The organism is Roseivirga spongicola, assembly GCF_001592965.1.
GTDB lineage: Bacteria > Bacteroidota > Bacteroidia > Cytophagales > Cyclobacteriaceae > Roseivirga > Roseivirga spongicola.
The window spans coordinates 57672-115342 of record NZ_LRPC01000029.1 but is presented as its reverse complement, the minus strand read 5'-3'; the positions used below and the strand labels follow the sequence as shown (position 1 = coordinate 115342).

Sequence of the window (57671 nt, the reverse complement as noted above, 5' to 3'; positions counted from 1 at the left end):
CTTTAAAGTGGTCTGCCACAATTGTAGGTGTCCTTTATTCTTAAATCTCCAAGGCACCTTTGGTGACGAGAGGATTCCGTTACTCAGGTTTCTTACTTGGTCTTTCTATAGATTTATTAGATTAAACTTTAGAAATCAGATATGAAGAAATTAGTTGCTTTACTAGTACTTATATTAACGATTCCAGCATGTTCAACTTTAGAACACAACGAGGGTAAGTTGAGGCATGTAGTGTCGTTCAAATTCAAGCCAGATGCTACAGAACAGCAAGTAGATGCTCTGATTGAGGCATTTGAAGGACTTCAGAATGAAATTCCACAAATTTTATCCTTCGAATGGGGTCTAAATAATAGTCCAGAGGGATTTGATAGAGGTATGACTCATGTGTTTTTGCTAACTTTTGAAAATGAGAGAGCTAGAGACGAGTATTTACCGCATCCTGTTCATAAAGCTTTTGGAGATACACATGGCGGAATTATAGAAGATCTTGTGGTAGTAGATTATACAATTAACCAATAACGAATAACGAATAACGAATAACGAATAACGAATAAATCAAACTATGGCGCACGAAATAGATTACAAGCTTATTGGAGACGATATGCAATTGGTGGAAATTACCTTAGATCCTCAAGAAACTGTAAGAGCAGAGGCAGGAACCATGATGTATATGGATCAGAGCATTCAAATGGAAACAGGTACTGGTGGAGGTCTTATGAAAGGCTTGAAGCGTATGTTTACAGGTGAGAGTTTCTTTATTACCTCATTCACCAACATGGGTAGAGACAGGGAAGTGGTAGGCTTTGCTTCTCCTTATCCGGGAAAAATTGTACCACTAGATTTAGCAGCTAAAGGAGGAGAGTTCATCTGCCAGAAAGATGCCTTTCTATGTGCTGCTCACGGAATTGAGATAGAGGTGACTTTCACTAAACGTTTTGGAGCGGGACTTTTTGGCGGTGAAGGATTCATTCTCCAAAAACTGACTGGTGATGGATTGGCATTCATCCATGCAGGTGGTACAATCATTGAAAGGGAGCTTAAGCCTGGCGAGACTTTGAAAGTGGATACTGGATGTGTGGTAGGTTTCAGCCCTTCGGTAAATTATGATGTTCAGTTTATTGGCGGATTCAAAAATGCCTTATTTGGTGGAGAAGGACTTTTCTTGGTTAACCTTACTGGGCCTGGTAAAGTGTATTTGCAAAGTCTTCCGTTTAGCAAATTGGTAGATAGAATTCATAGAGCACTGCCGCCTGCAAGAACTAATGATTAAATATTAATCTGTTGAGGGTGAGGTTGAAGTTCATACTTCACTCTCAACTCTTTTACCTTTTTACTCCTTTCCCTAGCACATTTAATCACCTTTGCATTAAGTGCTGTTTACTACTTGAGATTCCTCACTTCTGTTCTCATTTATCCATTATTACTACTCATTTAATCAATTTGCACTATTGGGAAACTTTTAATGGCTTTCAAAGCTTATCCCACTCTCAGGTGAATGAGTGCCTGGTTTGAAACACGCTATTATGAAGAAATCATTGTTGGCTCTAGCTATTGGCGGCTTTGGTATTGGTATGACCGAGTTCGTAATTATGGGGATTTTACCCGATGTAGCTCTAGCTTTAGATATATCTATTCCACAAGCTGGACACTTTATTTCGGCCTATGCCTTAGGTGTGGTTGTTGGGGCTCCAATACTTACAGGACTAGGAGGTAAGTACCCGGCTCATAAGGTATTACTGCTACTGATGTTATGGTTCACAATCTTCAATACAGCTTCTGCTTTAGCAAATGATTACTGGACACTACTGGTGGCACGTTTTCTTTCTGGGTTACAACACGGTGCCTTCTTTGGTATAGGTGCTGTGGTGGCCGGAACACTAGCCAAAAAAGGGAAAGAAGCTCAGGCAATTGCTGTAATGTTCAGCGGCTTGACTTTCGCCAATGTATTGGGGGTTCCTCTTGGTACATATTTAGGTCACAATTTTAGCTGGAAGCTGGCCTTTTTAATAGTTGGTGTAATTGGTGTTCTAGCTATGCTGAGCATCTATTTCTGGATGCCAGAGCTTCCGAAAGCATCGAAAAGAGGTATTCTCAAAGATTTTGGTCTACTCAAAAGAACAGAACCATGGTTAGTCATTATTCTCACAACCATTGGTACGGGTGGCTTTTTTGCATGGTATAGCTACATAGCACCGTTGATTACCGATGTGGCTGGCTTTCAGGAAAACCATGTGGGCTACATCTTAGTGCTGGCAGGCGTAGGCATGACTGTAGGTAACGTTATAGGCGCAAAAGTAGCCGATAGAGTTTCACCAATTAAGGCTGTGATTTTCTTCCTGATTCTTATGGTTATTGCACTTGTGGTCAACACAATGGTTGCAGAAAATAAGACAGCCCTACTTATAATGACTTTCATTATTGGTGCTTTAGCTTTCAGTTTAGCATCACCTATTCAAATGACGATGATTCGCTCTGCTAAAGGATCAGAGATGTTAGGCTCATCGCTCAATCAAAGTGCCTTCAATATGGGCAATGCTTCTGGTGCTTATTTGGCAGGGTTGCCAATTGCCATGGGCTACGGCTTTACCTCTGCCGATTTAGTTGGTGCGGCTATGGCAGCCATAGGAATTATAGTTGCAGTTTCTATTGTAAGGTTAAGGAAACAGAAAAAAAATCTGGCAACAGAGATGGGTTGAAGTAGGTAGAATAGGTCTATAACAGGCTTTGTTCAATCAATATTGTGTGGAAGAAAAATATTTTTCACCCCAACATGTGACCTTTTATCAGGTCTTCGTCAAATGATCGATTTAAAAAAATGGTCTTAACAAAGGCTACTAAAAACGAAAGACGAAAGACTAATTATGAAAGCTAAAAACACATTTATCGGTGCATTGTTCATTGGTATTATTGGCTTAACCTCATGTGCTGGTGTTCCACAAGCAGAAGTTGATGCAGCAAACGCAGCCATCAGCGGAGCGCAGGTTGCTGGTGCAGACATTTACTTGGAAGATGAATTTCAGGCATTGAACGACTCTATGGCTGTAGCAATGGCTAGCCTAGAAGAGCAAAAATCTAAATTCTTCAAGAAGTACGATGTTACTATCGAAAAACTAAATGCTGTAACAGAGCAAGCTACAGAGCTTACTGCTAACACCAATGAGGTGATTATGTCATTAAGATCTGAAATTACAGCTACCATCAGTGAAGTATCTGAATTAGTAGCAGAAGCTAGAACGCTTATTTCTGAAGCCCCAAGAGGTAAAGAAGGTTCAACTGCTTTAGTGGCTATCAAAGCAGAGCTAGATGCTATCGAAACATCAATGAACGAGTCTAACGAGATGTTTCAGAGCGGTCAGTTGAAACCAACAATGGAGAAATTATCTGTTGCCAGAGAAAAGGCTAGCTCCATCAACACTGAATTAACAGAGGTGATCAGCAAATACAAAACTGCAAGAAAGTAATAGTATTTGAATCATGTGAAAAGTCCCCGAAAGCTTAGGCTCTAGGGGATTTTCTATTTATGAAAGCCTATGAGATTTAAATGGTTGGTTTTGGGATTGTCGGCATTAGTTGTGCTGTTGGTTTTGTCGGGTTTTGCGCTATATCCCAAACCGCCTTTAGATGAGCTGGCGCTGGCTAGAGAAAAACTAGCCTTGGCCGATAAACAAAAGGCTTCGGTTTATGCTAAAAGTAGCTGGACGAAAGCCAAGATGTTTTACGATTCTGCTATGAATTCGTGGAGCGCTGAAAACGAAAGGCTCTTTTTTCTGAGAACTTATAGCGAGAGCAGAGACTTCGCTAAGAAGTCAATTGAGTATGCCGAAATGGCCGCTCAAGAGGCAAAAGCAGGAAGTAAAAAGCTTACGAACAATTTTGCCAATAGGCTTAAAAATATTGGTGGACAGCTAACTCTATTCGATGGTAGCTATAAGCGCTTGCCAATGAGTAAAAGGCAATTGAGTTTACTGGCGAGTAGTAGGCTTAAACATCAGGAGTTGACTAACTCATTAGCGAAAGGAAATACTGGAAAGATGGAGCAAAATCTCAAAGTCTTGGAGTCTGGCGTGGGGGAGTTGGTTGTTTACGCAAAAAATACACTCGAAGAATTTTCAAGAGAGGTTCCAACTTGGAAAAAGTGGGTGAATTCAGCCATTGAAAATTCTAGAAGAACAGGTTCGGCATTGGTAGTGGTGAACAAGTACAATAGGGAGCTTAAAATCTATAGTAGAGGCAAACTGCTGAGTACTTATTCAGTAGAGTTGGGTGCCAATTGGATTGGCGATAAGCAGCGGTCGGGAGATAAAACAACTCCAGAAGGTCATTACAAGGTATTGAAGCGAAAGGCTAATGGCCAAACTAAGTATTACAAGGCCTTTCTTTTGGACTATCCGAATGAGGAAGATAAAAAGAGATTTAAGCAGAATAAAGCTGAGGGAATAATTCCCCAAAGCGCAAGCATTGGTAACCTGATCGAAATACATGGAGATGGTGGAAAAGGCATCGATTGGACAGACGGATGTATTGCCTTAGAAAATTCAGACATGGACAAAATATGGAAACTGGTGCCAGAAAACACGCCAGTGCTCATTGTCGGTGCACTAAATATGCCCACAACGGGTAATTGAAATGAATAAGAGAATAGTAAAAACCTTAATGATTGTAAGCCTGAGCATTTCAGGGCTGTTGCTTGTGCTCAATCTACAGTCGGTTACAATTGCTTTGGCTACCATTGGCAACGAGCCTGAGGTGAACGATTCAACGTTTCGGGTAATGAAGTCCAATGCCGAAAAGGAATTGACTTCGCTAGATAAAAAATTGAAGGCTAATATGCCCAAAACAAATTACCTAGTGGTGAATAGCACCATGAACGAGTTCTACCTATATAAGGGCGATGAACTGATTAAAAAAGACATGTGCTCTACAGGTAGTTATGTTCTTCTTAAAAAGAGCGAGAAAGAAAAGTGGATGTTTAAAACGCCTAAAGGCGAATTCAGAATATTAAATAAAACGAAAGACCCGGTATGGAAGAAGCCAGACTGGGCTTTTGTGGAGGAAGGCTTGCCTGTGCCATCGTACAATCACCCCTCAAGGTTTGAGTATGGAGTGCTTGGTGATTATTCTCTAAGCTTAGGCGATGGCTATTTGATTCACGGTACGCTTTTCCAGCGGTTTTTAGGGCTTCCGGTTACGCATGGTTGTATTCGCCTAAATGACGAAAACCTTGAGCTTGTTTATAAGTCTATGCCAATGGGTGCCAAAGTTTATATCTTCTAAGATGGAAGTATTTGCTACTTTAAAGTCGTTTTTTCAGCGATATAGAAAGCCAGTCATTGCTGTAGCTTGTGTGTTCGGAGTGTTGCTGTTACTAAGTATGTTTCACTTAGCTTCAGCTCCAATCTTAAAGTTGAAGGAGTGGAGGAACCAGGATGTTGAAATGGAATCACCAGAGTTTGTAAACGGACTCGATTCCCTTCAAAGACAGATTGCTTTTAAAAAGGCATTACTCGCTTTGCCGAAGAAAGATTCGATTAGCCTAGTGCTCAATGTTCCAGATAGCTCCTTGAGTTTGTTTATCAATGGTATGTCAATTTACAAAGTTCAGCTAGCTGAAATGCAGATAGATCCTTTGCTGAAACGACTAGGAGAGAGGGAGTACTGGACACAGTTTTCAAAACCATTACGAGTGGACTCTAGTAGAGCTACCATTGTGAAGGAGCCGATTATTGAGAAGACTGCTCCAAAAACTCAGGAAGAGTTTTTAGCATCTGTATCACAACCTGATTCGTTGGTTTATGAGCCTACTCATATTCAGCTGATTTTGGAGAATGGCCTTGAGCTATTTTTGAGTCAAGAAGAGAATTCTAAAAAGCTAGATAGAAGAGCAAAAAGACAGTTTTTTGACTCCCAAAGAACCAACGCTTTGAGCTCACTTGTGACTTCGGTATTTACTTTTGAAACTATGGAGTATCGGCCTCAAATCTATTTGGTTGCTCCAAGTGCTGAACTAACTTCTATCTACCGAGCTTTACCAGAGCAGCCCAAAGTAGTGATTTACTATAATTGACAAGGGATTAGTCGTCAGACCACTCTAAGTGGTCGGACGACTCTAATCTAACCAATAAATTCTCTGAAAGGGGGCTTTATCAGGTGTGGAAAAAAGATCGCTCATCCTCTCGGTATTTCGGAAGAGCTGGGGGAATTTAAGTTTGAAGTGTCAGTTACAAACTGACTTCTCATGCATCATCGATGCAATCGATGATGAGCTAGAAGAAGGTGTTTTTTAATTTTCCATCCCGACTTTGGGAGGGATCTGCAAAACTTATCCTTGTCTTTGTTTAGGGTTGTTTTTCTAGACTTCCTTTTCTCTTGATTCTACAAAAGAAAAAGCGACCAACATCAAAACCATCGAACTTGCCAAGTCTTTCATAGGCGTAGTATCTGTCGATGGTCACGCTGATGTTGGATCTCAGCCCTCCTGTGTGTAGAAGAAGTACTCACGGAATCCATTTCCTAAGTCCCAGCGGGACGATATGTTATAAAACCTCAAAGTATTGACAGAACTCAGCTTCGTAGAAGCGGCATAAAGCCTCCAGTTTTTGTTTAGAATTTTTCCACTAGTCAGTTACAAACTGACCATTCTACCATCCTCGATCCAATCGATGATGAGTTAGTAGTGTAAGTGTGTATAGCCGTCTGACCGCTCCAAGCGGTCGGACGGCTAGTCATAGCAAATAACTGCATAAAGTAGGTGCCTGAAGGACCGAGGATTCTACTTCTACCTCCCCAAAACTCTCTTCACCAAAGGTCCAATAGTTAGGCCTTGGCCAATAATAGAGAATACCACAATTACATAAGTTACCGTAAGGAAGAGTTCTCTTTCCATTTCAGGTTGAAGGGAAAGGGCTAGAGCGATGGAAATACCACCACGGATTCCACCCCAAGTCATAATCATATCAGTTTTAGGAATGAACTCCAGCTTTTTATTGAAAAGCATAATCGGCCCTTTTAATGCTAGGTATCGGGCAATGAGCGTAATAGGAATAGCCAAAACCCCGAGTAAAATATATTCGCCATTGATGGTAACAATGAGTAGTTCAAAACCAATCAGAACGAAGAGTATGGCGTTCAAGAATACATCAATCAGTTCCCAGAACTTGTCTACATAGTTTTGAGTGGTTTTAGACCAAGCTATTTCTGGCGACTTATTGCCAATGAAAATACCGGCAACTACAACCGCTAAAGGCCCAGAGAAATGCACTGCATGAGCAATAGAATAAATTCCCATTACCATCGCTAAAGTAATCATCACTTCAGTTTCGTAATGGTCGATAGTCTTCATTATTTTGAATCCAACCCAACCCATCAATAGGCCCAGAGCAATTCCGCCAAATACTTCCTCAAAGAAAAGTAGACCTACTTCTTCGGCTTCTACAGAGGCAATTCCACGCTGAGCAATTGAGAAAATAACCAAGAATACTACTACGCCAACACCATCGTTGAAGAGTGATTCACCCACAATTTTGATCTCTAATTTCTTAGGAGCTTTCGCATCTTTTAGAATTCCTAATACGGCAATCGGATCGGTAGGGGAGATCAAAGCTCCGAAAAGCAGACAGTAAATAAAGTCAATATGATGGCCAACGGCTTCGGCCACAAAGTAGAAAATGCCACCCACTAAAAAGGTTGAAACCATTACTCCGAAGGTGGCAAAGAGCATAATTGGAGCTCTGTGTTTAGCCAAGTCGTCCAGTTTAGTGTGTAGAGCTCCCGCAAAAAGCAAGAAGCTCAGCATCACTTCGAGCAATACAGTTTTAAAGTCAATGGATTGAATGAGTTCTTTAGACTGCTCTAAAATGCTGCTATTGAATTGCCCCACTATTACAATAAGTAGGGTAAAACACATGGCTATTATCATCAAACCAATAGTGAATGGCAGCTTCAAGAATTTGGTGTTGATGAAGGCAAAAGCCGCAGATAAAATGGTGAGGATGGTAATGATGGCAAAAATGTCCATTGTGCTGATTAAAAGGTTAAGGCTTCAAAATAATTGGTTTATACAGACTCATCAAAGTTTGAGAGCCAATTGACACTAATTATTCATAACTAGGTTATAGATGGGCTTGGGCAGTATACCCAAAGCAAAACCATTAATGAGTCCACCGCCATACATATCTAAATGGTCTTTATAGTGTGGTCGTTCATACGAATACTCCAGTTGGTCTGCTGTTTCAGATTCATCTGTGCGGTTATTGTTTCGGGTTATTAGGTTGCCAAGCCCCGATTGAATCCACTTTTTCTTGTTGTTATCGTTGGTAACTGAAAGCTTCAAGTCATGGAAAGCAATTTTCATAACACCCTGATTGAGGTATTCGCTTCCTTTTCCATCAAAATCTATGCGTTCAATCCAGCCTTCTTCCATTCTCACTTTTGTGAGGTTAGCAATAAGTGGGTTGATAGAAGTGAAGTCAGTTTTACCTATAAAACCATTGTAGCTGTGGTTATGTGGTGTTGCCAGTGGAAGCTGAATATTTAGGTTGAAAGGGCCATCTTCCATAAAGATGCCATTGAATTTGGCTTCAATCTGGCTCAAGTCTTTGGTGTTGATGTTGGTAATATTCCCATCGACCGAGCTAAGCAAAAGGTTGCCCGGTTCAGCACTAGAAGCATTATGTACTCTATAGTCTATTCGTGCATTAGAAACGTTTATAGAGTCCAGATTTACTGCAATGGGTAACTCTAAGAGAGATTCGTGAAAGAGTTTTTTATACACTGTCTGATCCAGTGGCAGGCGTTTATCTCTATCAATAATCAGGTCAATTCCCATAATATTGAGCGCTTGACCATTGATGGAAGTAAGGTTTTTAAGTGATTTGAAATCATCCGATTGATAAGCTAACGAATCTACTTTAATCCGTAGAATTGACTTTCTGTATTGATTATTGGCCGCCATTTCTGCTGGGTTGCCAACGGGTTCTAGGGAGAACTCAGAGCACTGAAATAATTGATCTTTATAATTGAATTTCAGCGCTTCTATACCATAGTTGTAGTCGGATCTTTTAGGTGACATTCGGAGCTCTTTAATAGAAAAGGCAAGTTGGTCTAGTGTGCCTGTTCGTACAATGTTTTCCTCAGATCTTAAGTCCAAGCCAAGGTTTTCAATTTCTAAGGAAAGGTCTTTCCCTGAAAATAGTGTGTCGGTTCGGCTTTTTTCGAAGATGAAGGAAGCACTGCCTTTATCGATCGAGATATGCCCCACTTTAATGCTTTCAATAAGGTTGTCTGATTGCGTATTAGACTCGGTAGAGTCTGAGGCTTCGCCCGAACCTGTGATATAGAAGAGCAGCTTAGGATCATCAATTTCAATGTTTTTTACGGCTACTTTAGAGTTAAGCAATAGCCCAATAACATTGATGTCGGTAATTTCTAGCAGGTCTGTATTAAAGAAAATAGCAGGGTATTTCCTCATCATCAGCTGGTTGCTGGTATCAGCTTCAAACAAAACCTTTTCAAAGTTAATGCTAAAACCAGAGGTAGATAGTGCAGTAGAGCTGCGCTCGTATGAGAGCTGGTAAAAATCACCAAAAGTGCTTTTTATCTGCTTTTGAAGCTGGTTGTTGACGATGTCTTTTAAAAAGAAGGTAGCAAATACGCCAAGCAAGGCAACGAATATAAGCAGGCCCACTGCTATTCGTTTTATTACTCTTTTCCAGGACTTATTCATAAAAAAATATCAAATGTAAGGTAGATAAAAGTGTTAGGTCCTACATTTTCGATGGCTTCGATTTTCTGTCAGTCTTTTGATAGGCAGTGTGTTCGTTGCATCTTGAGGCTTTAAACTCTTAGTGTATGAACTTCCAATTGCGTAAAAAGTTAGATCAGGGTGAAAAGTTGATAGGAACGTTACTCTCATTGCCTTCTCCGGAAATTGCTGAAATTATGAGTATGGTAGGTTTCGATTGGCTTTTTATCGATTTAGAGCATGGCCCGCATGGCTTTATGGAACTCCAGCGAATGCTGCAAGCTATGAAGCCTGGTTGTGGTGCTTTGGTGCGAGTGCCAGAAGTCAGTGAAGCGAATATCAAAAAGGTATTAGATATTGGTGCTGAAGGAATTATTGTACCGAAAGTGAATACTGCTGAAGAGGCCAAGCAGATTGTTTCTTATGCCAAGTACCCGACTCAGGGAGTACGTGGGGTAGGAGCTGCCCGTGCTCATGGCTATGGACTGAGCTTTAAAGAATATGTGGAAAGAGCGAATAAAGAAACCCTTGTGGTGATTCAGATTGAACACTTTGAAGGAGTCAATAACATCAATGAAATAGTGGAGGTAGAAGGAGTGGATGTAGTCTTTATTGGGCCGTATGATCTTTCTGCCAGTTTTGGTGTGGCAGGTCAGGTGGAGCATCCACTGGTGAAGGTGGCCATTGAAAAAGTAGAAACGGCTTGCGCTAAAGCTAGAATTCCGATGGGTTATTTCGGCACAAACCCAGAAGCTGTAAAACCATACCTACAAAATGAAAGCTACCAGCTGATTACCTGCGGAACAGATTCAGGCTTTTTAATAGAGAAAGGGAAGAGTGTTTTGGGGGAGTTGGGTAAGTAGCCCCCATCTCCTGTCTTCCCCCGTAGGAGGAAGATGATACCAAGTGCTAGAGTGTTGTGGGGTTGTTAGATTTTTGCTGTTTTTTGCTGTCCCTCTCTCGAGGTATCGGGAGGCGCACCGGGGGCTTATGGCTCAGGGCAGTCTACGTAATTAGCAAATGTTTTAGTTTCTACGAATCAATCGACCATCCGATTCTTTTATTTTAAGAATTTCTTTTTCCACAACGGTTTTGTATTTTTCTTTACTATAGCTGAAGTCGTCTCTTAATTTTTCACTTAATCTCTCTTCGATAGCTGGAATCACATGTTTGTAGGACTCTCTTACGTATTTCGTAATGTCTGAACCCCTTCTCGGTTGTATGATGCATAAAATAGTTTTAACGCGATTGTATTCTTCATTATAAAATTCCTTTATGGGCCAATTATCATCACCCCATATAGTTCCTTGCAGAAATTCTGTTTTGTAACTTCTATCGATTTTCATTACTTCTGAATCTGAGTAGTCTAATCCTGTAAATAGTATAAGACCGTCAACGGGTGAGATTATAGAGGCTATAGCTTTACCGTAAGAATTAAATTCACCAATTGAGTCTCCCTGGTTTACTCTGGATTGTCTCTTAACTGAATAGGATGTTCCAAAATTCCCAAAAAGAGCTTCACATAGGTAATAGGATGGATATGGTATTTGAACCGCAAATTCTTCCAAATCATCGTCATCGCTTAATGTTACTTTCCAATCTTCTTTTATAGTTACAGGTTCTGACCTATTGACAATTTTATACAAGGCCTCAAGTGGTTCAAAGTAACTACTATTTCTATCAGCAAATTTAAAAAAACAGTAATCTGCCAGGGGTTTGGTGAACGGATTACCAGCAAATTTCTCTGATGCTAATGGCTGAATTATAAGCATATGCTTGAAAAAGCGATACTTTTGAAGTGAGTCAGTTGGTAGTCGGGTTTCAAAAATTGATGTGGATTCATCAGAGGTGATTTCTATTATCTTACCAGAAATAGGCGCTCTTATAATTGCGATATTTTTGTATCTTATATCGTCATATTTATATTTTTTTACCGGGACATTTAGCTGTCCTATTACTTGGTTTGCCTTTACGAATTCACCTGTTGTAACTTCCCAACTTATTAGCTTATCACGCCCCCCTGTCTGTATAGATTTTAAAAGATTATAAATTACATCTGGTATGGCGGGTACATATACATATTCTGGAGCTAATTCTCCTTCGGTATCCTTGTTTGGCTCTACGTTTTCTTTAGCAGTTTTTAGTCCAAGAATATAAGAACGAATTTTGTCGGGATTGGAAATGCTCTCTAACTCCATATTCGTTGTTGACGTTTTTACTATCAAGGTTCGTATGCCATTGAGGCTTTTAAAGTTCCATTTGCCTTTCTCAACACTTTGAATTTCTTTAATCACCACGGTTTCCTGAACTCCACCATGTGGCCAAACTTTCTTATGGATAAATTTCCCGTCTTCAATAACATAAGTCACTCGAATTTTAGTCGAAAGAGCAGGGCTGAAACTTAGCATCTCAATACCGTTTTCTACAGTTTTTTTGAAGAGTCCTTCCATTTCAATTCTCTTACTGGGTTCAGTTTAATAACCGTTGCTAACGGTTAGGCTAAAAAGCTTTGCCATCCCGTAGGGTGGCTATGATTTTTTAGCCATTGTTAGCAACTGCCTTTTTTATTTCATTTTCGACTAAAGTCCCTCTGGCAATTCGTCCAGCACGACCACTAGTGCCTTGGAATACGTATTTATAGAATTTTGCATATCCATTCGTTTCCGGGTCAGTTGATTTGTTTTCTAAGATTTGATTTTCTAAGTCGGTCAAAACAGCTTTCAAATTAATCTTACTAAAGTCAGTTCCACTTCTTTTTAATTTAACCAATTCAACAAGCAATGTGAAAAAACTGGTCTTTCTAAACCAAAGAGAATCAGGTTCTAAATTCAAATCAATAATCATTTGGCAGGTCTCAGTAATATCTGATTTAATCTTTTCTGAATCTGCATACTCATCATTATGAAGCTTGATATATCTCTCTATTTCCGAATTTCCGGTGAAATAACCGCCTTCCTCTATTGTTGCCATTATTAACAGAATATATTCAGTGTCTTTCATCCTTGCATATTGATTTTGGCTGAAGATATCCAATGCTTCAAATTCTTTTGACTCTTGAATTGTCTGTGCCGTAGAAATAAATGCTCCCTCATACAACGCATTATTGATTTCCATTGCGTTCAAAGCGTAACTTACAGAATTGATTCTTTGAAAAATTTCAATTATTTGATTCTCGTCTAATCTCCCTAAGTCGCGAACTACAATCTTGTAATCATAAAAATCAGTTTGTTGCTTAGCAGATAATTCTTTAAATAATGGTATTCCCCGAGTAGCAATCTCCCCGTTGATATAAGAAAATATAGTATCTAATCGCTGTTGCCCGTCAACTACCAAGCGAGTTGAAGTTTGAGTTTCTAAGTCTATATCTCCATCAGCAAGGTAGATTTCCGGAAAAGGAAAACCTCTAAGAATGGTGTCAATAAATTTTTCTTTATGTGAATTATTCCAAACCAAATTTCTCTGAAAAGTAGGACGTAAAACGAGAGTCCCATTTTTCAAATCGTTGTATAAATCGAGTAATTTCTCGTTGTCCGCTGTTCCTATATTATTCATAGTTTTCTAGTCTTAATCTGCTGATATTTCGAGAATGGTATTGTTCGAAAAAGTATTCATTTCGAAAAATGGCACCTGCTATTTTATAATTCCCATACTTTCCGTACGAAATACCTTTAAAAAATTCAAACCATTCATTTTTCTTCGGATAATTAAAAGGGAATAAATCTGGTCTAATCCATCCTTTTAAGAAGTATTCCAGGAATTCTCTATAATTTTTGTCTTCTTGTTCACTCCTTGCTTTAACGTTAATATTAAAGTTGAGAAGTTCCTGCCAATATTCATCAAATATGGTTTCACTGATAACTACAATATCAATGTCAGATTCTTCATTAAAGTCATTCCATATTTTTTTGGGAGCTATGCTAAATCCTAGCTTAGCCGAGCCTACCATAACTACTTTTGTAGTACTTACATTGAAGAAGTTGGCAACTTTTTGTTTCAAGAAGAAGTATTTGTCTTCGTCATCATGATAAATTATCGGGTTTCCATGTAGCAGGTTCTTTCTGATAATTACCGTATCTGATATGAGGTCATTATTGAGTTCTGCCTTAAATACAGATTTTCTATTTTCAATAATTTCTTTCATTTCATTTTTTCGGTTGTTTTGAACGTTAGCTATGCGCCACTGTAGTGGCGGTTATATTTAATATAGGTTGGTGAAACTTCCTTATAGCATACCATATTGTAGTGCTATAAGGAAGTTTCATTAGTCTAGAAAAGCACAGAGATTCTAAAAGAGATTGTGCGTTTTCTCCTATGAAGAACGTGCTTTGAAAGGAGTTTTGCAAGGGAGCCCCCATCTCCTGTCCCTGCCTTTGCCGGCAGGCAGGTTCCCCCGAAGGAGGAAGATGATACCAAGTGCTAGAGTGTTGTGTGGTTGTTAGATTTTTGCGGTGGTGTACTGCCCCTCTCTCCCAAGGCTTCGGGAGGGGAAAGGTAAAAGCCTGCCTGCAGCAGGCAGGGGTGGGGCTATTCTCAACAAACCATTTTTTACGCTTCGACTTTTTTTGAAGAAAAAGGTTAAGGTCTCAGCGAAATCTAAGACCAAAAAAAGCTAATGAATTTCGAAGAGAAAGTCTTTCTGACTGCGTTGAGCCTTGTTTCACGTTTATACTTATTGTTGGCCGTTGTTTTTAGTAAAGTCGATTCCAAAATTTTGTTAGGTTCCGGACCCGATTTAGCTTATCAATTTCCGTGAATCCTAAAATTCCAATTTCCCCTCGTTTTAAGTTCAAGGTGTGTAAATCCAACTTTCTGGGTCTATGTCTCAGTCCATAGTAACCAAAATTCTCATATTTAGCTTTACCAAATTGGGCTTCAAAGTCACAGATTGTCGCAAAATGTTCGTTGTATAGATAACCCTCCTTTACTTCTTCCAAAAGTAGACTATCATAAGACAAATTTGGCTGACTGAAATGATGTATTAAAATCACTATAGGCATCCCCGCTGAATAGTTGTTTGTTCTAATCTTAGAGTGCATTTCGCTTCTGTCGATTCCAATCAAATTCTCACCAGGAAAACCGTATTGTTCTGTGATTTCTATTAATCTTTCGATTTGTTTCCTGTTCAATACTTCCCATTCTTTTCCTATTTTCCTCTTTTTAAAGAAGCTCGAATTATAATATAATTCTCGCATTTTCTGATCTTCCAAAAACATTTGATTAACCTCATTCCTTAATTCCCAATTGATTTTAGAAGAATAAATAGTCAATAAACTATCTTCTTTTTCTTTGATTTTTTTGTAGAAATTACTTTTCAGATAATTGGTTGTAAGCCCCGAAGATTCTAGGTCTTTTATTCTGATTCCTCTTGTTAAACCCTTTTGCAAAAAGAAATCAAGGTTAATAGTGTCTTTTGCTGATATGGATAATTCTATTGCATTGTAGCAATCTCGTGCAAATGGATGGTCATATTTTTCAAAAGCAGAGCGATAAGAGTTTAAGGCAGAAGATAAATCTCTATCAATGACAAACTTTCTGCCCTCATTAATTTTTTCATAGTAATCATAGACATCTTGAGCATTTGTTGTTAAAGCCGCTATGCCAAATAAACAAACTAGTATCTTTTTCATTCTTATGTCAAATTGTGGCTCAGGTTAATGATGTGACATTATGGTGCTGCTATAATGAGTTATCAATACTTCTGAGAAGCATAGAGACTCTAAATGAATTGGTGTGTTTTCTTCAATGAAGAACGTGTATTGAAAGGAGTTTTGCAAGGGAGCCCCCATCTCCTGTCTTCCCCCGTAGGAGGAAGATGATATCATGTGCTAGCGTGTTGTGTGGTTTTTGATTTTTGCTGTGGTGTAACTCTCTCCAAAAGCATCGTGAGGGGAGGGATAAAAGCGTGCAGATTATGTTAAACTTACTTTTTCCTACCTTTGAACTGTTCCATAGTCTTGTAAATTCCAAGAATGTCTCCTGCAAACCAATCAAACATATTGATGGACATAATAGCTTGGCCTAGTCGAGTGACTCTATAAATATACCCCGGTATACTAATGAGCTTTTTGTTCTTTTCAATAGCCTTAACAATGGTTAATGCTGTGGCCTCTGGTTCTAGGATGGGGATTTTTGACTTAACACCATCGAACATTCCAGTGTTGATGTAATAGGGCATTATGGTAGTCACATTCACTTTCTTTTTCATCTGCTTCATCTCTAAGCGCAATGTGTCCGACCAGCCGTTCAGAGCCCATTTACTGGCTGCGTAAACCGACATTTTAGGGTTAGAAACTAAGCCGCCAGAAGAGGCAATATTGCAAATGTGACCCGAGTTTTGTTTCAGCATATCATCAAGAAACTCCCTAGTAATAAACATTGGCGCATTGGTGTTGATGTCTATTGTCTTTGAAATATCTGATGGCGTATGCTCATTAAAGTACTTGCCAACCACTATGCCAGCATTGTTAATCAGTATATCTACCACGCCTATTTCTGCCTTCACTTTTTTAGCAGTTTCCTGAATCTGCTCAAGGCTAGAGACATCTACTTTGTAACCAAATACCTTTCCCTTGCCTGAAAATTCGGCAATGGTTCGATCGATACCTTCTTGGTGGATGTCCCAGATAATTACTTTGGCTTTTCGTTCTAACATTAAACGAACCATGATTTTGCCTATTCCAGATGCACCACCTGTTATTAAAACGATTTTGTCTCTTATTTCCATTTTTCCAATGTGACTGCCGTGTTAAGTATTCGAAACAAAAGTGCGAATATTTACGCTAGAATTTCATTTGCTTCTTACTGAGCCAGAATAAGAACTACTAGTAGTTCAGAAGGTTATCACTCCCTTTAGTGAAAGGGAGTGGGTTATATCAATCGAGAAAAGGCTTTAAAAGGCTTTTAGAATACGTTTAGATTTTAAAATCGGTAGTGGGCTCCGCTATAAATACTGAGGTTATAAAACCTACATTGGTTACATTCTACTTAGTTTTTGGAGGTTTGAATAGGCTGTAATCACAAGCCTTGTTTGTCTTGTGTTCGATTTTATATTCAGAGAGCAACTGGGAGATTATTCGTTGCGTTTCGTTTTCATTGAGTCCTAACTTTTCTCCAAGTTCTATCTCGCTTAAGCAGCCATTGTTGGCTATTAACAGGTTGTAGTAGTCTTCTTTAATATTCATTACTAGATTGTTTTTGTGTTGCGATCATCATATGTGGACTGAAGGGTAGGAGGTAGCTGTCATTTTCCGTTACTTCAATCAATTCGAGTAGAGTCTTTTTTCTATTACAGTTCAGCATACTGGCAAAGTAATCCTTGTCTAGCCAAGCCATTCCTTCAATGGCATAAGTGTTAAGGTAGATCAGCTCTTGCTCAAGAAACTCGCTTTTTAATTGCTCTGGCCTATGATAATAGGCTTCAGCTAACAACCAGGGGAAATCATCAGGAGGGTTGTGAACCCCAGTGGTCAACTCTTCTTTGCACATTTGGAAAAAGGGCTTTTTATGGATCAGACCATTTAAGAGTCCAACTAAGGTGGAGGCAGTATAATTAATGGCAAAGCCAAGAATGATACCGTCAGGTTTTACTACTCTTTTGGCTTCGCGAATGCTCGTACTTCGGTCTTCTTTATTCTGAAGATGATACAATGGTCCGTGCAAAATGACCAAGTCAGCACAGTTACTGGGGAAGTCGAGATTTCTAGATTCTCCTGAGTGAACAGAGAACTTGTTCTTTAATTTATTGGACCTGCCTTTTGCCAGTTTTAGGTGTTTGCGAACGGGTTCTACTAAGTGGACTTGATGCCCTTTTTGAGCAAGCCATTCCGAATACTTTCCGGTACCGCCACCCACATCAATAATTTTTGATGGTTGATTGGGAATATACTTTTCAATGAGGGTTTTAATTCTTTCGAACTCGAATACTCCCATTCCTTTATTGAGTCTGGTTTCTTCTGAGGCCTGATTATAGAAAGCTTCTATATTTTTACTTATAAGATTATTACTAGTCATTTTAAAGATTAGATGAATATCAAGCCTGAAGTCTGAAATTGACTTTAAGATGATATTGCGACCAATGGTTGATCGATCTTGAATAAAAATTTGAATGAAAGAGACAGCCAACAGATCTGGGCGTTGGTTGCTCGTTTAATTGAATATCCTTAGGTCAAGGATATGCGATATGTAATGCTAGTAAAACAGGCTGTAAAGATAGAAAAACTAAAACTAGCCTTGGCTTCTCAGTAGCATAATTCTGTTAAACCAAGGTCTCGGAGAGGCGTTAAGATCTGAGAAAGGTGAAGCGCGAGCTTTATTGACACGTTCGTAGCCAGTTTTTATTTAACTAAAATGCGTTTCATACAACTCTCACTATTCTTTAAATACATTTTTAGCAGATATACTCCGTCTGGCAACGTTGTTACATCAATCAATCTAGAGTCTTTTTCAGATAATAGTAATCTTCCACTTAAACTATAAACATCTATTTGGTCAATATCTTTCTTTGTCTGAATGTTCAGGAAATCTGTAGCCGGGTTAGGATAGACAATAATGTTATTATTCTCTAATATATCGGGAATTGCTGTGACCAATGATTCGCTTTGAGCAATACCATAAAAAATAGATTCTATATTGTATCCCTCAGTGTATATCACTGCCTCGAAACCTACAAATTGAAAATCATTATTGGGAGTTGCTTCAATGCTTGCAATAGAAGCGTAACCATTTTTTTCGATCTTTTTAACATTGCTCCAATTTCCCTCAGAATCGATTATGGCAATAAACGGATTGGAATTTGAAGAGGAAGTATTCAGAGAGATATCGCCAAATGAAACATCACCTTTAAAATCCCCACCTACAGCTATAGTACCATTATTATTTATGGCTAAAGAGTGAATTCTGGTGCGAGTACCTCCATCAATGGTTTTTAGCATGGTAAGGTTTCCCTCTGAATTATATTTAGCTACAAGCCCTGAACCATTGGATACTGAAGTTTTGGTATCGTATGATAAGTCATTATCTATATCGAAATCCACATTGTTACCTGAAAAAAAACCGGAAATATAAATATGTTCATTGTCATCAAAGGTAATGTCGGTAACAGAATTGAATGAATTTGAACTAATCGTTTTTACCCACTCTACATTTCCTGAAGCATTACATTTTAAAATAAATATGTCTGTATTTTGTGGAGCAAATTCAAAGAATCCTTGACTTTCCACATAAACAGGTGTTTCATTATTTTTAAATAAGGATAATCCTTTAGCGTTAGTGCCTTTAAGAGCATTAAATGCACCGGCCAAGTACATATTTCCACTCGGGGCTACACAAACATGTAAGCTTGAAAGTGTACCACCTCCAATACCCTTTACATCTACAAAATCGCCATCACTATTGTAATGTGCGACAAATCCTAAACGAAGAAATTCACCCTGGATAATATCGCGATTATCCGAGTACTCATTGTTAGTGTCAAAATCAATATTAGCACCTGTAAAACCTCCTAGATAGCCAGTAGCCCACACATCATTATTGGTATCAATATAGAGACTAAAGCTTCGATCTGTAAAGTCATCTTTTATTTCTCTATACCAGAGCATTTTTCCTTCTGGAGAGTATTTTATTATGAAAGCATTATGGTTGTTGTCAGAAAAATCATTCCCGTAAGAAGTAGAAATAATCGAGTTGCTCTCTGGGTGTTCCGAGTCTAAGTCCACCTTTTGCAATGTACCAACGTCAATGGTCGCCAAAACATAAATGTTGTTTTCGCTATCTACTTTTACATCACTTGCATAATCATTACTATATCTGCTTTCTTGAAAAAAACTTCCTCCGATACCCTTCAAGAAGACTAAATTGTCGTTAGTGTCATATTTGGCGATAAAAATATTGGAATTTTCATCAGATGATAGAGTATCGTCTGTCCCAAAATCTACACTCAATCCATCAAATCCACCCACCACAATTTTATTCCCATCGCTATCAGTTACCAAGGCAGATTGAAGAAATCCATAAAACTTAGTGTAATCTTTGTTCCAGTTGATTGATTGAGTAGTGTTTACTATTAAATCTTGTGCGTTTAGGCTTATGGATATAAATAATATTGCGAGTAGTAATGTTGTTTTCATGAGTAGCTTTTAAGGGGAGAATAGTTTTTCCTTAAAGAAATCTATGGAGATAGCGGGTTTCAATTTTTTGTAATGTCTGACTGAAAATGTTTTTGTCTCTCATGGTTCGAGATACAACTAAGGCTCCTTGAATTTCGATCAAAGTTTGCAGCGCAAGATCGAGTGCCTCGTCTTCTTCAAAATTCAATTCAATTCCGATTTCTTTGAAATTGATAATCCACAATTGCATTCCGCTGTTGATTTGTTCTTCAAAAAGCTCTAAGCCTACTCGCATCGATAAAGCTCTAAAAATGCAAGTTTCTTCTCCAGCAGAATAAAGTACGCTTATTTGACTCAACGCATTCTTTAACCTTTCCTCGGGGGTCAAAATTTCATTTTGTAAAACAGAAAATATGTTTTCCTGAACCCACTTATTTACATTCTGTAACACAGCTTCAGCCATTGCTTGCTTACCTTTCGGGAAACGATGGTATAAGCTGGCTTTTTTTAAATTAGTTGCTTCAGCTAAATCCGAGAGGCTAGCACCTTCGTAGCCCTTCTCACGAAATACTTTTGTTAAGCTTTCCAGTACATCTTCTTCCAATACTTTCGGTGGTCTCATAAAGCAAATGTATATAATGAATAAATATTTACCGAACGTTTGGTAAAATATAAAGCCATAAGCTTTTGAATATTTTTGCAGTCTCTCATAATACCTTGTAAAACATTGCCTCGCTTATTTCAGACTATATTTAGATGGCTTGCTGAGATTATTTACGGAGATTATATTTGGCCTACCCACCGCATACGTCTTAGCGAGACGCTCAAGACCAGATAGAGATTTTTATGCTAAACAGCTTCAATGCTGTATAGCTTATTCATTTGTTTGCTCATGACCTTTTCAGATACATTGATTCAGACAAATGAAGACTAGGTGCCATTGTTGGCCATTGTGTTTTTAGTCCCATACACTTGGACGATCAATTCCCATCGCTCTCAAGTATGTTAGGAATTGACCTGCGTGAACGGATTCATGATACCCAATGCGCAATAAGTATTTTCCGAGATTCTTTTTCTCGCCATTGCCAGGGTGCACGATTTCTGTTTCGTTTAATTCTCTATCAGAAAACTGACGGACGCTTTCTATAAATGTGTTTCTGTAAGGTTGAGCAAATTCAAGTTCGTCAGCAACGCTAATCAATGGTTGATTTTCCCAAGGAGTATGATAATTAGTCATGCTCTCGTTATTGATAATCATATTCCATCCATAATCGGCTTCCAAAACGTGCCGAATCATGCCCATAGAAGTCATCGCTTTTTCGTCAGGTTTCCAATTATACCGGCTTTCAGGAAGCGCTTTCCAAAGTTTTATACTTCTTCTTCTAATCTCTGTGAAGTTTAAGACTATCAGTTCGGATTGAGTCATATGATTTGCTTTCGCGAATGTGGTTTTTCAGAACAGGTAACATTATGCATGTGCCAGCCGAGTTCATTAGCCGTGGCCTCTCGGTAAGATAACTCTATTTCTATTAAGCTAAGGTCTCTGGGGTTATTATGAGTAGACATAGAAATAAGCCAGAAATATAGATTTATCACTTATATAGATCCATATTTTCTGACTAATTGTAATAAACTGTTTTACAAAACAGTGTGGCGTTTAGAAACGCTGCTTGCTATTCTATTTTACCAATTAAGCCCCAGCCATTGGCCTGGTCAATTACTACGCAGTGAATTAGGTTGTCTCCTTTTTTTAGAGGAAGATAAAGCGTGTTGGCATCAATATTTAAGTGCCCCATAAATTGCACTCCCTTCAGTCGGAAGCTGTTATCACCAGAGAAAATCGCTTCACCATTTAGGTAAATGATGATTTTGTCGCTGTAGTCGAAAGAGAAAAGCTTGTTAGCAGCCTCTTCTGAATGAATCGTGGTCTTCGCAACAATAAAATCTTCTTTGTTTTGCTCGAACCCGCCAGAAGACGTCTTTTTAACATATTTAGAAATAGGTAGTAAGCCTGATTCTTCTGTGGTAACAGACGTGTATTCGGTCTTAGCGAGCAGCTCATAATCTAACTTTTCTTTATGGAAAGACTGAGCTGATGTTATTTGCCAACTAGAAATAATTGTAGGGTCTGTTGGTGTCTTCGGTTTTTCTTGAGTCGATTTATCTACTGCGGAATGAGTAACCTTGAAATTAGAGAATCGGTTGCCAAATAAGGCCCATAAGCCAATTTTTCCCTCTTTTTGACTGGTTTTCATTTGCTCCACAGTCATTGCGTAGCTTCCGTTAATAAAGACTTCTACCCGCTGATTCTGAACTTCTAACCTTAGTTTATTCCAGCCATTAGCTTTGAATGTCACGTTGGCCTGATGCTCGCGATACAATTGCCAGTTAGACTCATTATTGAACATGGGCGTGTATTGAACAGCGTCTGCCTGACCAGATTTGTGTAACCTCATATACACTTCTTCCAAGTTGTTGTTCTCTTCGCGAAAACTGATGCCAGCAAAGCTTCTGCTAGCCTTGGCGTAAACCTCTACCTCTATGATTCCATTGGTGAAGTGTTGACCTTTTACTGTGGCCCTGCCAGTAGTTAAAACTAGTGTTTCTCTGTTGTCGAATTGTTCAAATTGAGCATCGGCCGGAATATTCCAATGCGTTGATTTCATAGGAATTGAAATGCTTTTGCTTTGTGCATGGGCTAGCTCTACCGTTAATATGCCCAATAATATGTTGAGTAATATTTTCATGACCTTTGGTTTGTGGATGAAAGCTCATTACGTTTTGGTATGGCTTAAAGTTGCCGTGTGCTTTTCACCTTGTTGAAAAACCATTTAAGGATTTTATGTTGAGTTAGGTTCAGCGAGAAGGAGGGTGTTTGCTTTTGGAATGTCAGTTTAATGACTGAAACCGACTACCTTATTTAAATTGGTAAAGTGTGTTTTACTAAACTGTTATTTCCTGAATATCAGGCTGAATGTAGCTCCTTGGCCATGTTGGGATTTCACTGTCAAGTCGCCTTTATGCTTTTTCATTATCTGTTTGGAGAGGCTCAACCCAATGCCAGAACCATCTTCTTTGGTGGAAAAGAATGGAATAAAAATTTGATCCATTTTGGTCTCGTCTATACCGATTCCGTTGTCTTTTATTTCTATGACTGACTGGTGACTACTAGAATAAGCATGAATTTCTACTAAGCCATTTTCGTGGTTTTCTGTAGCGTGTCGAGCATTGGTTAATAGGTTAATCAGAACCTGATCTATAAGCTTTCTATCCATTGCTACCGACATGCGGGCTTCAGATTTTGTCTGGAGTTTTACACCAGCTTTTTCGAACTCCTTACTTAAGAGGTTGGCGTTTTCTTCTAACAGCTCCCTGACGTTGACTTCTTTCAGCTCTAAGGTCTTAATTCTGGTCAGCTTACGGTAGTCTTCTACAAAGTGGAGTAGGCCTTCACTACGCCTTTGAATGGTTTTAAGTGAGAAACGAAGGTCTTCCAACGTTTCTTCGGAAAGGTTCTCCAATGGCTTCGGCTGACCATTTTCTTCCAGTAGCATAATCATGGTCTCAGAAAGAGAGGTGACAGGCGTTACCGAGTTCATAATTTCGTGCGTGAGAATGCGAATAAGCTTATGCCAAGCCTCAATTTCCTTCTGTTCAATCTCACTTTTGATATCCTGAAAGGTGACTATAGTGTATCGATAATTCAGAATTTTAAGTCGGTTGATCTGAACCGAAACTTGCTGTTTTTCGCCCTTGATGGAAAGTTCAATCAGCTTACGTTCATTGTCTTCCATGGCATCCAATTCGTTGGCAAAAGTGGGCTGTAGCTGCTGAAATTGCTTCCAGTAATTTGGAGTGGCAATTTTTAGTAGATCTTGAGCGGCCTTGTTCATTAGCTCAATTCCATGATCTTCTTTCACTGCTAACACACCTACCTTAATGTTATCTACAATGACTTGAAGGAACTTAAATTGGGCTTCCTTTTCAACGCTTACTTTTTTGAATGCTTCTATGATTTCTACAAAGGCATCTTGCAGTTCTTGAAACGACTTGCCATGCTTTTTGCCTTTGAAGGAGATGGAGAAGTCGGAGTAACGAATGGCCATCAGTAGTTTGGCAATCTCTCGATTCGTGTGTGTGATAAACCTGATGAGTTCAGAGACCTGAATAATGATTATGCCTAGCAGTATAATTTGGTTGAAGAAGAGCTCTGTTCTGGCGAAAATAAAGGCCAGTGCCGTCATGGTGAGCATGAGCAACACGATGCGGATAACTACCAGTAAAGCGAATCTTTTTGATACCATTGTACCTAGTGTCTCTTAGTTCTTTGGCCTGAATTCAGCTATTTCATCTCTTTTAGGAGACGTGATTAATGGTGTAATTTCTTTAGTAGAAGAATTCCAAATATAGATTTCCGAATTACCATCTAGGGTTTTGGTAAAGGCTAATACTCTTCCATCGGGAGACCATCTTGGCCATCGGTTATCATCAATGCCTTGGGTAATATTGACTTGATTACTTCCATCAGCATTCATTACGTAAATGTCGCAGTTACCTGTGTCGCAATGATGGAAGGCAATTTGTTCTCCATTGGGGGAGTAATCTGGCAGAGCATTGAAGTGCTTTAGACTGGTGAGCTGTTTTTGATTGATTGGGTTTGGTACGTTTATCTGAAATATTTCAGCTATTCCAGATCTATAAATTGAGTCGCCTACTTGAGTTTGTATGCTGGCAATTACCTGAGATTCATCTGGAGAAAACTTTGCTCCAGACTCATAGAGTTCATTTTTGGTGAGTCTGAACCATTCTTTTGTAGGTTGATGGTAACTGTAAATTTCACCTTTAACCTGATCGCGGCCAGAACTTACTAATAATGTTTTTCCATCTCTTGAAACATCGTTGAGGGTAAGCGTAAGGGTGTCGCTAAGTAATTCTTCGTTCTCTTTGCTCTCGAGATTATAGCGCATTATGGAGCGGCTACCCTGCTTGTATTCAGTATAGTAGAGGCTTTTTCCATCACTACTCCAAACCATGTTATACTTAGTGTTTTCTGAACTTATAAGGAGAGTGTCAGTTATGTTTTTAGAGTCAAATAGAAAAATATCTAGCTTTCCGTTTTCGTCATTAACGTATGCCAGTTCATAGTTTTGACTGGTACAAGCTGCTAAGAGCAATGCAAGTGTTAGCGCTAGGTTGGTTTTCATATTTGAGTTGTTTAGTATTCTTAATATTAATGCTTCTAAGGTCGATTCTTACTCTTACTCTTCCGAAATTCCTTCCTCGCGTAAAACTTTTCTTTCTCTCTACCCCTAACCCCTAAAGGGGAAGTGCTTTATCAGTACTCGAGCAAAAGATAGCTAAGTTACTTCCGTCTTCCGACTTCGGTCTTCGGTCTTCTGACTTCCGTCTTCTTCTACCCTTAACCCCTAAAGGGGCAGCACTTCATCAGTAATCGAGCAAAAGATGGCTAAGTTGCTTCTGACTTCCGACTTCTGTCTTCTGACTTCGGTCTCAATTTACCCCTTACCCCTAAAGGGGCGGCATTTCATCAATACTCGAGCAAAAGATGGCTAAGTTACTTCCGACTTTCGACTTCCTTCTAAATCTACCCTTAACCCCTAAAGGGGCAGCACTTCATCAGTAATCGAGCAAAAGATGGCTAGTTACTTCCGTCTTCCGACTCCTGTCTTCGGTCTTCCCGCTACAATCCATACTTCTGCATTCTTCTATAAAGGGCCAGTCTGTCCAAGCCGAGTTCTTTAGCGGCTCGGGTTACGTTGCCATTATGTTTGTCTAGCGCTTTTAATATTAGTCTTTTTTCGTTTTCCGTGATGTTTAAGTTTTCATCTTCTTGTGCTTTGGCAGTTGCTTTTGTGCTTCCCAGCATAAAGTCATTGGGTCCTAGTTTGTTGCCATCGGCCAGAATAATAGCTCGCTCTACTGAGTGCTCCAACTCTCGAATATTTCCCGGCCAGTGGTGTTTTTTCAACTTGTTCATTGTGCCTGCATCAATGCGCATATTGGTCTTCTTATACTTCTTGCCAAATACGTTTAAGAAGTGTTCAACCAGAATGTCCATGTCTTCAATTCTTTCTGAAAGCGATGGCATTTTAAGCTCAACGGTGTTGATTCTATAGAGCAAGTCTTGCCTGAATTCACCTTCATCTACCACCTCATAAAGGGGCATGTTGGTGGCACAAACCAGACGTATATCTATCGGAATTTCTTTGCCTGAACCCACTCTGCTTACTTTTCGCTGCTGAAGTACCGAAAGTAGTTTGGCCTGAAGAGGGAGAGAGAGGTTACCAATTTCGTCCAGAAAAAGAGTGCCGCCTTGCGCCAGTTCGAACCGTCCTGGTTTGTCTTCTTTGGCATCGGTAAAAGCCCCTTTTACATGACCGAAAAGCTCCGATTCAAAAAGCGTTTCGCTAATAGAGCCCAAATCGACCTTAATGAAAACCTGATTAGCTCTGTCTGATTTTTTGTGCAGTGCTCTGGCTGCCAATTCTTTACCAGTTCCGTTTTCTCCGAGAATCAGCACGTTCGCATCGGTTGGTCCTACCTTTTCAATGAGTGAGAAAACCCGTTGCATGGGTGCCGAATTCCCCAGAAAGTTGGAGTACTTCTGTTCAACATCATCGGTGATGCTTTTGGTGGTGTTTTTAAGTCTGTCTACCTCTAATTTACTGTGCCGAAGTTGTAAGGCCGAAGTAATGGTGGCATAGAGTTTTTCATTTTTCCATGGTTTGGTAATAAAGTCGGTACCTCCCGATTTGATGGCTTGAACCGCCAAGTCGAACTCACCATAAGCGGTGACTAAAATAACAATAGCGTTCGGGTCGATATCCAGAATCTGGTTGAGCCAATGAAGGCCGTCAGATCCATCATTTTCTCCTTTCTTGAAGTTCATGTCGAGCAATACAACATCGAATGATTCTCGCTCAAAGTGGAGGGGGATCAGTTCCGGATTACTTTCAATCTGCACTAAGGTAAACTGCTGTTTCAGATACATTCGTGCCGTGTTGAGCACATCAATATCATCGTCAACAATCAGTATTTTAGCCTCTATCTTCGCCATAAAAACTGTATCAAAAACAAACACTTAAATGTATTGAAAACAAACGGATAAAAACTATCAATGACTGAAATATATTTACAACGTTCTGATATTCAGTATGTAGTGTTTTTGGCACTCCTTTTGGCTAGATTGTGACATCAAAGGTCAACTATGTTAAAGAATTATTTCATCACCGCACTTAGAAACCTGTCGAGAAACAGGTCTTTTACCATCATCAATATTTTCGGTTTAGCATTAGGCATTAGTGCTGCCTTGGTTCTCTTTAAGATTGTAATTTTTGAAAAGAGCTTCGATACTTACCTAACCAATTACGACCACCTTTATCGCTTCACTAAAAAGGTAATCAGCCCGAATTTGGTAGAGCAGGAAGCTGGAATGCAGAATCCATTTGCGGAGGCTTTCAAAACAGACTATCCAGACTTGGGTACTCCTGTACGAACCTTTTACATAGGTGAGAATCAGCTCAGCGTTCAGAATATAACGGGTGACTGGACCCATTATGAGCAACGCGATGGTATTTCATTTGTAGATGAAGAGTTCTTTAAGCTCTTCGATTATGAGTGGAAGGTGGGTGACCCTGAAACAGCCTTGTCTAAGCCTAAGTCGGCTGTAATCTCAATTTCCCTAGCAGAAAAGTATTTCGGTGTGACCGATGGAGGATACGATAGAGTATTGGGTAAGGAAATGAAGCTCAATAATGACCTAACGATTTTCATTACAGGCGTGGTTACAGATCCTCCAAAAAATGCATCTCTTCCTTTTAAGTTGATGATAGAGTACGAGTCGGTAGCTGAGATTTTCGATTTCTTCCAGCCAGATTCTTGGGGGTCTACTTCCTCAAATGCACATGTGTATTTCCTTGCCAATGAAAATGTAACGGCACAGCAAATTAGAGATGTGCTTCCGGCCATGTCTGAGAAATATATGCCTGAAACGGAGAATGAAACTGTTTTTCAGCTTCAAGCACTTGCTGATATGCACTTTCAACCAGAATATAATGTGTATGGAAACTCGGCCAAGTCGCCCGACTTTCTAACCGTTCCGATTGCTATTGGGGTATTCTTAATTCTCACGGCTTGTATCAACTTTGTGAATTTATCTACCGCTTTGGCCATAAAACGCTCAAAGGAAGTTGGTATCAGAAAGGTTTTAGGCGGTGTAAGAAACCAGCTGGTTTTCCAGTTTATGGGCGAAACCTTCCTCATAACAGTGATAGCCACTCTTATTTCTTTGGGAGTAGCCGAATTGGCTATGACTAATATGGAAGAGTTGATTGGTTATAGCTTATCGTTAGAGCTAATGAAAGACATTTCCCTCTTGCTAGTGGCTTTAGGCGTAGTGGTGGGGGTAACGCTCTTGGCAGGACTTTATCCATCATTTATACTTTCCAGACTAAAGCCTGTTGCAGTACTCAGAAGCAAGGGGCAGAGTTCTCTTTCAGGAAATATCAATACTAGAAGGGGTTTGGTAGTCTTCCAGTTTCTTATTTCTCAAGTGCTTGTGATCTGTACGCTGGTGGTTATTTCTCAGATGAAATTCTTCGAGAATAAGGACTTAGGCTTCAGAAAATCTTCCATCATTACCTTTCCTCTTCCTTCTAACGAAGAGGCGAAGCTGAACTTTATGGGGAATGAATTGCAGACTTTCCCTGGGGTTGAGGGGGTTAGTTTTTCATTTGCAAGTCCACTTTCTGATAACAACATTGGCTCTACCTTCGGTTATGCTCCGTTGGAAACCACAGGAGAGTTCGATGCTGCATTCAAGGTGATTGATGAAAATTATTTGGATTTATATGACATCAAACTTTTGGCTGGGAGCGATATCAGCAAGTTCGATACAACACTTTCCGAAGCAATCATTTCTGAACAAGCATTGAAACTGATGGGGCTTGAAAACCCTGAAGACGCTATTGGAGAAACCATCCGCTCAGGTTTCAATGGCGATAAAAGAGTAGTTGGGGTCTTCAAGGATTTCCACAATAAGGATTTGAGAGATAAAGTTGACCCGATAATTATGGTCAAATACGCTGGCTATTACTACGAAGGAGCGGTAAGGTTTGAGGGTTCGGAAAGTCAGACTTCAAACTTGGTGAAGAAGCTTGAAGAGACCTGGACAGCGCAGTATCCTGATACTATTTTCGATTATACGCTGCTCTCTGAGAAGATCATGGAGAACTATGAAGAAGAAGCCCGAGTGCTCACACTTTTCCAGATATTTTCAGGTTTGGCCATCTTTATTGGTTGTTTAGGCTTATATGGCTTAGTGTCATTCATGGCTAACCAGAAGACAAAGGAGATCGGTATTCGCAAAGTACTGGGTGCTTCTGTCAATCAAATCTTGAATCTGTTTTCTAAAGAACTGTTGGTACTCATTGGCATCGCTTTCTTATTGGCTGCTCCTCTTGGTTACTACCTCATGAATGACTGGCTGAGCGGATTCGAATTTAGGATCGGATTGTCGGTTTGGGTGTTTGCTGCGGCTATCGGCTTCACCTTATTAATTGGAGCCATTACCACAGGCTTGCGTTCTTTCCGTGCAGCTACTTCAAACCCTGTAGATTCACTTAGAAGCGAATAAGAACTCAAAAACAACAGTCAGATGCTCAAAACTTACATCAATACATTCCTTAGAAAATTCAGAAAGGAAAAGCTCTTTTCACTACTTAACCTTGGCGGGCTCACTGTTGGATTGACTACTGTTTTGTTAATCGGTCTCTATATTCAAGATGAACTGAGTTTTGATAAGTTTCATACAAGGAAGGACGATATATACCTGAGCTATCATTTGATGGGTAATAATAAGGTAACCAGCGACAGATTGGCTTATGGGCTAGCCAAGCAAATTGCGGAAGAAGTACCAGAAGTACAGAAACTTGCTAGTTACCAATCGAGAAATAGACTGATTACTGCTGGAAACAAAACCTTTCTAGATAATGAAATGGCTTATGTAAATAATGAGTTTCTTACAGTCTTCGACTTTCCTTTGGCCTTTGGTGTGGCAGAAGAAGACAAGGGTTCATTGCTTATCAGTCGTTCTGCGGCAGAGAAGTACTTTGGTGAAGCTACGCTTGCTCTAGGTAAGAAGATTACTGTAGATGAAGATGATGAATACATTATTTCTGGTGTGTTGGAAGATGTACCGGCCAACTCCACCTTACAATTTGATTTTCTATCTGTTGAGAATGAGCTTTTTGAAAAGCGAAGTCAATTAATGGATAATGAAAATGGCTATTTCCCTGCTCAAAACTGGTTCTTAATGCAAAGAGGTTTCAGCAAAGAGGCTGTTCAAGAAAAGATGCAGGCTATAGCTATGAGCATGCCTTATAGTCATAGATACACTAATACACAGGCCAACCAAAACATTTTCTTACTTCCTTTAACCGACTACCATTTAAAAGCAGAACTAGATTTTACGAGCAGCAATACAAGTGATATTAGATACATCTACTTGTTTGGTGCCATTGGCTTCTTGGTGCTATTTATTGCTGTTATTAATTATACTAATCTTGTCACATCTCAGTCTATAAAAAGAGGAAAGGAAGTAGGGCTCAGAAAGGTAGTTGGAGCTTCTAGGTTTCAGGTGCTTTCGTACTATCTGCTCGAATCATTTTCTCTGGTGTTTATAGGTGCCATATTGGCTTTTGCACTAACAGAGAGACTTCTGCCTTGGGTAAATGATATGCTCCAAAAGGAGATTGAATTGAACTACTTCTCTACCGAATTTTTCGTGTTGGTTTTCGGAACTGCGGTTTTGGTTGGTTTTCTTTCAGGAATTTATCCAGCACTATTTCTTTCTAAATCCAAGCCCTTACAAGCTCTTGGGCAGGGAAAGGTTGGTTCAAAAACTAGACTTCGAAAAGGCTTAACCGTTGTACAGTTCTTCATTGCGCAATTACTGATTATCGCTACAGTAATTATTCAGCAGCAACTCAATTTCATTCAGACTAAGAACCTTGGTTACGAACGTGAATTACTTCTTGAGATTGATTTACATGATAAAATAGGAGATAAAGCTCAGGTTTTTAAGAATGAGTTGCTGAGCGTTTCTGGTGTTGAAAAGGTATCGATGGCTAACTCATCTATCTCTTATTCCAGTTTTGGTGTTTTAAATAAAGATGAGCTCGGTGTAGACGAAGAAAAAGAAGTTCTTACCGATTTCTTTAGTGGCGATGAAGACTTTATTGAGACCTTGGGTATAGAATTGGTTTCAGGCCAAACGCCTTCCAAGGAACTACGAGGTATTCTTGTCAATGAGTCAGCCTTGCCGGCTTTTAGCTGGGAGGCTGAAGGTGATCATGTATTGAGCTTAGTCAATGGAGATATTCCTTTAGTTGGAGTGATTAAAGACTTCCATAATGAATCATTGAAATCGGAAATCAGACCATCAGTAATTTCCTTCAATCCTAATGCTTCTAAATTTGCTCTAGTTCGCTTAACAGGGACTGAAGTGAAGGAGACTTTAGCTCAGATTACCGAGAAATGGGATGCTATGGCCACTGGTCGGCCTATGCAATACAAGTTTTTAGACGAGGCCTATAACGGACAGTATATTGTTGAGCAAAGGCTAGGAGAGATGTTTTTGTTCTTCTCAGGGTTGGCGATTTTCATTGCCATTTTGGGTATTGTTGGCCTCTCTACCTTCACCATTGAACAAAGAATCAAAGAGATCAGTCTGAGGAGGGTTTTGGGTGCAAATTACAGGGAGATCTTCCAGCTCTTTGCCAGAAGTTATGTAGGGATGATATTGCTTGGGTTTATGGTGGCCGCACCTGTGGTTTACTATTTCACCAGCGACTGGTTATCACAGTTTGTCTACAGAATACAGCCAGGTATTTTCTCCTTTTCATCGGCCGTAATGGGTACACTGATTATATCGCTTAGTGTTATTGTACTTCAAATCGCGCGTACCAAACGAATTAATCCTGCAGAAATCCTCAGAAACGAATAAACCCTAAACTATGCTCAAAAGCTATTTCATAAGCACATTTCGAAGATTGAAAAGAGATAAATTCTTTTCTATACTCAACCTTGTTGGTTTAACAGTTGGGGTTACTTCTTTCATTCTTCTGGCACTTTATGTCAAGAATGAACTATCTGTAGATCAATTTCACAGCAAGAAGGATCAGATATACATCATTGCAGAAAATGTAAATGGAGGAAAAGATAAATGGGCTCGTTATCGAACGAGTCATGCGGCAAGAATGCAAGATCGTATTCCTGAGCTCAGCCAGATGGCAATGCTTAGTCAATTGGGATTTGACGATTTAATAAAAGCCAACGATAGGAGTTTTTATGTTGAAAATGTCTACATGTCGAATAACGACTTCTTCGAGATTTTCGATTTCCCAATTAAGCAAGGAAATGTGGAGCTGAACCAGGAAAATAAGGCAGTAATTACCGAGAGCTTGGCAAGGCAGTATTTCAACGATGAGAGTCCTATAGGCAAGGTAATTGAAGTGGATGGTACAGGTAGTTTTGAAATTACAGCCATTGCTGTTGATCCTCCTGCCAATTCAAGAATCCAATTTAAGCTATTGCTTTCCAACTTATCTGAGTTGAAAGAGGCAGCTGCAGATTTTGCAGAAAGCGGAGGCTCAATTGTCTCGGCTTATATTCTGTTGCCTGAGAATGTGAGCATCGAGTCTGTTCAGGCCAAGGTAGACAAACTGATGTTAGATGAGTGGCCGAAGAGTGCTCTTAAATTCGATGAAGAAGGAAATTTTGAACAAAAGATGTATTTCTTTCCCTTTAGCGACATCCATCTTAAATCAGGTTTTACTTTTTCGCTTTTTCCGGTTAATGATATCCGCTACATCTACCTGTTTGGTAGTATAGCTTGTCTTATTCTAATGATCGCCTGCCTGAATTATGTGAACCTGATCACGGCCAGATCAATTAAAAAGATGAAGGAGATTGGGCTTCGAAAGGTATTTGGGGCAAATAGAAAGCAGATTCTCAGACAGAATATCTTCGAGTCGTGTGTCTATACCTTCATCAGTGTATTGCTTGCCTTTGCTTTGGCCGAAAGGCTCTTACCATATTATAATAATTTAATAGACAGACAGCTTTCTCTTAGTTATTTCAGTCTAGAGTTTTTCGTCTTTGTGATAGGCCTAACCTTGATTGTTGGTTTGGCTTCTGGCATTTATCCGGCTCTGAGGCTTAGCGGTTTCAAAACCATAAATGCACTACATGGCAATAGCAAAGTAAAAGAGCGGTCAGGGGTGAGAAGGGGACTTGTCTTCACTCAGTTTTTGGTGGCACAAAGTCTGATTGTAGCCACTGTAATCATTCAGTCTCAGTTAAGCTATCTGCAAAATAAGGATCTCGGATACGATAGAGAAAATGCTCTGTTCATCAAAACTTATGGAGAATTAGGAGATAGGACGAGTGTCTTTAAGGATGAAGTTGCCAGAATTTCTGGAGTTAAGGAAGTATCACTTACCACCAATATTATTGATCACAACGGCATCACATTTGGAAAAGTGAGTGAATTTAATGGAGAGGAAGAATCGTCTGAAGAAGACTTTTTCTTTAGCAATTCTTTCGAGGTAGATTTCAATTACCTCAAGACAATTGGTATGAGGTCGGTTTTGGGAATGACTGTCGATGAGATTGCAGAAATAACCTCGGAGGATAAAATTGTTATTACAAAAGCGGCTCAGGAAAAGCTGAGGATGGAGAATCCTATTGGAATGAGAATGAAGTTTTGGGGTAAAGAAAGAGAAGTTGTGGCAGTGATTGATGACTTTCATAATGAGTCATTGAAAAGTGAAATTATGCCAAGCGCACTGATACTCACGGGGAATCATCGAGATTTTCTCAATATAAGATTCGAATCAGGACAAACCAGAGAAGCATTGTCTCAAATTGAGGATATCTGGAATTCTATGGTTAAGGATAGACCCTTCCTGTTTCAATTCTATGATGATTATTATGATGCCAACTACAGAAAGGAAACAAGGTTGGGCAATGTTTTCAATGTCTTCTCAGGCATAGCCATTTCCATATCAATTATCGGACTCATTGGTTTAACAACATTTGCGGCAGAACAGCGCCTGAAGGAATTCGGAATTAGAAAGGTATTGGGAGCATCGGCTAGTCAATTGGTAGGATTACTTTCTAAAGAGTTCGTTTTCCTGATTCTAATATCATTCCTGGTAGCCTGTCCAATTATTTATATCGCATCGGCTGATTGGCTGGACACCTTCAAGTATAAAATCACTTTGTCGCCATTCACATTTGCGATTGGTCTGGTTATAACCTTGGTGGTCGCATTTGCTTCAGTATGGCATCAATCCCGTAGAGTTTCCAGAGTAAATCCAACGGAAATTCTCAGAAACGAATAAAACTCAAAAACAACAGTAAAATGCTCAAAAATTATCTCAACGTACTTAGAAGGAATTTCGCCAGAAATAAGGCCTTCACACTCATCAACATTCTAGGTCTCACTATGGGTATTACCTGTAGTCTGATCATGTTTTTGGTGGTGAAACAAGAATTCAGTTTCAACAGATATCACTCAAACTTAGACTCACTGTATCGCATTGGTCATCGCGATGTGGTTGATGGAAGAGAGTATACTCAAGGTGGTTTGCCATTGGTAATGCCGCCTTCTATCAAGGAAGAAATTGTTGGCTTAAAAGATATTACGCTGGTTGCTCATGAGGCTTACGGCCTTATCTCCGCTACCGACAATACAGGAAAAGTAAATCACTATGAGGAAGATCCGGAATTGGTTTATGTAGAACCGAACTTCTTCAGAATGTTTGACTGGAAGGTGCTAGAAGGCGTAGTGGAAGGAGAAGCTCTGGCGGAACCAAATGTGGTAGCGCTAAGCAAGACTTTGGCAGAGAAGTATTTTCCGGGCGAATCGGCCATGGGTAAAACCATACGGTTGAATAAAACACTAGATTTAAAAGTGATTGCCATTTTGGAAGACGCTAGAAAGGACTCCGATTTTCCTTTCGGCATTTTCATTTCTATGGAAACCAAGCGTACCCAAAACCCAGACGATTTCAATGAGTGGGGAAGCATTTCAAGCGATAATGTAGCTTTTGTGCAGTTGGAAAATAATGTTACTCCAGAACAAATCGATGCTCAGTTTCCAGATTTCGTAGAAAAGCATTGGAACAAAGACCGAAGAGAACAGACTACGTTCTTACTCACTCCAATGACAGAATATCACTTCGATGAGCGCTTTAGCAATTTCTCACAGCGTATCATTCCGAAAACCATGCTCATTACCTATATCATCATCGGAGCATTTCTAATAGTTACTGCCTGTGTAAACTTCATCAATATGTCTACTGCAATGTCTGTGAAGCGCAGCAAAGAAGTAGGCATGAGAAAAGTATTGGGTAGCGATAGAAAGCAGTTAGTGATGCGCTTTTTGGGTGAAACATTTGTGATCACGCTTATAGCTACATTACTATCAATGGCCATTACAGAGCGACTGCTGCCAATGGTTATCAATGATTTTATGGGTATTGAAATTCCATTTAGCCCAATCTCAGACCCTGCTTTGCTGCTGTATCTTTTAGGAGTCTTAGTTACGGTTTCACTTTTCGCAGGGCTTTACCCAGCCTTCGTGCTTTCTAGTGCTAAACCGATAACCGCACTTAAAGGAGGTTCGGCTCAAACAAAAGGAGGGATGGGTTTCAGACGTTTCTTGGTTTTCTTTCAATTCTTCATTTGTCAGGTATTGATTTTCGGAACCGTGGTGGCGGTAACCCAAATGAACTACTTCCTCAACGTAGACATGGGTTATGATCAGGAGTGGATTCTAAATATTGGCTTGGCTAAGAGAGACAAACAAGCGCTCGATCTATGGGATTCGGAAATACAGAATATACCTGGAGTGAATAACTACTCTTTTAATTACAGACCTCCTTTTTCAGGCTCAATTTCGGCTACAGATGCATATGTATATTCGAATGACACTACCCGAGATGCACTTACAACCCATGTCAAAATGGCTGATGCCAATTATCTTGAGACCTATGGTCTTACGCTCTTGGCTGGAAAATGGCTCAACGATAGCGACACTACCAACCAGTATGTGGTGAATGAGACTTTCCTTAAAAAAGTAGGCCTAGAACCTGAGGAAGCCATTTTTAAAACCATTCAGGTTTGGGGCAAAAAAGCGCCTATTGTTGGTGTGGTGAAAGACTACCATGTTTCTACACTGAGTCAGGCAATAGAACCAGTGACTATGTTTAACGATGCAAGGAGCTATAGAACACTAGGTGTTAGGGTAAACCCTGCAAATGCTGAAAGTGTGGTTGCCGCTTTAGAGGAGATTTGGTATCAGGTGAATGAAGAGTATGAGTTCAGCTATCAGTACGTAGACGATCAACTGGTAGACTACTATGAAATGGAGCAAAAAATGTCGCAAATGCTCACGGTTTTTGCTGGTATTGCCATCTTCATTGGCTGTCTTGGACTATACGGCTTAGTCTCTTTTATGGCGAACCAAAAAGCTAAAGAGATTGGAATCCGCAAGGTGCTGGGTGCTTCTGTTGCCAATATCATGCAGAAATTCTCGCTAGAGTTTATCCTATTGGTAGGTGTAGCCTTTTTGCTTGCCGCACCATTGGCTTACTACTTTATGAATGTGTGGCTCAATCAATACGAATACAGAATCAGCATTGGCCCAGTTGTCTTTGCCGTTAGCATTTTGGCATCATTGATTATTGCCATGCTCACTACAGGCTATAGATCAATGAGGGCAGCTACGGCCAATCCAGTTCAATCACTTAGAGACGAGTAAAAGCTAAATCATGATCAGCCATTATCTTAAAATATCGCTTAGAGCCATTGGTAAGAACCCATTACTTTCATTACTGAATATACTTGGCCTAAGTGTTGGGTTTGGCTGTTTTTTGGTGATCACGCTCTATCTCTATCAGGAGAATACCTACGAAAAGGGCTTCACCGACTATGATAAGATTTACAGGATAGAAGAAGAGTTTTTGGGTATGGGCCGAGGTGCTTCTTCAACCTCTAATTTGCAATATAAGCTCGATGAAGTACCTGGGGTAGCAAGCTATGTGCGCTTAGATGTGGCCTCAAATCGGTCATCATGGGCAGAGTTTGGCGATAAGAAGCTAAGGTCACCGCGTGTACTGAAAACCACTGAAGGCCTTTTCGATGTTTTCGACTTTAAACTTGCCCAAGGCGATCCGGCTACTGCCCTAGAAGGGCCAGACAAGGTAGTGCTTACAAAAAAGTATGCTCAAAAGCTTTTTGGCACAGAGCAAGTAGTTGGTAAAACTTTTCAGTACGAGAATAAGGAGCTTATTGTAACCGGTTTGCTAGATGAGTTTGCTTATAGGAGTCATTTAGATTTCGACTTTATCTCTACCAATATTTTCAATCCGTCTTATGCTGATGGCAGGTGGTGGATGATTGCAGGCTATATCTACGTTAAGATGGATGGGCAAGCAGAGCCACAATTGATTAATGAGCGGCTTGATGAAATAGCCAAAACTTATGCCTACCCAGTGGTTAACAACAGCCCATTGTCAAGAGATGAATGGCTGCAATCTGCTAATAAGATTCAGTTTTTTGCCAAACCAGTTCGCGACATTCATTTGAAGGAGGGTGTAGAGTTTGAATTCAGCACCAATGGAGATCCACAGTCTCGTGCCACACTTACCATCATCGGTGTTTTTATTCTCATCATAGCGATTATCAACTTCATGAATCTATCGACCGCTAAATCATCTTTGCGCACTAAAGAGATTGGTGTGCGCAAGGTAATGGGTACAGGGAAAAAAGAGTTGATAGCTCAATTTCTATTAGAGTCAGTACTGGTAACCTTGTTTGCAGCTACCATAGGAGCCGGTTTATCTGAGCTGTTTATATTTTTACTCAATCAGTCACTAGGAGAGGTAATTGGTATTTCTATAGTTAGCTACCCCAGCCTTGGAGGCCTCATTTTATTAGGGGTGCTGCTTATTGGCTGCTTAGCAGGTGTTTACCCAGCTTTTTATCTTTCTTCTGTAAAGATGATTCCGCTTTTGAAAGGGATGAAGCTTGGGCATATACTCAATATGGGCAATGCTCGGGTACTTAGAAATACTTTAGTAGTGGTTCAGTTTGCAGCTTCTTCAACCCTCATAATCGGTGCCTACTTTGTATATCATCAGTTACAGCACATTAAGCAGATGGATATTGGGTTTGATAAGGAACAGGTTTTGGTAGTTCCATATACGGCCAAAAAGGGTGATGACAGATCTGCCATTCGCAATGAACTGCTCAAAATACCTGGTGTAGAAGCTGCTAGTTTTACTAGCCGTATGCCAGCAGAACAATCAGCCAACTTACTTTCAATAATGTTGAGTGCTGAGGAAACCTTATTACTTGATGTCTTTCAGGCAGACCCACACTTTGCCGATGTTCTTAACCTGAATGTAATGGAAGGAGATTGGTTTGCCGAAAATCAAACACAAACCGATTCTCTTGTGGTGCTCAATGAGTCGGCTGTTAATGCCCTAGGTTTGGAAGGCAACCCCATAGGGCAAGTATTTGGAAATTACTGGCGCGTAGTTGGAGTGGTGGAGAACTTTTTCATTGATAACTACAGAACTAATGTGGGGCCAGCAATCATGGCTTACGATCCTAAAACGCCCGACCAACTGGCTATTAAATTAAACGCTCCATCATTGGCAGATGCCCTGCCAAGGTTAGAAGCTACTTGGAGTAAGCTAAGGGGCGAAGTCATTGAGTTTAAATATCTAGATGAAAATTTTGCTTCGGTTTTTGCCAAGGAAAAACAAAACGGGGATGCTATTATGGTATTTACCGTGCTGGCTATTTTTATTAGCTGTTTGGGCTTATTTGGTTTAGCAGCCTTTGCAGCCGACCAAAGGCAACATGAGTTTGGAATACGAAAAGTGCTGGGCGCTAATGTGAGAGATATTGTTCATGTTTTCAGTCTTGATTTTATTAAACTGGTACTACTCGCCTTTATTGTTTCCGTACCAGTAGCCATTTATGGAGTCAACCTATGGCTCGATACTTACGCCAATAGAATTGATTTGAGCGTTATAGGCTTTGTTGTAGCCGGAATATGTGCCCTTGCCATAGCTTTTGCTACTATCCTTTTCCAGTCCCTAAAAGCTGGCCGCCTTAACCCTGTTGAAACCTTACGTAACGAGTAAACCATATCATGATAAAAAACAACCTCATTCTTGTATTTAGAAGACTTCGTAAGGAGAAGGTCTTTTCTCTCGTTAATATTTTGGGTTTAACGGTTGGCTTAACCGCATTTTTGATGATTGGCCTGTACATAAAGCATGAACTCAGCTTTGACCAATTCCACCAGGATAAGGAGAACATTTACAGAGTAACATCTAAGTATAGAGATAGAGAATGGAGGGGAGTAATTGCAAGCGATTACGTTCAGTTTTTCAAAGATGATGTTGTTGGGTTAAATAGCTTCTCTCGAATAAGCGTTAAGGACGAGACGACCTTAGCTTCAGGAGGAGGGAAGGAGTTGAACTTTAAAGGTATGTTATCAGCTGATAGCAACTTCTTCGAGTTTTTCTCTTTCGATCTAATTGATGGTGTGCCTTCATCTGTTTTGGCTACTTCAGGAAGTGCTGTTATTACCGAAACCTTAAGCAAAAAGTTGTTCGGAGAAAAATGCCCGATTGGAGAAGAACTGCTGATTGAAAAAGGAAAAGAGGTGTACACTATTACCGGTTTGGTGAAAGATCCGCCATCAAATAGCACCATTCAGTTTGAGTTGGTTACTTATCAGGAAGGAAGATTTAAGAATAATTTCGAGCAGACCTCTGGTTTAAGAAATGTTATCACCTATCTCAAGTTACAACCAGATGTGTCACTAGATAGTGTGCTGGATAAAATAGATGCAGCCAAAAACAAGACTCCTTATACCATAATGACTAGGGATCAGGTGTATGGATTGTCCCCAATCACAGATCAAAGACTTTATGCTGATTATGTCGTAACATTTTTTGAGAAAAATGACATTCGTTATCTACAGTTGTTTGGGGGTATAGCTATAGTGGTACTTCTATTGGCCATTATTAACTACATCAACCTTGTCACTGCGCAAGCTGCTAAAAAGGCTAAGGAAATAGGGCTTCGAAAAGTGATTGGAGCAGGGAGGTTCCAGTTGATGATCTATCAGTTTGCAGAGTCAATTGTGGTGGTTGTGTTTTCTTTTGTTTTGGCATTTGCTATTACGGAAAGGTTACTGCCACAATTCAATTCGCTACTCAATAAAGATGTAACCCTTCAATACTTTGGCTCAACATTTTTTCTATGGGTAATTGTCGCAGGGGTTGTCATTGGTCTACTTTCTGGCTTATATCCTGCGATTCAAATAATGAAGATAAAGCCTCTCGCCATTATTAAGTCATCATCTAGCGGTAGTAGGCAAAATACAAGTTTCAGAAAGTTTTTGGTGCTTTTCCAATTTACCGTTACGGCTATCCTGATTTGTTGTCTATCCATTATGATTGGCCAAATGGATTACCTGAAAGAAAAAGATCTTGGGTTTGCTCCCGAAGCGCTTATTAGCGTCACGTTAGATAGTGATTCTACACAGTCATATTTTCCTTTGCAGCAAGAATTTTTGAAGATACCCGGAGTTCAAAAAGCAAGTTTAGGTGGTTTTAAGCCAGGTGGATACGCATACATATCGGCTATGGATGCACCGAATGTTCAAGGAGAGGATGCCAACGGACTTGGAGGAGACGCCATAATTGGAGATGCTTCTTTTATAGATGTGATGGAGATGGAGGTTTATTGGGAAGAACACGATAAGGCCATTGAAGAATTCAAGGAAGGACAAGTGATTATCAATAAATCTATGGCGGAAAGCATTGGAGCGCTTGATAATCCAGAAGACAAACGCATCTATGGATGGAATGATAAGGTGGGGAAAAAGGTGGTTGCTATTGTTGAAGATTTCCACATGAAATCTTTAAAAGACGGGATTGAGCCCATATCTATCTACTACTTGAATGATTGGGGAGTACATAACATTCTTGTTAAGGTAGATATGAATAACCTTTCAGCCACTCTGGCGGGGTTGGGTGATCGATATGAATCATTTTTTGGAAGGCCTTTTGAATTTAGTTTTCTAGACGATGAGATTGCCGAGTTCTACAAGAAGGAAGAAGGTCAGTTTAAACTGTTTCAGCTGTTTTCTACAATCGCATTGATTATTTCCCTTCTTGGGTTGGTGGCATTGACTATCTATAGCCTTGAACAGCGCAGAAAAGAAGTCAGCATCAGAAAGGTTTTAGGAGCATCAGTCCAAAGGCTTATTCTTATGCTGAATAAGGAATATTCCATTCTAGTACTGATAGCTTTTATCATAGCCTCTCCAATAGCCTATTACGCCATGCAAGACTGGCTGCAGGAATTTAAATACAGAATAAGCTTGAGCCCCTTGATTTTCATTTTGGCCTTTTTAGGATTTCTAGCATTAAGTTGGCTGGTCACGATTGCCCAATCATTGAGAGTATCCCAAGAAAATCCCGCAGATGTCTTAAGAGACGAATAAACCACACTAACTATGTTCAGAAACAACCTTAAACTAATCCTCAGAAAACTCAAAAGAGAGAAGCTTTACACCTTTGTAAATATTTTAGGTCTCACCGTTGGTCTAACAGCCTTTTTACTGATTGGTCTTTATGTGAGGGATGAGTTGAGCTTTGATAGGTTTCATGATAATCATGAAAACATCTATAGGGTTATTAGCCAAAGCGAGGAGGGAGGATATTCTAGCTTGGTCGTGAGTGACTATGTGGACTATTTTGAAGAGGACTCACCCCAGATAGAAAGTTATACCAGACTTGCTATCAAGGAGTTTTACTCACTTGTTGAATCTGAAGACAAAGCATTAAATGTGGAGAAAGTTTTATATACCGACCGGAATTTCTTTGAGTTCTTCTCCTTCGCTTTGGATGAAGAGAATCTTAGTTCGGTGTTTAATCAGAGCGGGTCTGCGGTTATAACTACTGAGTTAAGCGAAAAGCTTTTTGGCAGTGATGATCCCATTGGAAAGTCACTGAAAATCAATAAGGATGAATCCGTCATTATTACTGGGCTAGCTGAAACGGTTCCTTCTAATAGCCATATCCAATTTGAAATGGTTGTATATGATCAAGGCTATTTCAAGAATGACTATACCAATAAGCATTTTGTGAAATCAGCTATTACTTACCTGACTCTTTCTCCAGGCTCTTCAGCCGGGCAGGTGGCAGAAGAAATAGATGCTGCAAAACCAAAACCAGACTATGCTCGATTTCTAGAAAATGAGAGTTTTTCACTGTTGCCAATGACAGATCAGAGACTAAAAGCCCCTTTTGAGTTTGATTATTACGAGAATAATGATATTCGATATGTTAAGTTATTTTCAGGAATAGGTCTGGTTGTACTGCTTCTGGCAGTTGTCAATTATATCAATCTGGTTACTTCCCAGTCATTAAAGAGGCAAAAAGAAGTAGGATTGAGAAAGGTGATAGGAGCTCAAAAGTTGCATCTCGTTTTCTATCACCTCTTTGAGTCTACAGTTGTTGCTCTGATTTCTTTTGCTTTGGCCTTTGCAATTGCGGAGCGACTAATGCCACTGTACAATGGTTGGCTAGAGAAAGATATCATTTTGCAATATGATAGTTGGGAGTTTGTAAGCTGGGTTTTTATCGCTGGAATAGCTTTGGGCTTTGTTTCAGGGGCATACCCGGCTTTTTACATATCTCGCTTTAAGCCTTTAATGCTTATAAATAATAAATCACTAGGTCTAAGCAATAAGGAGGGGTTAAGAAAGTTTCTAGTTCTTTTTCAATTCATTATTTCAGGACTGTTGTTGGTTGTGGCTGTTCTAATGCACAATCAAATGAGATACTTGAAGACCAAAGATTTGGGCTTTAATCCTGAATTTGTAGTTCAAGTCCCACTTTATAGAAGCTCTGAATATTCACACGAGAGTTTAAAGAATGAAATCCAAAATATCAGCGGGGTGGAATTTGCCAGTGTCAGTGGTTGGCAAGTTGGAGGAGGGGCAAAAACGGGAATAACTGACGACCCAAAAAATATACAGGAGTCTCGGGAAGCGGCTGTTATATCTGCTGATAAAGATTATGCCAAAACGTTAGGATTGAGCTTTATTATGAAAGCGGATCACTTTGAGTTTGATAAGCTCAATAGTAATGAAGTGGTGGTAAATGAAGCTTTGGTTCAGGACTTCGGTTGGGAAAACCCATTAGGACAGAAGATTTACAATTTTGATACTAGGCCACTCGAAGTAGTAGCTGTTGTAGCAGACTTCCACACCTACTCTTTAAAGCAAGAAGTTGAACCACTCTTTATTCAACCCTTGACAGAAAGATCTGCTCGAAACGCTTTATTAAAGATCAATGGTGAACAAGCACAGCAAACATTGGCAAATGTTGGTGAAGTTTATGAATCAATGGTTCAAAGGCCATTTGAGTTTTATTACCTGAATGACCAGATAAGAGATTTTTATAAAAAGGAGCAGGGTCAGTTTCTTCTTTTCCAGATTTTTTCATCACTGGCCATTTTTGTGTCGTTGTTGGGTTTAGTTGGTTTAACGATCTACACAGTTCAACAAAGAAGAAAAGAGGTTAGTGTTCGTAAAGTACTGGGAGCTTCCGTTCAAAGACTCATCCTGATGCTCAATAAGGAATATTCTATTCTAGTACTGATAGCCTTTATCATAGCCTCTCCAATAGCCTATTACGCCATGCAAGGTTGGCTTGAAGAGTTTAAGTATAGAATAACAATTAGTCCCCTGATTTTTGTAATTGCATGCTTGGCCTTCTTGTCATTGAGTTGGCTTGTTACAATTGCACAATCATTGAAAGTTTCAAAGGAGAATCCTGCAGATGTATTGAGAGAAGAGTAGCTTTTATTCCCAAAATCGACTTTGCTAAACAGAAGGCATTACTTAAGTTTAGCGTAAATCAAGTCGATAACATGAAAAAGCCTGCCCTCTTATTGCTCGGTACTTTAATCATTTCTGCCTGCACCAAAGCTCCAGAAGAATCAGTTTTCAATACTGTATTAACCGATTCTGAAAGCATCGCAGGTGAGCCAGAGTATTTGGCTTCGCCTTATCTAACTCCAGGTGATAAGACTTACATGGTTGGGCATCAGAATGGTACTTTCCCAGATTTGGGCTGGCATGTTACTGGAGAAATGGGAGGGATCTGGAATCATCCAATCAAACTAATGGATGGTTTTTCGGCACAAATCAGTAAAGATGGAGTAAACTATTGTTTAGATAGCGCCAAGCAGTTTGTGAATTATCCTTTTACTAATACTCACGAGTTTGAAGTAAAAGATTTGATGCTTACGGCTACCCGTAAGCAGTTTGTTCCCGATGGAGAAGAAGCGGTTTATGTAGAGTATGAAATTACCAATAACAGTGAGACCCTGCAAGAGCTGATATTTACCTTCAACGGTATGGTAGACCTTAGACCCGTTTGGTTAGGTGAGAGGTCGGAAATGATTGATGGGGAAGATGAAGTGAGCTGGAATGAATCTATTCAGGGGATAGAAGGAAAGGATTCAAACAACGATTGGCACGTGGTTTATGCTTCAACATTAAAGCCAAATGCTCATGAGTTAAATGTTAGCACCTGCGACTATCAAAGAGCAGGTATGGGGGCCAACGGATCGCTAAGTTACTCGGTGGAAGTTCCACCCTTCGGTCATGCGGTTCTTCCATTTGTCATTGCGGGCTCTGATGAGTCTAATGCAGAGGCTATCACCACTCTGAATAAGGTGCAGGCTAATGCAGAACAAATGCTTCAAGCCAAAGCGAATAGATATCAGACCATTGCTGATCAGGCCAAGCTTACTATTCCTGATAAGAAGCTCGAAGAGGCTTTCCGTTGGGTGAAGTACAATACCGATTGGCTCATCAATGATGTAGATGGTTTGGGTAGAGGAATTACTGCCGGAAACCCTGACTATCCATGGTTCTTTGGTGCAGATTCAGAATATGCCTTGCAGGGTGCTATGGCTATCGGCATGAAGGATATTGTTTATTCAACCATAGAAATGATCGATAGCGTTTCCAATGCTGTGAATAATGGTTCGGGAAAAATCATTCACGAAATGAGTACCAACGGGGTAGTTTTCAACCCGGGTAACCTGAATGAAACTCCCCAATACGCCACGTTGATATGGGAGGTGTTTAAATGGTCGGGTGATATGGACTTCCTAAGAAAGTACTATCCAACCGTTGAGGCAGGACTCGACTGGCTATTGAAGGAAAACGATGAGGATGGAAACCTCTTGGCCGATGGTTACGGCATGATGGAAATTCATGGGTTGGAATCGGAAATGATTGATGTAGCAGCCTACACTTACAAAGCCTTTATAGATGCTGCAGAAATGGCCGAAGTGCTCGGGAAAACTGAGCAAGCAGTAGATTATAGAGGCAAAGCAGAAAAGCTGTCAGAAATCATCAATAATGACTTTTGGGTAGATGAGTTTAACTCTTATGCCGATTTCATAGGAACGGCCAAAGAAGCAGAGCATCTGATAGAAGGAGCTATTGTTCGGGCAGATACTTTGAATAAACCTTGGGCTGTGGAAGAGTTAAAGGCAACGCAGCGAAGGGTGAGTCAATACCCTGCAAATAAGAAGCAAGGCTTTGTGCTTTATCACAATTGGGTGGTAAACACGCCAATGGAAGTAGGAGTGGCTGAGCCGGAAAAGGCCATAGAAGCATTGAATACAGGAAGCAAATATGTAAATCCGTTTGGGATGTTTGTTACTGGAATAGATCGCGATGAGTCTGCCGGTACAGATGATAGCGGCTTTGCCAAAAAGATGAAGGTTTTCTCTTACACAGGAGCTGTTATGACCTTGCCTACGGGTGTTCAGGCTATTGCGGAGAATAACTATGGCAGGCCAGATAATGCCTTGGAGTATCTTCAAAGAATGACCAATTCATTCAGTTATGCTTTGCCAGGCTCTATGTATGAAGTAAGTCCAGACTTTGGAATGCACGCACAGGCTTGGAATATTTATTCTTATGCTGTTCCAATAGTAAAACAGTTCTTTGGAATAGAGCCGATGGCGCATTTAAACCAAGTGAAAATATCCCCTAAAATGCCATTGGCTTGGAATGAGGCTGAACTTGAGAATATTAGAATAGGTACTAATAACATCAGTATTCGTTTTGAGCGAATTTCAGATAATGAAAGCCAGCTGAGTATAGAACAATCAGATGCAAACTTCAATGTAGTATTACCAAATAATGCGGAGATGGTAGAAGGGGAACAGGTAGAGTCAGAAGAGTTCGGAAAACTCTTAAAAGGCAGCAAAATAGTGGTGAAAATTTCTGAGAAGTCTTAGAGGTAAATGGATCACCTGATAATACTATGCTCAATAAATTTCTTTTTGGGAATTAAAACTGCCTGAAATAAAAAGAGGAACCGTCAATGACAGTTCCTCTTCTTGTTAAATTCCTCTGGAACTTAAACCTCTTCGGCACCAGGGCCTTTCCTAAATAGCTTTCTGACAGCCTGTTCTAATTCTTCAGCAGCTTTTCTAATATGGAATTTGGCTTCCTCGAATTTAGGCTCATTTTTGCTTTTGAAGTCCTGAAGCTTGTCTTCTAGCTTGTCTCGCTGCTCTTTCAGGTCTTCAATTACATCTTCCATTTCTTCACGAGCTTCTGCACCAGCATCTTTCGCCTTGTCAATAAGCTCGTCAATTCTATCGCGAATGTCTTTTAAGAGTTTTTCAGTATCCATCTTAGTTCGAAGGTCTAGTTTTAATAGTTGTTGAAACGTTTATCCAACAGCCAACTCTAATTGGGTCGCCTTCCTTTTTGTTTGCTGTAAATACATCAGAAATAGTAGGGAATTGCTTTTTAGCTTCGGCCATACCCTCTTGGTTGCCTACTTTCTGGTATAAATCATAAGCTGCCATATAAATGGCTCTATCATCTATCTGAGATATTTTTCTCGAACACTCATCCCAGCTATTCATATACATGTTAGCCACTAAAGTAAGAGCTTGCTTTTCTGCAGATTTGTCTAAATCGGCAGCCTGAAGCGCAATTTTTCTAGCCTCTGGCTTGTTACCCATTCTAATGTAAACAGAAGTTAGGCTTAATAATAGGTCGGCTTTTTTCTCACTATCAGTAGATAACTCAATAGCCTGAGTATAGTATTGAATGGCTTTTTCATACTCTCCCGCAACTGCAGCTCTCTGACCAATAACCTTGGCTATTCCTTCAGTAGGCTCTTCTGACTGAATAATTTCTGCTGCTTTAATAAAGTATGGACTATCGCTACACTGTTGGTTTAACAGCAAACGGAAAACATTCTTTGCTAGTTTAATATCATTGGACTCGTCTAATTGTGGTGCAAGATTGTTGTTGATGAAGTCGCAGTTAAGCTCATCGCCCATTGTCATGGTAAGCAAGCTATTCACAGCATCTCTATATTTTGCTAATCTCTCAGCATTTTCACCTTGAGCTTCCTTCATGTCTATATTCTCCATCACTTGAGTATAAACATCAAATACCTGATCGCTAGGAATATCTTCGCCATAGGCTTTAGCTCTTCTAATAATGTCCATGTAAGAAACCAAGTTGTTGTTGATTACTTCAGATGGCTTTTCGTAAGCCTTTTCATAGGCAGTAATGGCTTCACCCATTTTCTCCTTATTAGACTTCCAATATTTGTAGTAACGATATGCCTTGTTGTTTACTTCCAAGTCGGTAAGTTCAAAGTATTTTGCTTTAAGGTCGAAGCTCAAGAACATTGAATCTAGTAATACATTCTTTTTTGCTTCATCGCTCTCCGCTTCGGCTAGTGCTTCATAAGCCTTGTAACCGTTAATGTATAATCCGTCATATAATTCAGGAGCATTTTTCATTAACCAGTGTAATGCGTTGGCTGCTTCTCTGTATCTATCGGCCGACATTGCATCTACGGAAATGGCAAACCTTCTCTTAGCTTCAGCCTGTAATTGAGGGTCTTCTGGAAGCTTCAGGTCAGCCTGCGCAAAGGCTGAATTGAGTGTGAGTATTGATAATAGTAGAAAGAATATCTTTTTCATAGTCTCAAATTTACGAATAGATAATAGCAAAGTTGTAGCCAAAATTTATTTAAGGCGCAAAAGTAACGCTTACTTATAAAGTAAGAATGTACTAAAGGATTATCAAATTGTTGCGAATTGCTATTTTTTGAAGAGGCTCTTGAACTCAAACTTTTCTCCATCGAATAGACCTAAGTCGCTGAGCTTGAGCTTAGGTATTACAAGCAGTGCCATAAAAGATAATGTCATGAATGGCGAGTTTAAGGTGCTGCCTAAACTCTTCGACATTTTGTCAATTAAAGTGTACTTTTTGGCTACTTCATAGCCATTTTCAGCAGACATTATACCAGCAACAGGTAATGGTAAAACCATTTCAGAAGTAGGAGAAACAGCACTAACTCCACCGCTTGCTTCAATCACCAAGTTTACGGCCTTTACAATAGATTCATCATCCGCTCCCACTGCAATAATATTATGAGAATCGTGGCCTACAGAAGAAGCGATAGCCCCTTCTTTTAGGTTGAAATTTTTAATGAATGCAATGGCTGGAGGGGCAGGGTTGTATCGATTGACCACTACCATTTTGAGCACATCATTCTCAATATCAGAAATAGCATTGCCTTCGCTATCAGTTTTTGTTGGATACTCTAAACAGTTCGTAATCAGCTGACCATCCAGTGCTTCGATAACATGAACCGAGCTCGACTCAGCTCTTACCTGGATGTCTGTAAGGCTGATTGGGTTGCAATTGAACTGATTAATAATGTCATTCTCTACTCGCTCAATTAGGGTTTTACCGTTGTCGGCAACATGTATTCCATTTATATAGGTGTGACTTACTTTAAAGTCTTTGAGATTGTTCACTACAATAAAGTCGGCAAAGTCTCCTTTTTGCAAAGAGCCAACATCTAATTTATAATGATCGATAGGTGTGACGCAAGCAGCGGTAAGCACATCGAATAAATCATGGCCTTTGGCTAAAGCTCTTTTCACTAATTGGTCAACATGGCCTTCAACCAAATTATCAGGGTGTTTATCGTCAGAGCAGAACATGAGCATTTCTGGTGCTTCGGCAAAGAGTTCTACCAGAGCCTCAAAGTTCTTAGCCGCAGAGCCTTCACGAATGGCTATTTTCATTCCGTGCTTGAGCTTGTCTCTGGCTTCATCGGCTGTAAAGCATTCATGGTCGGTGCTCATGCCCGCTTTAATATATTGCTCGGCTTGTTCGCCTCGCAAGCCTGGTGCATGGCCATCTATAGGTTTTCCTAATTCCTTGGCAATATTTAGTTTTTTATAAACCGTTTCATCTTTAAAGAGAACCCCTGGCCAATTCATCATTTCAGCCAGATATTTTACTTCAGGTTTCTTAAGCAAATACTCAACTTCTTCGGGAGTTATTTCTGCACCGGCAGTTTCAAAAGTGGTTGCAGGAACGCAAGAAGGAGCACCAAAATTGAACTTGAAGTTCGCCTTCTTTCCATTTTCAATCATGTATTCTACCCCTTCAACTCCCAATACATTTCCAATCTCATGAGGGTCGGAAACGGTTGAAACGGTGCCGTGAACAACTGCTAGTCGGGCAAACTCAGACGGCACTAACATGGAACTTTCCACATGAACATGAGAATCTATGAATCCAGGTAGTATGTATTGATCGTCAACTTTTTCAGTTTCTTCAATAGAGATAATTCGATCGTTTTGTACGGTTATTTCACCATCAAACATCCTTCTATTTCTTACGTCAACTATATGGCCTGATATTTTCATGTTTCTGCTTTAGAGGTGCTAAGTTCCCACAAAAGGTTTAGAACATAAAACTTTGAACTGTACCTTTGCGACCAAATTTCTGTGATGGCGAAAATCAATATTGCGATAGATGGGCTTTCGGGCTGTGGAAAAAGTAGTACAGCTAAGGCCGTTGCCAAAACTCTAGGCTATAAGTTTATAGATACAGGAGCCATGTATCGCGCTGTAACGCTTTATGTGTTGAATGAAGCTGTTGATTTAACTTCTAAAGAATCTGTTATTCAAGCACTTGAACAGATTACAATAGACTTTCGATATAATCAGGAATCTCAGAAAAACGAAACCTTTTTGAATGGACAAAATGTTGAAGAGGAGATACGTTCAATGAGAGTTGCGGGGAGTGTTAGTCAAGTAGCAGCTATCAAAGAAGTGAGAGTGGCTATGGTGGCACAGCAGCAACAAATGGGAAAAGACAAAGGAGTAGTAATGGACGGTAGAGATATTGGTTCCGTTGTTTTTCCAGAAGCAGAGCTGAAGCTCTTTATGACAGCCTCTACCGAAGTGAGAGCTAAGAGGAGACAGGCAGAGTTGAGAGAAAAAGGAGAGGAAGTTGCGCTTGATGAGATAATGAAAAACCTTGAGGAGCGAGATAGAATTGACTCCACTAGAGATGAAAGCCCATTAATAAAAGTAGAAGATGCTATAGAGGTAGATACTTCTAATTTATTGTTTGAAGAGCAAGTGCAAAAAGTATTAGATTTGGCATTGCAACGTATTGAGGCAGAATAGAATAAGTGTATGCAAGTAACGATAGATCAAAATTCGGGGTATTGTTTTGGCGTAGAATTCGCCATTCAAATGGCAGAGGACGAAATGCAGGAGGGCTCTCTTTACTGCTTGGGAGATATCGTGCATAACAGCATGGAGGTGAAACGCCTCAATGATAAAGGCCTCAAGATAATTGAAAGAGACGACCTTAAGAATATCAAGGATTCCAAGGTGTTAATTCGTGCTCATGGCGAACCGCCAGAAACCTATCAGTTAGCATTAGAGAATAATATAGAGTTGGTAGATGCTTCTTGTCCTGTGGTGCTCAAGCTTCAGAATAGAGTGAAAATTGCCTACGATAAGATAAAGAAAGCAGGAGGCCAGATTGTTATTTATGGAAAAACTGGTCATGCCGAAGTAATAGGTCTAACAGGTCAAACTAATAATGAAGCCATTATTGTAATGGAAGAAGCTGATCTGGATAAAATCGATTTCAGCAAGCCAGTCACTCTTTTCTCTCAAACCACCAAAAGCACCAAAGGCTTTTACCATATCCGCGAGCTGATTGAAGAAAGAATAAAGGCTCATAAAGGTGAACTAGAAGAAATTGACTTTACAGCAAACGATAGTATTTGCAGGCAAGTGTCTAACAGAGAACCTCAGTTGCTCAAGTTTTCTGAAGAAGTAGATGTAATAATCTTTGTAAGTGGAAAGAAGAGCTCTAACGGAAAGGCGCTCTATTCAGTATGTAAACAACAGAACGAAAGAAGCTATTTTGTGGAGAACGAAGAGGAGGTAGATTTCGACTGGATAAGACCCTCCGACCATGTTGGAATTTGCGGAGCAACCTCTACACCAATGTGGCTAATGCAAAATGTGGCCCAATACATCGAAAATCACTTTGCGGAAACCGTTGAAATATAAATTTCGATCTACTTTTTTATAGCAAGTTTTTTGGACTAAATTGCGCACCGAAAAGGGAAGATTAACCTTTCTTTTGAGTGCAAAAGTGTTAATTTTGCCTCGATTTTGATCAACCTTAGTGATTCGCAACTCAATACAGTATGTCTAAAATTGTAAAGCTTAAAAAAGGCTTTGACATCAACCTTGCCGGGAAGGCGCAGAAGAAAATCGCGAATACTCCTCCTTCGGATACATTTGCTATTAAGCCCACAGATTTTGTCGGAATGACAAGACCAAAACTATTGGTGGCTGAAGGCGATGTAGTGAAGGCTGGAACTCCTGTTTTGTATGACAAAATGCAGGAAAACGTGATGGTCTGCTCTCCAGTTAGCGGTGAAGTAGTCGAAGTGAAGAGGGGAGCCAAGAGAAAACTACTCGAAATTAAAATTCTGGCCGACAAAGAAATTCAATACGAAACCTTCCAAACCTATAACGTGTCTGACATCAAGAGCCTTTCTAGAGAAGAGGCTACTGCTCAGATGGTTAAAGGTGGGGTTTGGCCGAACATCATCCAAAGGCCTTACGGTGTAATTGCTAAGGAAGAAGAGACTCCAAAGTCTATCTTCATTTCTGCATTTGATACCCATCCTTTGGCTGCTGATGTCGCCTTTACCTTAAAAGGTGAAGAAGAGGCTTTCAAAACCGGTATAGAAATTCTTAAGAAATTTACTGAAGGAACTATTCATATCAATCACGATTTGAACGGTGAAGTATCTTCTGTTTTCTCCGGTGTTGAAGGTGTTCAGCATAATAAGTTCAGTGGCCCGCACCCAGCAGGTAATGTTGGTGTTCAAATCCATCACGTAGATCCTATCGGAAAAGGTGATTTAGTTTGGACAGTAACTCCATATGGTGTCGCTCAAATCGGTAAACTATTCAATAAAGGTGTTTACGATGCTTCTAGAGTAGTAGCAGTAGCAGGTTCTGAAGTTTCTGAGCCGCAATACTACAAAACCTACACAGGAGCATGTGTTAATAAAATTGTTGAAGGCAATCTGAAGAGCGAGAATGTGAGATTCATCTCTGGCAATGCTTTAACTGGAGAGAAGATAGAGAAAGATGGCGCTTTAGGTTACTATAGCAATCTGCTTTCTGTTCTTCCTGAAGGAGACCATGCAGACTTCCTAGGATGGATAATGCCTAAAAAAGAGGTGCTTAGTTTCCACAGAGCATGGGGACTATTCTCATTCCTAAATGGAAAGAACAAAGAGTACGTTTTAGATACTAATACCAACGGAGAACCAAGAGCATTTGTAGAGACAGGTGTTTTTGAGAAAGTTACTCCAATGGATATATATCCTGTATATCTACTAAAAGCTATTTTGGCCGAAGATTATGATAACATGGAAGCGCTTGGTATCTACGAGGTAATTGAAGAAGATCTGGCACTGTGTGAATATGTAGATGTTTCTAAACATGACGTTCAACAGATGGTTAGAAACGGGATTGAATTGATGCAAAACGGTTAATTGGAATGAAGTTTTTACATAATATCTTAGAAAAGCAGAAGCCAATGTTCGAGAAGGGTGGTAAACTGGAGAAGTTTTACTACCTGTTTGAGGCTGGTGAAACTTTTATGTTTTCTCCTGCTAGTACTGCAGGGAACAAAGGTGCCCAGATTAGAGATGCAGTAGACTTGAAGAGAATGATGATGACAGTTGTCATCGCCATGATCCCTTGTTTGATTTGGGGTATATTCAATGTTGGTTATCAGCATCATGTAGCTATTGGAGAGCAAACTTCTTTCTTCTCCGTAGATAATTTGCTGTTTGGTGCAAGATGGGTATTGCCAATTGTATTGGTGGCCTATGCTGCTGGTGGTATCATTGAGGCAGTATTCGCTGTAGTTAGAAAACACCCAATTAACGAAGGTTTCCTTGTTACGGGTATGCTTATTCCATTAATTGTCCCTCCAACTATTCCATTATGGCAAGTTGCTTTGGCTACAATTTTTGGTGTTGTAGTAGGTAAAGAAATCTTTGGTGGTACAGGTATGAACGTATTGAACGTTGCCATGACAGCCAGAGCATTCTTATACTTTGCTTATCCTTCACAAATTTCTGGTGAAGTTTGGACTCAATTAGCTGGAGAAACCCCAATCGATGCTTACAGTGGTGCAACTGCACTTTCTGTAGCTTATGATTCTTCTAATGTTGGTAACGCAGTTACGGCAGGTTTAGCTAATGTCAATAGTGCTTTAGCTGCCCCATTTGGAGACTTTAGCTTCTTTAGCTTTGAGAATATGTTAATAGGAGGTATCCCTGGTTCAATCGGAGAAACTTCTACTTTAATGGCTCTTTTGGGAGCTATCATTCTAGTGGTAACCGGTGTAGGTAGCTGGAAGATTATTGTAAGTGCATTTGCAGGTGCTTTCCTTATGGGTACTGTTTTCAACATGGTTGGAGCAAATGAATTTATGAATGTGCCTGCTCAATACCACTTGGTAATGGGTGGTTTAGCATTTGGAGCCGTGTTTATGGCCACAGATCCAGTATCTGCTTCGCAAACGGAAACAGGAAAATGGATTTACGGTCTTTTGATTGGAGCCTTAACAGTATTGATTAGAGTAGTAAACCCAGCATATCCAGAAGGTATTATGTTGGCGGTACTTCTAATGAACGTATTCGCTCCACTTATTGATTTCTATGTAGTACAAGCAAACAAGAAAAGGAGGTTAGCCCGTGCGACAGTCTAATGGTTATATAATTGTATTCTCCCTTATACTAACAGTGGTATTGGGAGGGTTGCTATCTGGAGTATCTCAGGTTTTAGGGCCTGCTCAAAAGAAAGCGCAAGATTTAGATACTAAGAAGCAAATTCTTGGTGCTATTCCTGCTGAAAAAGAAAAGCTTTCAGCAATGACTCCAGAAGAGATTCTTAGCAGATACAGCGAGGTGATCAGCTCTGAAGTAACAAATTACCAAGGTGAAATTGTTACTACCAATGAGAAAGGTGAGCCAGTTGTAGCAGAGAATGTAAACATTGAGAAGAATTATAAGAAAACTCCTGAGAACAGATTGTTCCCAGTATTCAAATACAATGGCGGTAGTGAGCAGGCATTTATTCTGCCTACTTTCGGTGCTGGTCTTTGGGATGCTATCTGGGGTTACGTTGCTATTACGCCAAACATGGAAACTGTAATTGGAGTAAGCTTCGACCACAAAGGAGAAACTCCAGGTCTAGGTGCTAGAATTACATCAGACGATGTTCAAGCTAGATACAGAGGCAAGGAATTGTATGACAATCAAGGAGATTTGGTTTCAGTAACAATGGTAAAGGGAGAGAATACTCCTGAGTCTGCATTGGGTCCAAATAAGGTTGATGGTATGGCTGGTGCTACTCTAACAGCAAATGGTGTTAACGCCATGTTGGAGAACTACCTTGGTTACTACCAAAACTACTTCGAGAAGAATGTCAGAAACGAGAGTATGACAATGAATGTTGAAAACAATAACCAGTAATTATAATGAGTACTGAAACTGTTGAAGCACCGGTAGTAAAGGAAAAAGAAGCCTTACTATCGAAGAGAAGAAAGAAATTCGTTACTGACCCTCTGAATGATGATAACCCTATTACCATTCAGGTATTAGGTATCTGTTCTGCACTTGCGGTTACCACTCAAATGAAGCCTACTTTGGTAATGGCTTTGTCGGTAATCTTTGTATTGATATTTTCAAACCTCATCATTTCATTGATGAGAACAGCTATTCCTTCAAGGGTACGTATTATCGTACAGCTGGCGGTAGTAGCAACCTTGGTAACCTTGGTTAATGAGGTGTTGAAAGCGTATGCTTTTGATATGTACAAAGAGCTTTCCGTATTTATCGGACTGATTATTACCAACTGTATTGTAATGGGTAGACTTGAAGCTTTTGCTTTAGGTAATAAGCCTTATGATTCAGTATTAGATGGTTTAGGTTCAGGCTTGGGTTACTCGTGGATTATCCTAGCAGTTGCCTTCTTTAGAGAAATCTGGGGTTCTGGTAATGTATTCGGATACCCTGTATTCGAGGCAATCGGAATTGAGAACTTTGCGACTAATGGTTTGATGGTGTCACCAGTTGGAGCATTCGTTGTTCTTGGTTTCATTATCTGGGTTCAGAGAACTAAAACTGGTTACGTAGAACACTAAAATTAGAAAATCATGGATTTATTGAATTTAGGTATTAAGTCGATCTTTATTGAGAACATGGTTTTCGCCTACTTCTTAGGTATGTGTTCTTTTCTAGCGGTATCGAAAAAGGTATCAACTGCTTTCGGTCTTGGTTTAGCTGTAGTATTCGTATTGGGTATGACAGTACCGATGAACTGGTTGCTAAATGAGTTTGTATTGAAAGAAGGTGCTTTAGCTTGGTTAGGTGCTGACTTCGCAACTATCGATCTTTCGTTCTTACGCTTTATCATGTTTATCGCAATTATTGCGGCTATGGTACAGCTAGTAGAGATGACTATCGAGAAGTTTTCTCCTTCACTTTACGGTTCACTAGGTATCTTCCTTCCGCTAATCGCTGTAAACTGTGCTATTTTAGGATCATCCCTTTTCATGGCTCAAAGAGACTATAGCATTGGTGAAGCTACTGTGTTTGGATTCGGTTCAGGTATTGGTTTCTTCTTGGCTATTGTTGCTCTTGCTGCAATTAGAGAAAAGCTTAAGTACTCGAATGTTCCTGATGGACTCAAAGGTCTAGGTATTACAATGTTTATTACCGGACTTATGGGTATTGCCTTTATGAGTTTTATGGGTATCTCTATCTAATAGATTTACACCTTATAGATATTGAAAGCCTCGCATTTGCGGGGCTTTTTTTATGTCCATAAGTTTTGCCGGATAGTGCGGGGGTATTTGTGTCGAGATGAGCTTAATAATTTTTGAAATTGATGTTTGGTAAGGTCTTCTGTTGGTTGATAACTGTTTTATAAGGAGAATTGGTTTAAAATTGAACCATTATTTACCCAATAATCATAAATGCATACGTTTTCAGTTTAAATTTTAACCAAATATGTATATAAGTACAGAAATGTATTGAAATGAGGTGTTTACTAGTTAACTTGAGTTTAATATAAGCCTTGAATCAACTCAAACTAAAACTAGTACATCATGTCACATTCATTAAACAGAAGAAAATGGTTAAAAACCGGTTTGCTATCCATAGGTGGTGCTACCATACTACCTCAACTTAGCTGGGGAGAATCAAGAAACTCATTGTTGATTGATAATGCTGAGAGAATAGTATATACACCTCTGTTTAAAGAACATACCGTACCATTAGCGACAGAAATTGTGGCAAAGCTGAATGCCAATGAGAACCCTTATGGCCCTTCGCCCAAGGCTGTAGAGGCTCTCAAAGCTGCTGCTGTCGGAGGTAATAGGTACGGCTGGGGTCAACTTTCCGTTTTGATGGACAAAATATCAGAAAAAGAAGGTGTTCCTAAAGAGTACCTCATGATGGGGCCTGGTTCTTCTGACTTGCTAGAGAAATTTGCACTGGTCCTTTTTATGAATGGAGGTACTGTTCTATCTGCAGACCCTTCTTATATGTCGCTAATGAATGTAGCGAGATCTGTCGGTGCTGAATGGAAGGGAGTTCCCTTAAAAGAAGACTGGTCTCACGACTTAGACGCTATGGAGGCAGCGATCAGTAGTGACACAAAATTGGTTTATATCTGTAATCCAAATAACCCAACCGGTACAATTACAGGATATAAAGAGCTTTATGATTTCTGCTCGAGGGTTTCTGAAAAAGTGCCTGTGTTTATAGATGAAGCATATCTTGATTTTGTTGAAGGGGAAAATGGTAAAAGTATGGTGTCACTTCTTAATGAAGGTAAGAATGTCATTGTCGCTAGAACTTTTTCAAAAATTCATGGAATGGCAGGTCTGAGAGTTGGCTATGTTGCTGCTTTGCCGGAGACACTAAAGTCTATTCAAAAGATTACAAGAGGCGGTATGGGAATCACCAATACCTCAATTTATGCTGCCATAGCTAGTATGGATGATACAGCTTTTCAAGCCAAGTCTAAAAATCTGAATAAACAGGCAAGAGAGTACACTGCATCGACCCTGAAAACCATGGGTTTCAGTCCCGTCCCATCGTACACGAGCTTCATGATTTTTCCTCAAGAGACAATGGAAGGGAAAGCATTCTTAACTAAAATGTCTGAGCAAGGTATTGGTGTTAGATCGTTTGAGATCTACGATAAAACCT

The 57671-nt window shown here is 39.8% G+C and carries 44 protein-coding genes (2 of these 44 cut by a window edge); 25 read left to right on the top strand and 19 right to left on the bottom strand.

The genetic code is table 11. The annotated features are described in order from the left end of the window. The 8 genes from AWW68_RS18045 to AWW68_RS18010 form a co-directional block, all read left to right on the top strand. Nucleotides 1–44: the final stretch of a hypothetical protein gene (locus tag AWW68_RS18045; RefSeq protein ID WP_068224566.1), read on the top strand. Its footprint begins 418 nt before the window's first position; only the last 44 of its 462 coding nucleotides appear in the window; its start codon lies beyond the left edge, outside the window; the stop codon is at nt 42–44. A gap of 97 nt (nt 45–141) precedes the next feature. Then, the gene (locus AWW68_RS18040) at nt 142–519 is read left to right on the top strand and encodes a Dabb family protein (protein ID WP_068224563.1); all 378 of its coding nucleotides are present in this window, start codon (nt 142–144) and stop codon (nt 517–519) included. Nucleotides 520–562: 43 nt separating this feature from the next. Further along, nucleotides 563–1270, top strand: coding sequence for a TIGR00266 family protein (locus AWW68_RS18035; protein WP_068224559.1), 708 nt, complete (start codon nt 563–565; stop codon nt 1268–1270). 253 nt (nt 1271–1523) lie between these two features. Beyond that, nucleotides 1524–2696 (top strand): MFS transporter, encoded by a 1173-nt coding sequence (locus tag AWW68_RS18030; RefSeq protein ID WP_068224556.1) that lies wholly within the window; start codon nt 1524–1526, stop codon nt 2694–2696. Between the two features lie 165 nt (nt 2697–2861). Further along, on the top strand, nt 2862–3461 hold the full coding sequence (locus AWW68_RS18025) for a hypothetical protein (protein WP_068224553.1): 600 nt from the start codon (nt 2862–2864) through the stop codon (nt 3459–3461). Nucleotides 3462–3530: 69 nt separating this feature from the next. Continuing rightward, nucleotides 3531–4625, top strand: a complete 1095-nt coding sequence (locus AWW68_RS18020) for a L,D-transpeptidase family protein (RefSeq protein WP_068224545.1) — start codon at nt 3531–3533, stop codon at nt 4623–4625. Nucleotide 4626: 1 nt separating this feature from the next. Continuing rightward, nucleotides 4627–5274, top strand: a complete 648-nt coding sequence (locus AWW68_RS18015; protein ID WP_068224544.1) for a L,D-transpeptidase — start codon at nt 4627–4629, stop codon at nt 5272–5274. A 1-nt stretch (nt 5275) separates the two neighbouring features. Continuing rightward, nucleotides 5276–6064, top strand: a complete 789-nt coding sequence (locus tag AWW68_RS18010) for a hypothetical protein (RefSeq protein ID WP_068224540.1) — start codon at nt 5276–5278, stop codon at nt 6062–6064. A 711-nt stretch (nt 6065–6775) separates the two neighbouring features. Here the strand turns inward: AWW68_RS18010 and AWW68_RS18005 are convergent. Together AWW68_RS18005 and AWW68_RS18000 are read right to left on the bottom strand one after the other, a co-directional pair. Then, nucleotides 6776–8014 (bottom strand): cation:proton antiporter, encoded by a 1239-nt coding sequence (locus tag AWW68_RS18005; protein ID WP_068224537.1) that lies wholly within the window; start codon nt 8012–8014, stop codon nt 6776–6778. 75 nt (nt 8015–8089) lie between these two features. Further along, entirely contained in the window at nt 8090–9721 is a 1632-nt protein-coding gene (locus AWW68_RS18000) for an AsmA family protein (RefSeq protein WP_068224534.1), read from the bottom strand. A 125-nt stretch (nt 9722–9846) separates the two neighbouring features. Between AWW68_RS18000 and AWW68_RS17995 the strand changes: the two genes are divergently transcribed. Further along, on the top strand, nt 9847–10602 hold the full coding sequence (locus AWW68_RS17995; protein WP_068224531.1) for an HpcH/HpaI aldolase family protein: 756 nt from the start codon (nt 9847–9849) through the stop codon (nt 10600–10602). Nucleotides 10603–10764: 162 nt separating this feature from the next. On the opposite strand, the gene AWW68_RS17990 is transcribed toward AWW68_RS17995, so the two are convergent. The 14 genes from AWW68_RS17990 to AWW68_RS17925 all read right to left on the bottom strand — a co-directional run bounded on the left by AWW68_RS17990 (nt 10765) and on the right by AWW68_RS17925 (nt 26920). Continuing rightward, a complete protein-coding gene (locus tag AWW68_RS17990; RefSeq protein ID WP_068224528.1) occupies nt 10765–12189 on the bottom strand; it encodes a hypothetical protein in 1425 nt (474 codons plus the stop codon). An 88-nt stretch (nt 12190–12277) separates the two neighbouring features. Further along, entirely contained in the window at nt 12278–13291 is a 1014-nt protein-coding gene (locus AWW68_RS17985) for a DUF262 domain-containing protein (protein ID WP_068224525.1), read from the bottom strand. Then, nucleotides 13284–13880 (bottom strand): hypothetical protein, encoded by a 597-nt coding sequence (locus AWW68_RS17980; protein ID WP_068224522.1) that lies wholly within the window; start codon nt 13878–13880, stop codon nt 13284–13286. The genes AWW68_RS17985 and AWW68_RS17980 overlap by 8 nt, the downstream gene beginning before the upstream one ends. A 547-nt stretch (nt 13881–14427) precedes the next feature. Next, nucleotides 14428–15366, bottom strand: coding sequence for a hypothetical protein (locus AWW68_RS17975; RefSeq protein ID WP_068224519.1), 939 nt, complete (start codon nt 15364–15366; stop codon nt 14428–14430). Between the two features lie 293 nt (nt 15367–15659). Then, entirely contained in the window at nt 15660–16463 is an 804-nt protein-coding gene (locus AWW68_RS17970) for an SDR family oxidoreductase (protein WP_068224517.1), read from the bottom strand. A 256-nt stretch (nt 16464–16719) separates the two neighbouring features. Next, a complete protein-coding gene (locus tag AWW68_RS17965; RefSeq protein WP_068224514.1) occupies nt 16720–16920 on the bottom strand; it encodes a hypothetical protein in 201 nt (66 codons plus the stop codon). Further along, on the bottom strand, nt 16910–17749 hold the full coding sequence (locus tag AWW68_RS17960; protein WP_068224756.1) for a class I SAM-dependent methyltransferase: 840 nt from the start codon (nt 17747–17749) through the stop codon (nt 16910–16912). The genes AWW68_RS17965 and AWW68_RS17960 overlap by 11 nt, the downstream gene beginning before the upstream one ends. Before the next feature lie 323 nt (nt 17750–18072). Next, entirely contained in the window at nt 18073–19863 is a 1791-nt protein-coding gene (locus AWW68_RS17955; protein WP_068224507.1) for a T9SS type A sorting domain-containing protein, read from the bottom strand. 31 nt (nt 19864–19894) lie between these two features. Next, nucleotides 19895–20446, bottom strand: a complete 552-nt coding sequence (locus tag AWW68_RS17950) for a TetR/AcrR family transcriptional regulator (RefSeq protein ID WP_245660267.1) — start codon at nt 20444–20446, stop codon at nt 19895–19897. Nucleotides 20447–20800: 354 nt separating this feature from the next. Further along, a complete protein-coding gene (locus AWW68_RS17945; RefSeq protein ID WP_068224504.1) occupies nt 20801–21268 on the bottom strand; it encodes a DinB family protein in 468 nt (155 codons plus the stop codon). Nucleotides 21269–21515: 247 nt separating this feature from the next. Then, nucleotides 21516–22589: a family 16 glycoside hydrolase gene (locus AWW68_RS17940; RefSeq protein WP_068224500.1), complete on the bottom strand. Its 1074-nt coding sequence runs from the start codon at nt 22587–22589 to the stop codon at nt 21516–21518. A 204-nt stretch (nt 22590–22793) separates the two neighbouring features. After that, on the bottom strand, nt 22794–24146 hold the full coding sequence (locus AWW68_RS17935) for a sensor histidine kinase (protein WP_084375753.1): 1353 nt from the start codon (nt 24144–24146) through the stop codon (nt 22794–22796). 15 nt (nt 24147–24161) lie between these two features. After that, entirely contained in the window at nt 24162–25046 is an 885-nt protein-coding gene (locus AWW68_RS17930) for a TolB family protein (RefSeq protein ID WP_068224496.1), read from the bottom strand. A gap of 497 nt (nt 25047–25543) precedes the next feature. Continuing rightward, on the bottom strand, nt 25544–26920 hold the full coding sequence (locus AWW68_RS17925) for a sigma-54-dependent transcriptional regulator (RefSeq protein WP_068224493.1): 1377 nt from the start codon (nt 26918–26920) through the stop codon (nt 25544–25546). Between the two features lie 150 nt (nt 26921–27070). Between AWW68_RS17925 and AWW68_RS17920 the strand changes: the two genes are divergently transcribed. From AWW68_RS17920 to AWW68_RS17885, 8 genes are all read left to right on the top strand, one after another. After that, nucleotides 27071–29497, top strand: a complete 2427-nt coding sequence (locus tag AWW68_RS17920; RefSeq protein ID WP_068224489.1) for an FtsX-like permease family protein — start codon at nt 27071–27073, stop codon at nt 29495–29497. 21 nt (nt 29498–29518) lie between these two features. Beyond that, a complete protein-coding gene (locus tag AWW68_RS17915; protein ID WP_068224487.1) occupies nt 29519–31867 on the top strand; it encodes an FtsX-like permease family protein in 2349 nt (782 codons plus the stop codon). Nucleotides 31868–31877: 10 nt separating this feature from the next. Then, the gene (locus tag AWW68_RS17910) at nt 31878–34268 is read left to right on the top strand and encodes an ABC transporter permease (RefSeq protein ID WP_068224485.1); all 2391 of its coding nucleotides are present in this window, start codon (nt 31878–31880) and stop codon (nt 34266–34268) included. A gap of 20 nt (nt 34269–34288) precedes the next feature. Continuing rightward, complete coding sequence (locus tag AWW68_RS17905; protein ID WP_068224482.1) at nt 34289–36691, top strand: ABC transporter permease; 2403 nt, start codon at nt 34289–34291, stop codon at nt 36689–36691. A gap of 10 nt (nt 36692–36701) precedes the next feature. Continuing rightward, nucleotides 36702–39086 (top strand): ABC transporter permease, encoded by a 2385-nt coding sequence (locus AWW68_RS17900; protein WP_068224479.1) that lies wholly within the window; start codon nt 36702–36704, stop codon nt 39084–39086. A gap of 8 nt (nt 39087–39094) precedes the next feature. Then, nucleotides 39095–41464 (top strand): ABC transporter permease, encoded by a 2370-nt coding sequence (locus AWW68_RS17895; RefSeq protein ID WP_068224478.1) that lies wholly within the window; start codon nt 39095–39097, stop codon nt 41462–41464. Nucleotides 41465–41476: 12 nt separating this feature from the next. Next, nucleotides 41477–43828 carry an ABC transporter permease gene (locus AWW68_RS17890; protein WP_068224477.1) on the top strand — a complete coding sequence of 784 codons (2352 nt, stop codon included), beginning with the start codon at nt 41477–41479 and terminating at the stop codon, nt 43826–43828. Between the two features lie 71 nt (nt 43829–43899). Then, on the top strand, nt 43900–46293 hold the full coding sequence (locus tag AWW68_RS17885; RefSeq protein ID WP_068224753.1) for an alpha-L-rhamnosidase-related protein: 2394 nt from the start codon (nt 43900–43902) through the stop codon (nt 46291–46293). A 122-nt stretch (nt 46294–46415) separates the two neighbouring features. Here the strand turns inward: AWW68_RS17885 and AWW68_RS17880 are convergent, their stop codons facing one another. From AWW68_RS17880 to ade, 3 genes are all read right to left on the bottom strand, one after another. Beyond that, nucleotides 46416–46694 carry a sll1863 family stress response protein gene (locus AWW68_RS17880; RefSeq protein WP_068224476.1) on the bottom strand — a complete coding sequence of 93 codons (279 nt, stop codon included), beginning with the start codon at nt 46692–46694 and terminating at the stop codon, nt 46416–46418. A 1-nt stretch (nt 46695) separates the two neighbouring features. Next, on the bottom strand, nt 46696–48009 hold the full coding sequence (locus tag AWW68_RS17875) for a tetratricopeptide repeat protein (protein WP_068224475.1): 1314 nt from the start codon (nt 48007–48009) through the stop codon (nt 46696–46698). Nucleotides 48010–48129: 120 nt separating this feature from the next. Next, complete coding sequence (gene ade / locus AWW68_RS17870; protein WP_068224469.1) at nt 48130–49755, bottom strand: adenine deaminase; 1626 nt, start codon at nt 49753–49755, stop codon at nt 48130–48132. Nucleotides 49756–49839: 84 nt separating this feature from the next. Between ade and cmk the strand changes: the two genes are divergently transcribed. The 8 genes from cmk to AWW68_RS17830 all read left to right on the top strand — a co-directional run. Continuing rightward, the gene (gene cmk / locus AWW68_RS17865; RefSeq protein WP_068224467.1) at nt 49840–50523 is read left to right on the top strand and encodes a (d)CMP kinase; all 684 of its coding nucleotides are present in this window, start codon (nt 49840–49842) and stop codon (nt 50521–50523) included. 9 nt (nt 50524–50532) lie between these two features. Beyond that, nucleotides 50533–51426 (top strand): 4-hydroxy-3-methylbut-2-enyl diphosphate reductase, encoded by an 894-nt coding sequence (locus AWW68_RS17860; RefSeq protein ID WP_068224465.1) that lies wholly within the window; start codon nt 50533–50535, stop codon nt 51424–51426. Between the two features lie 140 nt (nt 51427–51566). Next, nucleotides 51567–52934, top strand: a complete 1368-nt coding sequence (locus AWW68_RS17855) for a Na(+)-translocating NADH-quinone reductase subunit A (RefSeq protein WP_068224462.1) — start codon at nt 51567–51569, stop codon at nt 52932–52934. A 5-nt stretch (nt 52935–52939) separates the two neighbouring features. Then, the gene (locus tag AWW68_RS17850; RefSeq protein ID WP_068224461.1) at nt 52940–54160 is read left to right on the top strand and encodes an NADH:ubiquinone reductase (Na(+)-transporting) subunit B; all 1221 of its coding nucleotides are present in this window, start codon (nt 52940–52942) and stop codon (nt 54158–54160) included. Next, nucleotides 54147–54926, top strand: a complete 780-nt coding sequence (nqrC, locus tag AWW68_RS17845; protein ID WP_068224458.1) for an NADH:ubiquinone reductase (Na(+)-transporting) subunit C — start codon at nt 54147–54149, stop codon at nt 54924–54926. Before AWW68_RS17850 ends, nqrC begins: the two co-directional genes overlap by 14 nt. Before the next feature lie 5 nt (nt 54927–54931). Then, the gene (locus tag AWW68_RS17840) at nt 54932–55597 is read left to right on the top strand and encodes an NADH:ubiquinone reductase (Na(+)-transporting) subunit D (protein ID WP_068224455.1); all 666 of its coding nucleotides are present in this window, start codon (nt 54932–54934) and stop codon (nt 55595–55597) included. A gap of 12 nt (nt 55598–55609) precedes the next feature. Next, complete coding sequence (gene nqrE, locus AWW68_RS17835) at nt 55610–56221, top strand: NADH:ubiquinone reductase (Na(+)-transporting) subunit E (RefSeq protein ID WP_068224453.1); 612 nt, start codon at nt 55610–55612, stop codon at nt 56219–56221. Nucleotides 56222–56563: 342 nt separating this feature from the next. Further along, on the top strand, nt 56564–57671 hold the 5' portion of the coding sequence (locus AWW68_RS17830; RefSeq protein ID WP_068224451.1) for a pyridoxal phosphate-dependent aminotransferase. Its footprint extends 74 nt past the window's final position; the window shows 1108 of its 1182 coding nt (coding positions 1–1108); its start codon is at nt 56564–56566; the stop codon falls past the right edge of the window.

What these genes read in the sequence shown, in the direction of transcription:
- AWW68_RS18040 (WP_068224563.1), top strand. Translation starts at nt 142, where the DNA reads ATGAAGAAATTAGTTGCTTTACTAGTACTTATATTAACGATTCCAGCA.
- AWW68_RS18035 (WP_068224559.1), top strand. Translation starts at nt 563, where the DNA reads ATGGCGCACGAAATAGATTACAAGCTTATTGGAGACGATATGCAATTG.
- AWW68_RS18030 (WP_068224556.1), top strand. Translation starts at nt 1,524, where the DNA reads ATGAAGAAATCATTGTTGGCTCTAGCTATTGGCGGCTTTGGTATTGGT.
- AWW68_RS18025 (WP_068224553.1), top strand. Translation starts at nt 2,862, where the DNA reads ATGAAAGCTAAAAACACATTTATCGGTGCATTGTTCATTGGTATTATT.
- AWW68_RS18020 (WP_068224545.1), top strand. Translation starts at nt 3,531, where the DNA reads ATGAGATTTAAATGGTTGGTTTTGGGATTGTCGGCATTAGTTGTGCTG.
- AWW68_RS18015 (WP_068224544.1), top strand. Translation starts at nt 4,627, where the DNA reads ATGAATAAGAGAATAGTAAAAACCTTAATGATTGTAAGCCTGAGCATT.
- AWW68_RS18010 (WP_068224540.1), top strand. Translation starts at nt 5,276, where the DNA reads ATGGAAGTATTTGCTACTTTAAAGTCGTTTTTTCAGCGATATAGAAAG.
- AWW68_RS18005 (WP_068224537.1), bottom strand. Translation starts at nt 8,014, where the DNA reads ATGGACATTTTTGCCATCATTACCATCCTCACCATTTTATCTGCGGCT.
- AWW68_RS18000 (WP_068224534.1), bottom strand. Translation starts at nt 9,721, where the DNA reads ATGAATAAGTCCTGGAAAAGAGTAATAAAACGAATAGCAGTGGGCCTG.
- AWW68_RS17995 (WP_068224531.1), top strand. Translation starts at nt 9,847, where the DNA reads ATGAACTTCCAATTGCGTAAAAAGTTAGATCAGGGTGAAAAGTTGATA.
- AWW68_RS17990 (WP_068224528.1), bottom strand. Translation starts at nt 12,189, where the DNA reads ATGGAAGGACTCTTCAAAAAAACTGTAGAAAACGGTATTGAGATGCTA.
- AWW68_RS17985 (WP_068224525.1), bottom strand. Translation starts at nt 13,291, where the DNA reads ATGAATAATATAGGAACAGCGGACAACGAGAAATTACTCGATTTATAC.
- AWW68_RS17980 (WP_068224522.1), bottom strand. Translation starts at nt 13,880, where the DNA reads ATGAAAGAAATTATTGAAAATAGAAAATCTGTATTTAAGGCAGAACTC.
- AWW68_RS17975 (WP_068224519.1), bottom strand. Translation starts at nt 15,366, where the DNA reads ATGAAAAAGATACTAGTTTGTTTATTTGGCATAGCGGCTTTAACAACA.
- AWW68_RS17970 (WP_068224517.1), bottom strand. Translation starts at nt 16,463, where the DNA reads ATGGAAATAAGAGACAAAATCGTTTTAATAACAGGTGGTGCATCTGGA.
- AWW68_RS17965 (WP_068224514.1), bottom strand. Translation starts at nt 16,920, where the DNA reads ATGAATATTAAAGAAGACTACTACAACCTGTTAATAGCCAACAATGGC.
- AWW68_RS17960 (WP_068224756.1), bottom strand. Translation starts at nt 17,749, where the DNA reads ATGACTAGTAATAATCTTATAAGTAAAAATATAGAAGCTTTCTATAAT.
- AWW68_RS17955 (WP_068224507.1), bottom strand. Translation starts at nt 19,863, where the DNA reads ATGAAAACAACATTACTACTCGCAATATTATTTATATCCATAAGCCTA.
- AWW68_RS17945 (WP_068224504.1), bottom strand. Translation starts at nt 21,268, where the DNA reads ATGACTCAATCCGAACTGATAGTCTTAAACTTCACAGAGATTAGAAGA.
- AWW68_RS17940 (WP_068224500.1), bottom strand. Translation starts at nt 22,589, where the DNA reads ATGAAAATATTACTCAACATATTATTGGGCATATTAACGGTAGAGCTA.
- AWW68_RS17935 (WP_084375753.1), bottom strand. Translation starts at nt 24,146, where the DNA reads ATGGTATCAAAAAGATTCGCTTTACTGGTAGTTATCCGCATCGTGTTG.
- AWW68_RS17930 (WP_068224496.1), bottom strand. Translation starts at nt 25,046, where the DNA reads ATGAAAACCAACCTAGCGCTAACACTTGCATTGCTCTTAGCAGCTTGT.
- AWW68_RS17925 (WP_068224493.1), bottom strand. Translation starts at nt 26,920, where the DNA reads ATGGCGAAGATAGAGGCTAAAATACTGATTGTTGACGATGATATTGAT.
- AWW68_RS17920 (WP_068224489.1), top strand. Translation starts at nt 27,071, where the DNA reads ATGTTAAAGAATTATTTCATCACCGCACTTAGAAACCTGTCGAGAAAC.
- AWW68_RS17915 (WP_068224487.1), top strand. Translation starts at nt 29,519, where the DNA reads ATGCTCAAAACTTACATCAATACATTCCTTAGAAAATTCAGAAAGGAA.
- AWW68_RS17910 (WP_068224485.1), top strand. Translation starts at nt 31,878, where the DNA reads ATGCTCAAAAGCTATTTCATAAGCACATTTCGAAGATTGAAAAGAGAT.
- AWW68_RS17905 (WP_068224482.1), top strand. Translation starts at nt 34,289, where the DNA reads ATGCTCAAAAATTATCTCAACGTACTTAGAAGGAATTTCGCCAGAAAT.
- AWW68_RS17900 (WP_068224479.1), top strand. Translation starts at nt 36,702, where the DNA reads ATGATCAGCCATTATCTTAAAATATCGCTTAGAGCCATTGGTAAGAAC.
- AWW68_RS17895 (WP_068224478.1), top strand. Translation starts at nt 39,095, where the DNA reads ATGATAAAAAACAACCTCATTCTTGTATTTAGAAGACTTCGTAAGGAG.
- AWW68_RS17890 (WP_068224477.1), top strand. Translation starts at nt 41,477, where the DNA reads ATGTTCAGAAACAACCTTAAACTAATCCTCAGAAAACTCAAAAGAGAG.
- AWW68_RS17885 (WP_068224753.1), top strand. Translation starts at nt 43,900, where the DNA reads ATGAAAAAGCCTGCCCTCTTATTGCTCGGTACTTTAATCATTTCTGCC.
- AWW68_RS17880 (WP_068224476.1), bottom strand. Translation starts at nt 46,694, where the DNA reads ATGGATACTGAAAAACTCTTAAAAGACATTCGCGATAGAATTGACGAG.
- AWW68_RS17875 (WP_068224475.1), bottom strand. Translation starts at nt 48,009, where the DNA reads ATGAAAAAGATATTCTTTCTACTATTATCAATACTCACACTCAATTCA.
- ade (WP_068224469.1), bottom strand. Translation starts at nt 49,755, where the DNA reads ATGAAAATATCAGGCCATATAGTTGACGTAAGAAATAGAAGGATGTTT.
- cmk (WP_068224467.1), top strand. Translation starts at nt 49,840, where the DNA reads ATGGCGAAAATCAATATTGCGATAGATGGGCTTTCGGGCTGTGGAAAA.
- AWW68_RS17860 (WP_068224465.1), top strand. Translation starts at nt 50,533, where the DNA reads ATGCAAGTAACGATAGATCAAAATTCGGGGTATTGTTTTGGCGTAGAA.
- AWW68_RS17855 (WP_068224462.1), top strand. Translation starts at nt 51,567, where the DNA reads ATGTCTAAAATTGTAAAGCTTAAAAAAGGCTTTGACATCAACCTTGCC.
- AWW68_RS17850 (WP_068224461.1), top strand. Translation starts at nt 52,940, where the DNA reads ATGAAGTTTTTACATAATATCTTAGAAAAGCAGAAGCCAATGTTCGAG.
- AWW68_RS17840 (WP_068224455.1), top strand. Translation starts at nt 54,932, where the DNA reads ATGAGTACTGAAACTGTTGAAGCACCGGTAGTAAAGGAAAAAGAAGCC.
- nqrE (WP_068224453.1), top strand. Translation starts at nt 55,610, where the DNA reads ATGGATTTATTGAATTTAGGTATTAAGTCGATCTTTATTGAGAACATG.